38 protein-coding genes and 1 pseudogene (1 of these 39 cut by a window edge) are annotated in these 47,514 nt (G+C 41.8%); 33 read left to right on the forward strand and 6 right to left on the reverse strand.

The features are described from left to right. The 14 genes from ACQ76V_RS11590 to ACQ76V_RS11655 form a co-directional block, all read left to right on the forward strand. On the forward strand, positions 1-233 hold the 3' end of the coding sequence (locus ACQ76V_RS11590) for a glycosyltransferase family 4 protein (protein WP_441000660.1). Its footprint begins 928 nt before the window's first position; only the last 233 of its 1,161 coding nucleotides appear in the window; its start codon lies beyond the left edge, outside the window; it ends in the stop codon at positions 231-233. An 11-nt stretch (positions 234-244) separates the two neighbouring features. Further along, on the forward strand, positions 245-1,441 hold the full coding sequence (locus ACQ76V_RS11595; protein WP_441000661.1) for an O-antigen ligase family protein: 1,197 nt from the start codon (positions 245-247) through the stop codon (positions 1,439-1,441). An 87-nt stretch (positions 1,442-1,528) separates the two neighbouring features. Next, the gene (locus ACQ76V_RS11600) at positions 1,529-2,677 is read left to right on the forward strand and encodes a glycosyltransferase (protein WP_441000662.1); all 1,149 of its coding nucleotides are present in this window, start codon (positions 1,529-1,531) and stop codon (positions 2,675-2,677) included. A gap of 16 nt (positions 2,678-2,693) precedes the next feature. Beyond that, positions 2,694-3,890 (forward strand): glycosyltransferase, encoded by a 1,197-nt coding sequence (locus tag ACQ76V_RS11605; protein WP_441000663.1) that lies wholly within the window; start codon positions 2,694-2,696, stop codon positions 3,888-3,890. A 17-nt stretch (positions 3,891-3,907) separates the two neighbouring features. Beyond that, on the forward strand, positions 3,908-5,029 hold the full coding sequence (locus tag ACQ76V_RS11610) for a Gfo/Idh/MocA family protein (RefSeq protein ID WP_441000664.1): 1,122 nt from the start codon (positions 3,908-3,910) through the stop codon (positions 5,027-5,029). After that, positions 5,030-7,204 carry a bi-domain-containing oxidoreductase gene (locus ACQ76V_RS11615; RefSeq protein ID WP_441000665.1) on the forward strand — a complete coding sequence of 725 codons (2,175 nt, stop codon included), beginning with the start codon at positions 5,030-5,032 and terminating at the stop codon, positions 7,202-7,204. Positions 7,205-7,271: 67 nt separating this feature from the next. Beyond that, the gene (locus tag ACQ76V_RS11620) at positions 7,272-7,646 is read left to right on the forward strand and encodes a GxxExxY protein (protein WP_441000666.1); all 375 of its coding nucleotides are present in this window, start codon (positions 7,272-7,274) and stop codon (positions 7,644-7,646) included. Positions 7,647-7,704: 58 nt separating this feature from the next. Further along, complete coding sequence (locus tag ACQ76V_RS11625; protein WP_441000667.1) at positions 7,705-9,369, forward strand: heparinase II/III domain-containing protein; 1,665 nt, start codon at positions 7,705-7,707, stop codon at positions 9,367-9,369. Between the two features lie 79 nt (positions 9,370-9,448). Further along, positions 9,449-10,672, forward strand: coding sequence for a glycosyltransferase family 4 protein (locus tag ACQ76V_RS11630; RefSeq protein WP_441000668.1), 1,224 nt, complete (start codon positions 9,449-9,451; stop codon positions 10,670-10,672). A 49-nt stretch (positions 10,673-10,721) separates the two neighbouring features. Then, positions 10,722-11,822: a non-hydrolyzing UDP-N-acetylglucosamine 2-epimerase gene (gene wecB / locus ACQ76V_RS11635; RefSeq protein ID WP_441000669.1), complete on the forward strand. Its 1,101-nt coding sequence runs from the start codon at positions 10,722-10,724 to the stop codon at positions 11,820-11,822. Positions 11,823-12,294: 472 nt separating this feature from the next. After that, entirely contained in the window at positions 12,295-13,623 is a 1,329-nt protein-coding gene (locus ACQ76V_RS11640) for a nucleotide sugar dehydrogenase (protein ID WP_441000670.1), read from the forward strand. 531 nt (positions 13,624-14,154) lie between these two features. Continuing rightward, positions 14,155-15,396 carry an MraY family glycosyltransferase gene (locus ACQ76V_RS11645; RefSeq protein WP_441000671.1) on the forward strand — a complete coding sequence of 414 codons (1,242 nt, stop codon included), beginning with the start codon at positions 14,155-14,157 and terminating at the stop codon, positions 15,394-15,396. A gap of 1,055 nt (positions 15,397-16,451) precedes the next feature. Further along, on the forward strand, positions 16,452-16,625 hold the full coding sequence (locus ACQ76V_RS11650) for a hypothetical protein (protein ID WP_441000672.1): 174 nt from the start codon (positions 16,452-16,454) through the stop codon (positions 16,623-16,625). Further along, the gene (locus ACQ76V_RS11655; protein ID WP_441000673.1) at positions 16,612-16,983 is read left to right on the forward strand and encodes a PIN domain-containing protein; all 372 of its coding nucleotides are present in this window, start codon (positions 16,612-16,614) and stop codon (positions 16,981-16,983) included. The genes ACQ76V_RS11650 and ACQ76V_RS11655 overlap by 14 nt, the downstream gene beginning before the upstream one ends. 706 nt (positions 16,984-17,689) lie before the next feature. On the opposite strand, the gene ACQ76V_RS11660 is transcribed toward ACQ76V_RS11655, so the two are convergent. Next, entirely contained in the window at positions 17,690-17,878 is a 189-nt protein-coding gene (locus ACQ76V_RS11660; RefSeq protein WP_441000674.1) for a hypothetical protein, read from the reverse strand. 1,555 nt (positions 17,879-19,433) lie between these two features. Between ACQ76V_RS11660 and ACQ76V_RS11665 the strand changes: the two genes are divergently transcribed. The 11 genes from ACQ76V_RS11665 to ACQ76V_RS11715 all read left to right on the forward strand — a co-directional run bounded on the left by ACQ76V_RS11665 (position 19,434) and on the right by ACQ76V_RS11715 (position 33,416). Beyond that, positions 19,434-20,144, forward strand: a complete 711-nt coding sequence (locus tag ACQ76V_RS11665; RefSeq protein WP_441000675.1) for a DNA-binding domain-containing protein — start codon at positions 19,434-19,436, stop codon at positions 20,142-20,144. 183 nt (positions 20,145-20,327) lie between these two features. After that, the gene (locus ACQ76V_RS11670; protein ID WP_441000676.1) at positions 20,328-21,311 is read left to right on the forward strand and encodes a patatin-like phospholipase family protein; all 984 of its coding nucleotides are present in this window, start codon (positions 20,328-20,330) and stop codon (positions 21,309-21,311) included. Between the two features lie 468 nt (positions 21,312-21,779). After that, positions 21,780-22,637 carry a DUF4747 family protein gene (locus tag ACQ76V_RS11675; RefSeq protein WP_441000677.1) on the forward strand — a complete coding sequence of 286 codons (858 nt, stop codon included), beginning with the start codon at positions 21,780-21,782 and terminating at the stop codon, positions 22,635-22,637. Beyond that, on the forward strand, positions 22,627-23,241 hold the full coding sequence (locus ACQ76V_RS11680; RefSeq protein WP_441000678.1) for a hypothetical protein: 615 nt from the start codon (positions 22,627-22,629) through the stop codon (positions 23,239-23,241). Before ACQ76V_RS11675 ends, ACQ76V_RS11680 begins: the two co-directional genes overlap by 11 nt. 1,784 nt (positions 23,242-25,025) lie before the next feature. Next, complete coding sequence (locus ACQ76V_RS11685; RefSeq protein ID WP_441000679.1) at positions 25,026-26,456, forward strand: capsule assembly Wzi family protein; 1,431 nt, start codon at positions 25,026-25,028, stop codon at positions 26,454-26,456. A 1,137-nt stretch (positions 26,457-27,593) separates the two neighbouring features. Next, the gene (locus tag ACQ76V_RS11690) at positions 27,594-27,767 is read left to right on the forward strand and encodes a hypothetical protein (protein ID WP_441000680.1); all 174 of its coding nucleotides are present in this window, start codon (positions 27,594-27,596) and stop codon (positions 27,765-27,767) included. Continuing rightward, positions 27,754-28,125 (forward strand): type II toxin-antitoxin system VapC family toxin, encoded by a 372-nt coding sequence (locus tag ACQ76V_RS11695; RefSeq protein ID WP_441000681.1) that lies wholly within the window; start codon positions 27,754-27,756, stop codon positions 28,123-28,125. Before ACQ76V_RS11690 ends, ACQ76V_RS11695 begins: the two co-directional genes overlap by 14 nt. A gap of 612 nt (positions 28,126-28,737) precedes the next feature. Continuing rightward, positions 28,738-29,004, forward strand: a complete 267-nt coding sequence (locus ACQ76V_RS11700) for a DUF6364 family protein (RefSeq protein ID WP_441000682.1) — start codon at positions 28,738-28,740, stop codon at positions 29,002-29,004. Then, a complete protein-coding gene (locus ACQ76V_RS11705; protein ID WP_441000683.1) occupies positions 28,985-29,413 on the forward strand; it encodes a type II toxin-antitoxin system VapC family toxin in 429 nt (142 codons plus the stop codon). The genes ACQ76V_RS11700 and ACQ76V_RS11705 overlap by 20 nt, the downstream gene beginning before the upstream one ends. A 1,172-nt stretch (positions 29,414-30,585) precedes the next feature. Then, positions 30,586-33,036, forward strand: coding sequence for an SLBB domain-containing protein (locus ACQ76V_RS11710; protein WP_441000684.1), 2,451 nt, complete (start codon positions 30,586-30,588; stop codon positions 33,034-33,036). A gap of 233 nt (positions 33,037-33,269) precedes the next feature. After that, the gene (locus tag ACQ76V_RS11715; RefSeq protein ID WP_441000685.1) at positions 33,270-33,416 is read left to right on the forward strand and encodes a hypothetical protein; all 147 of its coding nucleotides are present in this window, start codon (positions 33,270-33,272) and stop codon (positions 33,414-33,416) included. 487 nt (positions 33,417-33,903) lie between these two features. Here ACQ76V_RS11715 and ACQ76V_RS11720 read toward each other — a convergent pair whose 3' ends face one another. The 3 genes from ACQ76V_RS11720 to ACQ76V_RS11730 all read right to left on the reverse strand — a co-directional run bounded on the left by ACQ76V_RS11720 (position 33,904) and on the right by ACQ76V_RS11730 (position 36,250). After that, complete coding sequence (locus tag ACQ76V_RS11720) at positions 33,904-34,149, reverse strand: hypothetical protein (RefSeq protein ID WP_441000686.1); 246 nt, start codon at positions 34,147-34,149, stop codon at positions 33,904-33,906. Between the two features lie 30 nt (positions 34,150-34,179). Beyond that, positions 34,180-34,737, reverse strand: coding sequence for a YciE/YciF ferroxidase family protein (locus ACQ76V_RS11725; protein WP_441000687.1), 558 nt, complete (start codon positions 34,735-34,737; stop codon positions 34,180-34,182). Positions 34,738-35,296: 559 nt separating this feature from the next. After that, positions 35,297-36,250, reverse strand: coding sequence for an IS110 family transposase (locus ACQ76V_RS11730; RefSeq protein WP_441000688.1), 954 nt, complete (start codon positions 36,248-36,250; stop codon positions 35,297-35,299). A gap of 436 nt (positions 36,251-36,686) precedes the next feature. Here ACQ76V_RS11730 and ACQ76V_RS11735 point away from each other — a divergent pair, with 436 nt between their 5' ends. The 4 genes and pseudogenes from ACQ76V_RS11735 (at position 36,687) to ACQ76V_RS11750 (ending at position 40,827) form a co-directional block, all read left to right on the forward strand. Further along, on the forward strand, positions 36,687-37,808 hold the full coding sequence (locus ACQ76V_RS11735; protein WP_441000689.1) for a GNAT family N-acetyltransferase: 1,122 nt from the start codon (positions 36,687-36,689) through the stop codon (positions 37,806-37,808). A gap of 1,461 nt (positions 37,809-39,269) precedes the next feature. Next, positions 39,270-39,578 (forward strand): GIY-YIG nuclease family protein, encoded by a 309-nt coding sequence (locus ACQ76V_RS11740; protein ID WP_441000690.1) that lies wholly within the window; start codon positions 39,270-39,272, stop codon positions 39,576-39,578. Between the two features lie 342 nt (positions 39,579-39,920). Further along, positions 39,921-40,076, forward strand: a pseudogene (locus ACQ76V_RS11745) (IS1595 family transposase); the annotation flags it as partial. A gap of 448 nt (positions 40,077-40,524) precedes the next feature. After that, on the forward strand, positions 40,525-40,827 hold the full coding sequence (locus ACQ76V_RS11750; protein ID WP_441000691.1) for a hypothetical protein: 303 nt from the start codon (positions 40,525-40,527) through the stop codon (positions 40,825-40,827). A 147-nt stretch (positions 40,828-40,974) separates the two neighbouring features. Here the strand turns inward: ACQ76V_RS11750 and ACQ76V_RS11755 are convergent, their stop codons facing one another. After that, positions 40,975-41,205 (reverse strand): hypothetical protein, encoded by a 231-nt coding sequence (locus ACQ76V_RS11755; RefSeq protein ID WP_441000692.1) that lies wholly within the window; start codon positions 41,203-41,205, stop codon positions 40,975-40,977. 234 nt (positions 41,206-41,439) lie between these two features. Further along, positions 41,440-41,658 carry a cold-shock protein gene (locus tag ACQ76V_RS11760; protein ID WP_441000693.1) on the reverse strand — a complete coding sequence of 73 codons (219 nt, stop codon included), beginning with the start codon at positions 41,656-41,658 and terminating at the stop codon, positions 41,440-41,442. Between the two features lie 246 nt (positions 41,659-41,904). Between ACQ76V_RS11760 and ACQ76V_RS11765 the strand changes: the two genes are divergently transcribed. The 4 genes from ACQ76V_RS11765 to ACQ76V_RS11780 form a co-directional block, all read left to right on the forward strand. Continuing rightward, positions 41,905-42,432 (forward strand): hypothetical protein, encoded by a 528-nt coding sequence (locus ACQ76V_RS11765; protein WP_441000694.1) that lies wholly within the window; start codon positions 41,905-41,907, stop codon positions 42,430-42,432. A gap of 9 nt (positions 42,433-42,441) precedes the next feature. After that, positions 42,442-46,110: a T9SS type A sorting domain-containing protein gene (locus tag ACQ76V_RS11770; RefSeq protein ID WP_441000695.1), complete on the forward strand. Its 3,669-nt coding sequence runs from the start codon at positions 42,442-42,444 to the stop codon at positions 46,108-46,110. A gap of 185 nt (positions 46,111-46,295) precedes the next feature. Continuing rightward, positions 46,296-46,868, forward strand: coding sequence for an outer membrane protein (locus ACQ76V_RS11775; RefSeq protein WP_441000696.1), 573 nt, complete (start codon positions 46,296-46,298; stop codon positions 46,866-46,868). 166 nt (positions 46,869-47,034) lie between these two features. Then, a partial coding sequence (locus ACQ76V_RS11780) for an HD domain-containing protein (protein ID WP_441000697.1) occupies positions 47,035-47,514 on the forward strand: 480 nt, incomplete at its 3' end.

Here is a 47,514-nt window from a genome sequence, read left to right on the forward strand (position 1 = left end):
GTTGTTTAATAATAGGTCATCAAAATACTGGAGTGGATGGGCTTTTTACACATCAAGAGTCAGCAATTTTTGTTAACGAAGATACTGTATATAAAGGGCTGAAAACAGTATTTGAAAACTTAAACACGATGAGTAATTATAGGGAGAAATCCCAAAAAATTGTTAAGAATCTAAAGTGGGATAAAATTGGTAGTATTTATGATGATATTTTTACTAAATCTTATAATCAATAATGATTATTTAGATGAAAAGTAGAAGCTTTTTAAAATTATGGGCAGTTTTATCTCTTTTTTTTATGGTAATTCTGCATCATCTGCAATTTAACTTTAATTATGTTTTCCCATTTGAATTAATTTTTATTGCCCCATTATTACTTCTCAAAAATAGTGATGTGATTGCCTTTCGCAAATATGATACTACTAAAATTTTTTTAATAAGCTTTGCCCTATTAGCTGTAATAAATATAATATCTTCATTTTGGAGTAGCTTGTTCTTAATTACAGATTTTAAAGCCAATATCAGTTTTTCTATAACATATATACTGATGTTGATATATTTTATTTATGGGGCTTTGTTATCCAGATATATTTCCAAAAGGGAAATAGCAGGTTACTTACTATTTTTTTTCATCCTAGTATTTTTAATTTCAGTTTTGGAATACATTTATGTACCAGTAAGAGTTTTTTTGAATAATTTTTATGACGTAGAACAAGTTTACCTTAAAGATTTTACAGCCTCAAATTATCGGATCATTGGGCTTTTCAAAAACCCAAACAGTTTAGCCGTAGTTGTGATAATTTTATTGATTGGTGCTTCAAGAAAGTATAAAAGTGAGATTTATATTTTTTCATTAATATCTATGGCAGGGGTAATTATAGCATTTTCGGGTTCGAGAACAGGATTAGTATTACTGATTGTATACATACTTTATGTTACTTTTTTTCAAGAGAAAACGGCTAATAAAAAGATTTCTGCTACTTTCCTTTTATTAATTCTGGGGGGATGGATGATTTATAATATTGATTTCGATTCTATTTCGGTGCTAAATAGGATTGGGAACTCTGCTGGAAAAGCACTATTTGAAAATAGAATAAATATTTATTGGAATAAGACACTTGAACTAATATCTAGCTTTCCAATTCTTGGTAGCGGAATAAGTCATGGTGGTAGTATTACGGTTGATAATTTCTTACTGAATGTTTTGAAAGCAAATGGGATAATAGGGTTAACTGTATTTTTAGCTCCGGTTTTATTTTTGCTCATAAATAGTTTTAAAAATTTTAAAAATGGGGCTGAAATAAAATTACTCATAATTATCTTCTTTTTAAGTTCAATGACCGGTGATTATTATAGAAGTCGTCCTATTTTCACTATTTTTTTCACTCTCATTGGTTATTATGGGATGTATCCATATGCATCTAAAAAAATCAAAAGGAACTGAAGATATGTTCATAAATAAGTGATATTTCTATAAGGTTATCAGTTAATCAATGTATTCAATATTTTTTAAGTTCTATTATTTTTTAGGATGAACATTATCTACCATTTTACCAATATCCCTTCTCACTATAGGAAGGTCCTTTGGGAAAGATTAGTTGCGAGTGACAAGTTTAGAGTGGATTTTTTCTTTGGTGATGGTCCGCTTGGTATTAAATTAATTGACTTCAGTGAAAAACCACTTTGTAAGTTTCAAGACAGATTCCATTTTTTAAAAAATATTTGGTTTAAGAAGTCTATTATTTGGCAGAGTAGAGTTTTGAAAAAATGCATTAATGACAAGATTGATACAGCCATTTTTTTGGGGAATGCTTATTGCATAACCAATTGGCTTGCAGCATTTATTTGCAAAATTAGAAATATTGAAGTTGTCTTTTGGGGGCATGGAATATACGGAAATGAAAACAGTTTGAAGTTATTTTTGAGAAAAACGTTTCTACGCTTAGCTGATAAACTTCTGCTATACGAGCGTAGAGCAAAACAATTATTGGTGAGTGAAGGGTTTAACTCTGATAAAATGTATGTTGTGTTTAATTCTTTAGATTATGACACTCAAAAGGAACTAAGGGAAAAGTTTAAAGGAATGGATAAAAATGAAGTTTTTGAATCATTAAAAAATCCTGATTTGCCTGTTCTAATATTTATCGGAAGGTTAACCACTATAAAAGAAGTTGATGTCTTAATAGAATCAGTAAATAATATTAACAAAGAGGAAATTAATATAAACCTAGTGATAATAGGAGACGGTCCTGAACGAGAAAGGCTAGAGAGATTGAGTTCTAAAGGGGTAGAAGAGAAATGGATTCATTTTGTAGGGGAATGTTATGAGGAAGAAAAAATTGCACAATATTTATCAGCTGCTGATCTCTGTGTATCACCGGGTAATGTAGGTCTCACGGGAATACATAGTCTAACTTATGGCACTCCGGTAGCAACACATGATGATATGGCTAATCAAATGCCGGAGGCGGAAGTAATTAAAGATGGATACAATGGGTTTCTTTTTAAGAAAGGGAGTGTAGAGGATTTAAAAAGGGAAATTGAATATTGGTTCAAAAGAGATCTTGATGAAATACAATTGTACTCTCAATGTATAGAAGTTATTGATAAGTATTATAATCCCGACTACCAGTTAACTGTTTTCGAAAGGATGGTGGAAAATAAACCACCCAGAGTTTAAGAAAAAAGATATGACGATGAAATTATTACAAATTAATGTTACGGCTAATAGTGGTAGTACTGGTAGGATAGCAGAGAGCATTGGGAACATTTTTTTAAGGAATGAGCATGAGAGTTACATAGCATTTGGGCAAAATGCTCAGGATAGCCAATCAGAATTAATAAAAATAGGATCTAAGTTAGATAATTATATTCATGGTTTAAAAACACGGTTTTTCGATCGTCATGGATTCGCATCTAAGAAAGCTACCAAATATTTAATAGGAGAAATTAACAAGATACAACCTGATGCTATTGGCTTACACAATTTGCATGGGTATTACCTTCATTTAGAAGTTCTTTTTAATTATTTAAAAAACAATCAGCATATACCAGTAGTCTGGACTTTGCATGATTGTTGGCCGTTTACCGGTCATTGTATTCATTTTTCAGATGAAGGTTGCGAAAAATGGAAAACACATTGTGAAAATTGCCCTTTAACCCATACCTATCCCAAGAGCTTTTTCGATAACAGTCATAAAAACTTTGAAGACAAAAGAAGGATTTTTACTGGACATTCTAATTTAATAATTGTTACTCCAAGCAGATGGTTGAAAAAGTTAGTTAATAAATCATTCTTAAAGAATTATAAAATAAAGGTTATTCAAAATGGGGTCGATTTGAAACAGTTTCGTATTTTGAATAAAAGAGAAGCTAATGATAGTAATAAGAAAATTGTTTTAGGGGTAGCCAGTGTATGGGAAGAGCGAAAAGGATTAAATGATTTTATAAAGTTAAGTAAAGAACTACCTGTAGAGTATCAAATTGTTTTAATTGGTATTAATAAAAGCCAAAAAAAGAACCTGCCACAAACTATTAAAGCAATATCCCGTACAGAAGATATATCTGAATTGGTTAAGTGGTATAATCAAGCAGATGTTTTTGTAAACCCCTCCAAAGAAGAAACTTTTGGCATGGTTACAGCCGAAGCTATGGCTTGTGGAACGCCAGTAGCGGGTTACAACGCAACTGCTACATCAGAATTGGTTAGTAACAGTACCGGGAAAGTTGTGAAGCCTGGTGATATAGATAAATTGGCAGAAGCTGTGATTTCTATAACAGATAAAGAGGATAAAAAATACAAAATAAATTGTAGAGATCGTGCCGAAACTCTGTTTGATCAGGAAGATCGCTTCACAGATTATTATAATCTTTATCAGAAAGTTTTGAATTAAGATTGTTCGGTTTTTAAATGATGAAGAGTTATTATAAAAAAATTTCAAAAGTTATTAGATACTGTTCTATTTATGGATTAAAAAGAACAGTAAATAAAGTTTCAGGTAGGCTTAGGAGATTTAATATTTTTAATCCAAAATATCTCAAAAAAGAGCCGAAGATTGGATTAGTAGGTTGTGGTCAATTTCAGTTTTCAACTATTGCTTATTATTTATCCAGAGGATGGACAAACAAATTTTCTTTTTGTTACGATATTGATCAAAAGAAATCTAAAACACTGGCTGAATACTATAGTATCCCAGAGGTTCTGGATGAAGAGAACGAGCTTTATAATCGTAATCGAGAAGATTTGGTTTATATCGCCTCCAATCATGCTTCACATACCCCTTATGCTATTAAATTCTTAAATAACGGGATTGACGTATTCTCTGAAAAACCGATATCGGTCTCTTTTGAACAATTTGACCGTTTGTTAGAAGTGCTGGAAAAGTCGAATAACGATTTTTATGTAGGATATAACCGTCCGTATTCACCTGCAGTTACAGATTTAAGGAATAGATATAATGAATTACATACGGATGAAGGACGGTTTACATTGAATTGTTTTATTTCGGCTCATGATATACCAAAAGACCATTGGTATCGTAATCCCCAAGAAGGTACCCGCATTTGTGGCAATGTTGGCCACTGGATAGATTTAATGTTTCATATTTATAATTGGAGAGATCATATTCCTAAAAAGTATATTGTTCAGATTGCTTATTCAGACCTATCTGAACCGGATGACAATATTACGATATCGATTACCGATGGTATTGGAGATCTAACTTCTATAACGATATCAGCTCGCTCCGAACCTTTTGAAGGAATCAATGAAACGATTAACTTTCAATATGATACGCTGATAGCCAAGATCGATGATTTTCGAAGGATGACTGTTTGGAATGGAGACAAGCTGAATAAAAAGCGGTATTGGCCTAAAGATGTGGGACACAAACGGTCTGTGATGCAACCATTCCGGAATGATAATAGGGATTTAAATGAAATCGTTGCTTCTACAGAATTGATGCTACATATTACAGAAATGGTTAGAAACGTAGAAACAGAGAAAGAAATTACATTGAAAAGAAGTTTATAAATGCGCCAAATAATTCAGGATCTCAAATCAGGAGAAACGATATTAGAAGAAGTACCTACTCCGAGAGTGGGGGCTGGCAAAGTATTAATTAAAACCCACCGGAGCCTTGTTTCTTTAGGCACCGAAAAGATGCTGGTCAATTTTGGTCAGGCCAACCTATTAGAGAAAGCCCGCCAGCAGCCTGAAAAAGTCAAACAGGTTATCGATAAAATGAAAACCGATGGTATCAAGCCAACCTTCGAGGCTGTATTCCGCAAGTTGGATACCCCACTGCCGCTGGGCTACAGCCAGGCGGGAGAAGTAATTGCCGTAGGAAAGGGAGTTACCGAATTTCAGATCGGTGACCGCGTGATCTCCAACGGCAATCATGCTGAGATTGTGTCTGTTCCTAAGAACCTGGTTGCTAAAATTCCTGTTGGTGTTACCTACGACGAAGCCGCCTTTACGGTAGTGGGAGCTATCGGCCTGCAGGGCATTCGTCTTATAGAACCTACCTTTGGAGAAAACGTAGTAGTCTTAGGACTGGGATTAATAGGGTTAATATCGGCTCAGCTTTTGAAAGCTAACGGATGTGATGTGATAGGGTTGGATCTTGATCAAGAAAAAGTTGAACGAGCTCGTTCATATGGAATTACAGCGATCAATTCCGGTCAACAAGACGCTGTTAAGTTTGTAAAAAAGAAGAATGGGGATATTGGAGCTGATGCGGTGTTGATTACCGCCAGTACAAAGTCCAATGCTGTTATTAAACAGGCAGCCAATATGAGTCGCAAGCGTGGGCGTATTGTGCTGGTGGGGGTCGTGGGATTGGATATTGACCGATCGGACTTTTATGAAAAGGAACTGAGTTTTCAGGTGAGTTGTTCCTATGGTCCGGGTCGTTATGATGAAGAGTATGAACAGAAAGGTAAAGATTATCCGTTGCCGTATGTGCGATGGACAGAGAAGCGGAATTTCCAGGCGGTGCTGCGAGCCATGGCAGAAGGGCAGTTGGATGTGGAGTCGCTGATAACCGAGCGCGTGCCGCTGGAGGATTATGAGGAGATTTATGGGGATATGGATGGGATGGATAGCATCGCTTCTATCCTGGAGTATCCATTGAAGACGGAGGATTCTCAGGAATACACTGAGGGCGCAGAGAAAAATAATAGAACGATTAAAGTAGGTGATATTTCTTTTGAGGGGGGGACGGGTACGATGGCCGTAATAGGCGCAGGTAATTTTACCCAGGCGATGATTATGCCATCTCTTAAGGATGCCGGTGCAACAGTGAAGTACATTGTTAGTTCTGGCGGATTGTCTTCTACTACTCTTGCCAAGAAATATGATGTGCCAAACAGCTCTACTGACTTGGAGGCGGTGCTGATTGATGATGAAGTAGATGGTGTGCTGGTTACCACGCGTCATAACCTGCATGCGGGAATGACAGTGCAGGCTCTGAAGGCTGGCAAGCAGGTTTTCGTTGAAAAACCCTTGGCACTGAAAGAAGAAGAACTGGATGAGATTATAGAAGCCGTTGAGGAAACAGCTAATACAGTAACCGTTGGATTTAATCGCCGTTTTTCTTCTCATGCCGAGAAGATGAAAGAGCTGGTGGGACAACAACCGGGTCCGATGAATGTGATTGCAACGATGAATGCGGGACATATCCCTGCGGACGTTTGGGTGCACGATCCCGAGGTTGGTGGAGGACGTATCATAGGGGAGGCGTGTCATTATGTGGATTTGATTACCTATCTGACCGGTTCAAGGGTAACGGAAGTGAGCATGCAGGCGATGGGTACTAATCCCAAAGAAAATACGGATAATGCGTCTATTCATTTAAAGTATGAGAACGGTTCGCTGGGCGTGATCAATTATTTTGCCAATGGGAATAAGTCTTATTCAAAAGAGCGTGTTGAAGTATATCATCAGGAAAGAAATTTGATCATGGACAACTTCCGGAAGCTCTATGGTTATGGGTTTGATGATAGTTTTTTCAGTTTGAGTAATAAAGTGTTAAGCACGAAGCAGGACAAAGGACACAAGAATCAATTCAATTTATTGACCAAGCGTTGGAAAGAGGGTGGAGAACCTTTGATTCCCTTCGATGAAATCGTCAACACGACTCGCGCTACCTTTGCTGCTATCGAAAGCCTCAAACAAGGCAAGTGGATTCAAATGATTAACCGCTAAGGACACGGAGAACACAAAGAAAGGTGTATCTTAGTGCCCTTTGTGAACTTCTTTGTAAATTGAACATATGGATGAAGAAAACAGAATAGCATCAAATATTGTAAATGCTACAATAGAGATTCATCGGGAATTAGGTCCGGGATTGCTTGAATACGCTTATCAGGCTGTATTGGCTCACTTCCTATTAAAAGAAGGCTATAAAGTAGAAATAGAAAAGCCACAGCCAGTCTATTTTGATGGAGAAAAATTAGATGTGGGTTATAGACTGGATTTGTTAATCAATGAGAAGGTAATTGATGAACTTAAAGCAGTTGAAGAGTTGAATAGAATACACATGGCACAAGTCCTGACCTATTTAAAATTATCAGAATGTCGTTTGGGGCTGTTATTAAATTTTAATGTAGAGTTAATGAAGCACGGGATTAAACGCGTGATATTGTAACTACAAAGAACACAAGATAAATTTAGTGTTCTTTGTGTCCTCAGTGGTTAAACAAAAAATGTTAAAAAAGTTAGGACTTTATTATAGGACGATTAAGCATCTCAAACCGATCCAGATTCGGTACCGCCACTGGTATATATTCCGCGATAAATTCCGCAACCTCACCGGCCACACCTACCCACTATCGATCCCCAAAAAGGGAAATAACCTTGAACTAGAGCAGGGAATCCAACTTCAAATTTCCAGCTTCAAGCCTCCAAAAGTGTTTACCTTTCTAAATCAATCTTACTCCTTCGAAGGTGCAATTGGTTGGAACTTCAGCAAATATGGCAAATTGTGGGCTTACAATCTCAACTACTTCGATTACCTTCATCAGCCCAATATTACTAAAGAAGAAGGATTAGAGTTAGTCAGGAGATTTCTAGAACAAGTTGATAACAATCGAGAGGGACTTGAACCTTATCCCATCTCCTTACGTGGTATCAACTGGATTAAGTTTCTGAGTAAATATAATATTAAGGACAAACAAATAGATGCGAGTCTGTATGCCCAATATCAAATGCTATTGGATAACCTGGAATACCACCTACTGGGGAACCATCTGTTAGAAAACGGATGCAGTTTACTATTTGGAGCATATTACTTCCAAGATAAAGAACTGTATAATAAAGCAGAGCAGATTTTAGTTGATCACCTACAAGAACAAGTATTAGAAGACGGCGGTCATTTTGAGCGATCAACGATGTATCACTGTATACTGCTTGAGCGGTTGATGGATTGTTATAATTTGGTGGTGAGCAATGACTGGAGAGACGATACTGGATTGGGGAAAAAGCTTAAAAATAAAATTGAGCTTATGCTTGGATGGTTGGAACAGATGACCGTTGACCGACGACAGGAGACAGAAGACAGCGAGGAATCATTCGTAAACGGTCCTCTGTCTTCTGTCAAAGAACTGCCGTTATTAAATGATGGCGCGAAGGGCATTGGTCCGAGTCCCGAAGAACTATTTGAGTACGCTAATCGGTTGGAGATAACAGCTAAGCCTGTAGAGCTATCAGAAAGTGGATATCGTAAATTTAAGACAGAGAATTTTGAGCTGATTTGTGATGTAGGAGAGATTGGGCCAGATTATCAGCCGGGTCATGCCCACAGCGATACTTTTTCTTTTGCGTTATATATGGATGGTAAGCCGGTTATTATCGATCCCGGTATATCAACCTATAAAGATAATGATCGCCGTCAGTTAGAGCGGTCAACGGCTTTTCATAATACGGTTCAGTTTGAGGATAAGGAGCAGTCGGAAGTATGGAGTGCTTTTCGGGTGGGGCGTCGGGCAAGAGTTGATGTTAAGGCTGAGGATAATAGGGAATTGGTTGCAGTGCATGATGGATACCGGCCTTGGAAAATTACTCACGAACGGAAATGGTTGGTGAAGGAAGATTATATATATATTGAAGATCGTTTAATCGGAATAGAGGATGCCACAGGAAAGTTTTATATACATTTTCATCCTTCGCTTTTAGGTGAGGTGTCGGTTGCGGATAGTTGCGTAAAAGTCGGTGTAATTAATATAGAATTCGAATCGGCTGATAAGATAAAAAAGTATAGCTATGATTGCCCCAACGGTTATAATCAGTATATTATGGCCCCCAAAATTGAAGTGCAGTTTGTTAGCGAATTAGAATCGAGAATTTCATTGAACATAGAGGATACGGAGTGATAATTGAACACAGAGTTCACAGAGAAAAAATAAACTTTGTTCTTTGTGACTTCTGTGAGTACTCTGAGTCAGAAACATTATGAACATATTATTCATCACTGATAATTTTCCGCCGGAGGTAAATGCCCCGGCAACCCGTACTTATGAACATTGCAAGGAATGGGTTGGCGAAGGTCACGAAGTAACCGTTATCACATGTGCACCGAACTTTCCGCAGGGCAAGGTGTATGAGGGATATCAAAATAATTGGCACGAGAAAGAAGAGGTTGATTGTATTGAGGTGATTCGAGTGTGGAGTTATATTACGTCTAATGAGGGATTTTTAAAGCGAACGTTAGATTATTTTAGCTTCGCCGTCACCTCATTTTGGTCAGGTTTATTCCAGAAGTCAGATATTATTATTGCTACTTCTCCCCAATTTTTTACGACATGGTCGGGATGGGCGTTATCAAAATTTAAAGGCAAGCCCTGGGTTTTTGAGGTTCGTGATTTATGGCCTGAGTCGATCAAAACGGTTGGTGCATTGGAAGATGGGGTTGTTTATAATATTCTGGAAAGTATTGAACTTTTTCTATATCGAAGTGCCGATAAGGTTATTCCTGTAACGGATGCTTTTAAGAAGAATTTGAGTGACCGTGGTATAAGTCCAAGTAAACAATTGGTTATACCTAATGGTTCTAATTTAGAGCTTTTTGATCTTAATGCGAGTGACGGTGGTGCTGTTCGTGAGGAGTTAGGACTCAATAATAAATTCATTATCGGTTATGTGGGTACACACGGAATGGCTCACAATTTAGATTTTATTTTAGAATGTGCCGGAGAAATTGAAGATCCCGATACCCACTTTCTTTTTATTGGGGATGGATCAGAAAAAGAGAATCTGCTGAAAATTGCTGATGAAGAACAGCTCAAAAATGTAACCTTTGTAGATCCTATTCCAAAAAACAAGGTTCCTGATTATCTTGATGCTGTTGATGTTTCCTTAGTTCCTCTTAAAAAGTCAGATACCTTTAAGACTGTGATTCCATCAAAAATATTTGAAGCGGCTTCGATGGAGTTGCCTATTTTACTTGGAGTAGAGGGACAGGCGCAGGAAATTATTAAAGAATACGAAGCGGGTATCTGTTTTGAACCAGAAAACAAGGATGATTTTTTAGAAAAGCTTAGTTTACTTAAGCAAGACAAAAAATTATATAAAAGTGCTTCGCAGAATGGAGCAAAGCTAGCCAAAGCTTATGACCGTAAAATGTTAGCCCAAAAGATGCTTAACGAGCTCAAAAAGATAGCTGAAAATAAGTTATAATTAGATACTTTACACTTAAAACTTTTGACTTAATAACTAAGATTTATTTATGAAGATTATTAATGTTGCCAGTGCGCGACCGAACTTTATGAAAGTGGCACCGCTATTAGAGGAGTACAAAAATCATCAGGAAATAGAAGCGCAGCTACTGCATACCGGGCAGCACTATGATTACGAGATGTCTAAAATATTTTTTGATGAGTTGGGTATTCCTGCACCTGATCATCATCTAGGAGTAGGCAGCGGTAGCCACGCGGAGCAGACCGCCAAGGTGATGACTGAATTTGAAAAGGTGTTACAGAAAGAACAGCCCGACTGGGTGATTGTGGTCGGGGATGTAAATCCTACAATGGCTTGTACAATTGTAGCTAATAAAATGGGAATAAAAGTTGCTCATGTCGAAGCCGGCCTGCGAAGCTACGACCGGGATATGCCCGAGGAGATCAACCGAGTGCTTACTGACAGTATTGCTAACCTTTTGCTGACGCCCTCTATTGACGGTAATATGAATTTGATCAAAGAGGGCATTCCCGAAGAGAAGATCCGTTTTGTTGGAAATATTATGATCGACACGCTCTTTAATATGCGCAAACGGTCGGATGAGTCTACGATTTTGGATGATTTAGGAATTAATGAAAAAGAATACGTACTGGTTACCCTGCACCGTCCCTCAAATGTAGATCAGGAAGAAACATTAAGTAATTTTGTAAGAATACTTGAAGAAGCGAACGAAGAATTGCCAATGGTTTGGCCTGTGCATCCGCGCTCGAAAAACAATGCCGAAAAGTTTGGGCTGTGGGAAGAGCTGCAGTCTATTGAAAACTTACACTTATTGGAGCCGGTGGGGTACTTGGATAATGTCTGCCTGATGAATAATGCTCGGCTGGTGTTGACGGACTCCGGCGGTATCCAGGAAGAAACGACGGCCTTGGGCGTTCCTTGCCTCACTGCTCGGGAAAATACCGAGCGTCCCATTACCATTACCGAGGGGACGAATACACTGGTAGGTACCGATCCGGGAGTGATTTTGGAACATATCAAAAAGCATCTGCAAAATGGTGTAGCTGGGAATGCTGATCTTCCGAAGCCGCTGTATTGGGATGGGAGTACGGCGAAACGTATTATCAAAGCTATTTTAGAAGCTTCTTAATTATTATGGAATCAATATGGAATTGTTCCATTTTGGGAACGATGCAAAAACGGAACCCAAAAACATCGCCGGCTGAGAATTTTGAACGCGGCTTCGACCTTCGGATGGGATAATTCTAATGGTCAGTTACACTGAATGCCTTCTATTTGAATAGGTACCTGTATAGAATTATTCTTTTCATCCTTCGGTCTCTGCTCAAAATTCATTAGGCCGGTTTTATTTAAAATCTTAAAGCTGGCAAGAATATTAACATCCCTCTTAGAGAAGAGGGAATGAGGGAGATTGAAGGAAAGGGTTTTAAGCTTTCCCAATTTATGAGTCCTTGATCTATTAGAAATGATCAATATTAGGGATAAATTATGTGAAACAATTTCTGGGTTTTTAAAAACGTTTATTGTCTTTTCACTTACAATTTGAAGGCCTTATATTCAGCATTCCCAAAGTTTAGATTCAGATTTAAAAAGAGAAATAAATGCTTCAAGAGCTATTAGATAAGATTGATAACAAAGAATACACCGTCGGAATTGTAGGCTTAGGCTATGTGGGGTTACCGTTGATGTGGACCTTCCACAGTAACGACATGCCGGTGTTGGGATTTGATATCGACAAAGAAAAAATTAAATGTATCGAAAATGGTACTCCCTATATAAAACATTTAGGCGAAGAAATGATGCAGAAGCTGGCGGGTAGCGATCGGTGCGATGCCACAACAGATTTTACACGGTTGTCTGAAGCCGATACAATATTAATGTGTGTCCCCACGCCGCTGGACGAGCACCGCGAGCCGGATATGCAGTATGTAGAAAAAACAGCTATGACCATTGGGGAACATCTCCGTGAGGGGCAGCTGGTTGTATTGGAATCTACTACCTATCCGGGCACAACCGAAGAGTTGATTATCCCCATATTGGAATCGAAGTCGGGATTAACGGCAGGAGAAGATTTTTATGTGGCCTATAGTCCCGAGCGCGAAGATCCCGGTAATGTTAATTTTGATACGGGCAGCATCCCCAAAGTGGTTGGGGGGCATACACAAGAAGGGATCGAGCTGGCTTGCGCCATGTATGATACGGCTATTGTACAAACGGTACCCGTGTCTGACACAAAAACGGCCGAGGCAGTAAAGATTACCGAAAATGTTTTCCGGGCCGTAAATATTGCCTTGGTGAATGAACTGAAAGTGGTGTTTGCTGAAATGGATATCAATGTTCATGAGGTACTTGATGCCGCTGATACGAAGCCGTTTGGCTTTATGAAATTCGTGCCGGGCCCGGGGCTGGGTGGCCACTGTATTCCCATTGATCCTTTTTATTTAACTTGGAAGGCTCGGGAGTACGAGGAACATACCCGGTTTATTGAGCTGGCGGGAGAGATTAATACGGCCATGCCTCAGTATGTAGTTGATCAAACGCTGAAATCGCTGAACGCTCACAAAAAGCCGATGAATGGGAGCAAGGTGCTGGTGATTGGGTTAGCATATAAACCAGATGTGGATGATCAGCGGGAATCCCCCACATTTAAAATCATGGATCTGTTGGAGAAATATGGCGCTGATGTTTCCTATTATGATCCTTACATTCCTGAAATAAAACCCACGAGGGAACATCCAAATTGGACAGGAGTTGAAAGTGTAAAGTGGGATGAGGAGACGATTAGCCAATTTGATGCCGTAGTGATTTCAACAAATCACTCGGATATTGATTACAAGCAGCTGGCCGAATGGAGCGACTGTATTATCGACAGCCGTCACGAGATGAATGGCATTCAGCACAAGTCTGATATCCATATTTGGCAAGCGTAGTGGTTGAGGTTTTAGGTCAAGGTTGAGTGATCTAATTACTGTCAATTCAAAAACAGTTCGTCCCATAATTTGGGATTCCAGTCAAGATGACCATCTTGCAGATCTTCAAAGTTATTTCGAAGACGGTAGGAGGTAGAGAAACCTATCGATACAGTAATTTATTGAGAAGCAATATAGTTCTCTCTTGGTAGCTTCAGAATTGTCGGGGCTTATAAAGTGACATTTTCTAGTTACCTGTTGGGAAGGGAGAGCTAAAAATTGGCAGATGGAATCCTTCTTTAAAAACGGGAGAATGTATTTAATGCAATTTTCATGTTATACATAGGTTGTATATGTAAACTTCGGTGATATCTTTCCGACTATTACTGCCACCAGTACGATAAGCCTACAATTGGAGCAGGTATCTATTGTACTAAGTATATTTACAGAGATTTAATAATTATTCTTGCAAAATTGTAATAAATCATTAAAACCATTACATTTTCAAACCAAAACAAGCAGAGGCGTTTTATTTAGTTAAATAAAGTGTGTATGGAACAACCGTTACTACCAGATGGCGGGATGACATTAGGTGTGATCTTTATACTATCCTGTTTAATCTCCTATTTTGCGATACCAATAATTAAGAGGGTGGCCGAAAAGCAACATTTGTTTGACCATCCGGATGATGATCGGAAGTTACATTCCGAGGCAATACCTACGTTGGGTGGTATTGCTATATTTTCTGCATTTATCATTAGTTATTCCGTAAGTCCCTGGGCCGATGGTTTGAGCGGATATTCATATCTGGCTGCTGCACTTACCATTCTATTTTTTGTAGGATTAAAAGATGACTTGGTTGTTCTTTCGGCTCGAAAAAAACTTGCGGCTCAATTAACGGCTGTTGGTCTTATTATCTTTGGCAGTGACATGCTCATTGATAATTTTTATGGGGTATTTGGTCTGGCAGAAATACCCTATTGGGTAGCCGTTCCCATTACATTTTTTACGGTTATTGTGGTCATTAATGCCATTAATTTAATTGACGGCATTGATGGGTTGGCAGGGGGGATAAGTGCGATTGCGTCTGCAATATTTGGAGCGGCATTTTTTTATGTTGGAGCACTTCCAATGGCCATGTTTTCATTTTGTCTTTCAGGGGCGTTATTAGGTTTTCTGTATTACAACTTTAGTCCCGCTTCCATCTTTATGGGTGATACGGGATCTATGCTGTTAGGATTCCTGCTGTCAGTACAAACAATAGAGTTTATTGCATTAAGTGGAGATCCGCTGTTTGCCTCTGTTTTTGGAAATGCATCTGCTATTCTACCGGTGGCTATTTTAGGATTTCCACTGTTTGATACATTGCGTGTAGTCTTCAAGAGATTACGTCGCAGTAAATCTATCTTTGAACCAGGGCAGGAGCACGTACATCACGAGTTGTTGCGCATGGGGCTTTCTCATAGAAATACTTCGTTGCTGCTCTATGGAGAAAGTCTACTGTTGGTAGCTATAATCGGTACCTTGGCACTACTCGATCTCAATGTGAATATTTTATTAGGTGCTGTAATATTAACGAGTCTTATCGTATTTCCCACCAATGGACTTAAAAGGCGAATAGCTTCTAAATTATTCGGATATGATTGGCAAGCCTATCGAAAAAGAAAGTGGGGTATTGAGTTTAATCCCGAAATGCTGGAGCCACTGAATGGCAACGACAGCGATGATTCTTTAGAAATTGTGACAAATGGAGAAGAGGAGTACGAGGAAGAAGCTGATAGCGTGGCGGTTTGATTTTTAGTATTAAGTAGATAATTTTAAGTATTAAGTTTCGTTTAGAGGCATCTTCGAGAGGAGGTGCCTTTTTGTTTTTCAGGATGCAGGTCTCAGGATGCACGATGAAAACCGTGGAAGTTGCACAAAAAAGTCCCCCTTATGGCACTATAAAATTGAAAGGCAGTTGATAAGGTTAAAAGGAAGCTACGGGGGCTGATCAGCACTATTTAATAATAACCCTATTTTAACGGAGACGGGCGATCGATGACCAACCCTGTTATCTCGGACACAGATCAATCTGTAAGCTTCCTTATTTTTCGAACACAGCCCCAACCCTGTCATTTCGAATGGAGCGCAGCGGAATGAGAAATCTATGTTTTTTGCTTTTCAGCAATCTATCTTAAACAAAGATCTCTCCCTTGCGATCGAGATGACTGGTTGATTATGGTATTGGGATTGTAGGAAACTAGGATAGCTAAGCGAAGCCGCCATTGACGACAGAATGTGGTAAAGCCCGAAACCCAATATGTCACTCCGAGCCCGACAGTCGTCGGGAGAGGAGTCTCAAGCGTTATCAAAGCACATTTCCTTATATTGGCTTGCTGCCCGTTTCGGGTCTTGGTAATCCTAATCACAAGACTCCATGGAGAGACTTTGCCCCAACCCTGTCATTTCGAACAGAACATAGTGAAGTGAGAAATCTTTGTTTTACAATATCGTTTTATTTGCTAAGAAAATCTCGTTCCGTACCTCTGGTGCGGAACGTAGCATTTACGTAGTCATAGCAACATCCCCTTTTTCTTCCGCTGACGCGGAATTCATTTTCCCCGCTTCGAAGGGGGTTGGTGGAACAGTGATTAGGTTATTGGAGGGCAAAGTATCAAAGTGGCAGCAGTTGCTTGATGTTAAAGTTTAGGGGTAACTTGTGATATAGTAAAGTTTCATGGATATTAAACAAGCAAAAGTTGTTTATATGATATATATCATAATATATTAACTTGCTAATGAGTTAGATGTACTATGTTATTACATTTGCTTTTGGGTATCTATTATAAACTGAATAAAGGAGCATTATGTCTATAATCATAACGAATGATGATTCTGTAGAAAAGATTCGAAAGGCGATTCAACAGGCCACGGGTAAGAAAAATAAGAGAAAAATAAGTCTGGATAAATACTTCGGCAAAGTACATTTTGATGAGAAAGGGTTAGAATATCAGAAAAGGGTTAGGAATGAGTGGAAATAATATCGTTGCAGATACTTCTTTACTCGTAAATTTTTTCAATGGTTTAGATATTGCTCGAAAGGTGATGAAAGGGCAACAAATATGGATTTCCTGCATCACAGAAATTGAATTATTAAGTTACTCAGGGCTCAGCGATCAGGAAGAGCAGATTATAAAATCATTTATTGAAGAGTGCAGTTTGATTGATTTGCATGTGGGTATACGTAAATTGTCTATAGTGTTCAGAAAAGAGCAGGGACTTAAAATTCCGGATGCTATAATCGCAGCCACTTCTACCTACCTTGATTTTCCATTAGTCACCATGGATAGTGATTTTGAAAAAGTGAATACTTTGGAATCAGTCATACTCAAAGTGTAAAGTTTATTTATGAGGCATGTCCGTAAGGATATGCCTTTTAGTTTTACATCTCGTTCCGTACCTCTGGAGCAGAACGTTACGTTGGCCCTCTTTTTATTTCTACCTACTTCACAGGGAGAAACTCTTTTGTCAAAATAGCAGCCTACCGGTTGAGAGAGGAGATGGCATCAACGTTGTGAGAGCTATACTCAGGAACAAAGTAAATATTAACAAAGCCGCCATTGACGACAGAATGTGATAAAGCCCGAAACCCAATATGTCACTCCGAGCCTGCCTTCGCCGAAACTTATAAGAAATAGGACTCATGAAATTATGATATCTTCGTGCAGGCATGCACAGTGAGGAGTCTCAACCGTTATCATAGCACATTCCTTTATATTGGCTCACTGTCTATATCAAGATTTGATACTCCTCCTCATAAGACTCCATGGAGAGACTTTGCCCCAACCCTGTCATTTCGAATGGAGCGCAGTGGAATGAGAAATCTATGTTTTTGCTTTTCAGCAATCTATCTTAAACAAAGATCTCTCCCTAACGGTCGAGATGACTCGTTGATTATGGTATTGGGATTGTAGGAAACTAGGAAAGCTAAGCGACGCCACCATTGACGACAAAATGTGATAAAACCCTAAACCCTTATGTCACTCCGAAAGCAGTGAGGAGTCTCAACCGTTATATAGTACGTTTCCTTATATTGGCTCACTGTCTATATCAAGATTTGGTACTCCTCCTCGTAAGACTCCTCGGAGAGACTTTGCCCCAACCCTGTCATTTCATATCTCGTTGCTACGCTCCGTGTCGAAACAAAATGTAGGCCGACCCCATCTCGTTCCGTACCTCTGGTGCGGTGCGTAGTTCTAATAATAACCCACGGTTGCAAGTGCGTTGTACGCACGAACAATCGTGTCTAATTTCTATTACTAAAAAACACGCAATGAACTATGATGTTCTCGCACAAATCGCGCACAATCGGCGAAAAAAATAGCCCAAAAAAGGGTCAAATCAATCGATTTTTTTGTCGTTAAAATGGTTCATTAGGTACGAAAATTTGGGGTACTAAGTGTGGACAAAAACACTCAAAAGGGGGCTTTAAGAGAAACTGAGGGCAATAACTGTCCCGAAAAAAGAGGGACTCATAATCGATTGGTCGTAGGCTCAGTATCAATTCGGCACACCTATCGAATCCATCTCCAGGAAACTGCTCGTAGGTTGGTGAGAGGTGTATCTTTCACGATCGCATATCAAGGATATTGGTGTATCTTTTGGCTTGATCCAAAAGATACTAAAAGATCAAGTTCCTTCGTGGAATCCTCCGATTCTCGGAGGGCTACTTTGTAGCATTCCACAGGACGGGCTGAGAATTCTGACTTCAGCTACGGACATTGGATGTGGGCAATTCAATGGTCCTTGTACTATTGTGCATGTTTACATGGAATCACCGGTATGAATTGCCCAACACATCCCGCCGTCCTGCGCACAGAATTCTTAGGACCGGTTTAAACCGTGAAGCTGGCAGTAAGAAATCATCCCTCTTGGAGAAGAGGGAATGAGGGAGATTGATTATGAAAAAGGTCACAAAGCTTAAATTTTGGGATCTATTAAACGTATGTTGTTCCATTTTTTAAAACGACCAATCACGGAATATTGAAGGAGTGTATCTTTTCTTGATAAAGGGATGTCCATTTTTTGTTAGCAAAGTTCTTGTTACTGTTTTTCAACGAGGAAAAAAGTAACCAAAAAACTCACCGGCTGAGAATTTTGAAAACGCTCCGGCCCTTCGGCTGGAGTATTTCAATGGTCCGTGTTCTATTGATAATTGGATGGGATTATAAACCGGTATGAAATACTCCGTATCGCCTCAGTAACTCCGCTCAAAATTCGTTATGCCGGATAATTAAACAAACAGGGGGTTCGGGGTGAATCGCGGGAAATAATTTCTGGGTTTTAAAACAGGTCCTATGAATTTTGTGGAATCGACCAAAGCAGGTGGTCGTGTTTTTTGTACCGGTTTTTACTTGTACACCTGCAGCAATAGAAAAAGGACCATCTAAAAAACACATCTGCTGCCGGGTGATGACGATTGCAAAATTCTAAGTCTTGACTTTTTACAAGCCTTTTGTGTCAAGACAAAAGGCGAAAAGAAACACCAATAAGCTACCATTGACAGCTTTTCACCTTTTAACTTGGGTCAACCATCGTCCATCATATGGCCAGAAAAAATTAAAAAGTAATTTTTTTTGTAACAAATGTTCATCAGCCTACTCTTGTCTGCAAATCAAAAAAATTATTAATAGAGAAATTAATAGAGAATTGAATCAAGAGTGTGGACGTAGTATTCCATTGCGTCCCATAATAAACAAATAAAACCCGGTACCGGAGAGACGCTGATTTACCTTTCGCAAATCAGGCGCGGTACGGTCCGGCCAACTATAACTAAATCAATAAACTATATGTCTTTAGAGTATTATTTGGTTCCGAATCATATCACTGATAATCCCAATGACTATAGAGCTGTAAGTAGCAATTCCAATACGTACACTATTGAGGATATCTACAAGCAGATGACCCGCGAAGGGTCTACCGTCACCAAGGCAGAAGCCCTGGCGGTGTTCGAAGAGATCACGCAGGCCATAACAAGCATTGTTCAAGAGGGGCATTCCGTAGTAACACCACTGGTAAATATTTCATCAAGTGTTACCGGCGTTTTCGACGAAGAAGAGGAGCCGTTTGATTCCAACCGGCATAAGGTGCAGTTAAATATCAATTCCGGGTTGAGACTTAGAAGCCTGCCGGCTTCCATCCAGCCTGTCCGCATAGAAGGATCGCAGCCGGCACCCGATATTAAATATCTGTACGATAATGTATCAGAGACAAGAAGTGAGCTGCTTACCCCACAAAATGGTGCTCGCATTAAAGGCTCTCTGCTTAAGTTTGATGAGGAGGATAGCCAGCAAGGCATCTTTTTTATCAATACCCAGGACGCTACTGAACACCGTGTAGAGCGTTCTCTGCTGCGCAATAAGCCGGGAGAGCTCATCTTTACGATTCCTGACCTTCCGGCAGGCGAATACCGGCTCGAGGTCCGCAGTATCCTGAGCGGTACTTCCACCATACGGTCAGGCATCCTCTCCAGTCCGCTGACGGTAGAGATCAATCCATAATAGCTAACCACAGTGTCATTATAAGGGGAATGTGATTCCCCTTAGTATGCCAATATCATTCCCCTTATAAGGAGAATGTAATTGGCCTTACAATCACAATGTTACAATATAAACAAGTTAATGCACCTGTCGGGTTTACCGGCTCGGCAGGTTTACTATTAACCAATAAATCAGGAGAAAAGAATGGATAATATTAATTATTCTTACAAAGTCGACGAACGTACAGCCCTGGTGTTGCCGGGCGGGGGAGCCAAAGGAGCTTTTCAGGCAGGAGTGCTACAGGTATTGCGCGAGCAGGGATTCACCTATGATGTTATCAGCGGCATCAGCGTAGGTTCGCTGAACGGAGCCATGCTGGCTACGGATCAGTTTGAAACCATGATCGAGGTGTGGAAAGACCTGACGCCCAAACAGGTGTATCGCGAAAAGACGCTGGTAGGGCTGGCCCGCAGGTACCTGCAATATAAAATCGGCTTGGGTAAGCCGCCGGTCTCCAAATTTGACAACGGGCCGTTGCACAGCCTGTTGCGAAACCACCTCAAAGGTCGTCCGACTACTGTGCCGTTCACCTTCGGCTACGTTAAGCTGGAAACAGGACGATATGTACGTGCCTCCATCCCTCATCAAGAGTCGCATACCATCAACGAAGAGGATATCTGCCGCATCCTGGCCTCCACGGCTATCCCAGCGGTGTTCAACCCGGTATCGGTCAACGGCTATCAATGTGTGGACGGCGGTCTTCGCGATATTTCTCCCATCCGCGAAGTACTGCCCTATAACCCGCACCGTGCCATCATTATACCCACCAAACCTACTGATGGGCTGCCGCGGCCGGTAAAAAGCCGTGATATTATCGACATCGCCTTCCGCTCGATTGATATCATGATGGACGAAATATTCTATGAGGATATCGCCCGTTTTCTGACGATCAACCAGCTGGTGCGTCAGGCAGAAGACGAGGGCGTCGAGCTGCGCCACCGTACCGGACGCATCTACCGGCATGTGCATCCGTTGATTATTGCTCCCAAAGAGCCGCTGGGAGATGCGATGGATTTCAGCAACGATAACGTTCGCCGGCTGATGGAGGTTGGACGCGACCGCGCTCGCGAAGTGCTGTCGATGGAGCCGTATCCCAAACCGATGATCCTGTTCCGCGAAGCCGTATAGAAAGAGCCGGCAGATCATGCTTTATTCATACCCGTGTGGTGACCCACCCCCGGCCCCTCCCTAATGATTTAGGGAGGGGAGGTCCGCCGTATGGCGGATGGGGAGGGTATGAAATCAGAATGCAACATAGACCAGGGTCAGTCCTCTCCACCGGAGGGGTACCGAGGTACGAGGCGGGGTGGGTTTTTCCAAACAACAACGTTTGTCATTGCAAACGAAGTGAAGCAATCTCCTTGGGTTAGCTTACTGATGTATGAGGGATCATCCTTTAGATACTACGCGAATCGTAAAAGGGAGATTACCACGGTCGGGCATGACCCTCCCTCGTAATGACATTGCTTTTTTATGGGAGGGCAAAAGAATTGTGATAACCGGCACTCAAAAATCCCCTCTCAAGAGGGGATTTGTTCGTGCCTATTCAAAGTCATGAAATTTATTGCATACCAAAATCTAAAATCATATTCATCTATGAACGAACAACAGGAGTTCTGTTTTTACGTCTATAACATCCGTCTGCTTACCGACCGGGAGCGCGGGCCGGCCCTGTACAAGCGTCTGTTTCATAAGTTGTACGGGGTGTTCAGGTCACAACCCGTTCGTCCATCTTGTTGCTACATGAGGTTTTGCTCGATGGAAGAGTATCATGTAGCCGGTACGCCAGTGCTAAAGGGGCACTTCGGCAGGTTCAGCCCCAGGCAGAGCAATCCGGAGTATACGTGCTACCCTTGTGATGCCGAAAAACATTCCGGCACTGCAGTAAGGTGTCCCGATTTCCGAATAATGGAATACATCTTCATTCCAACCCTGCACCGCTTGTGCCTGTTGGTGCGTCTCGATAAGAGGTCACTTTTGATGGTACAGCGATTTCTGGACACAGCACTCAATCGTGTCGCCAGGGTGGATGAAGAGGTACAGGTGACGCTGGAGAAATCCCGGGAATTTCTCCAGGATATCCTCGATGCCCGCGACATTCTCGATATTAAACTGCACGTTTCGTTCAGTAATCAGGATCTCAATGACGAGTATACCACCCTTGTGGACAGCCAGCTGCGGGAGGCGGAGATCGAGCATCTGGAGATCAGCGGACGCCCGCGTGACGGCAAGAGCGTGAACCTGAAGAAAAGCGAGTTCCTGATGGGGGCCGCCGGGCTGGTTCCCAGCAATGGACGTGCTTTGGTGCAGATCGTCAACCACAAAGGGGAAAAGGAGACAGTGGATACGTCCAATTACCCGCGTATCTTTCGGATTCGCTGCGGGGTAGGAGAGAAGTTCGAGGCGGTGGTTCATCATATGATCAAAACCTATCCCCGGCGCCATGAAGCATAACAGACAGCGTCAAAACCAATTAAAGCGGTTGCGGGCCCGGCACCAGTCGGGTCCCCGCGACTTGTTCCGGTTGTATCCGAAGAGCAAATTAAAGCAGACCCTCGGTGTTCCCCTGGCGGTCAGCGCAGTGATCATGAGTGTACTGTTGTGGACGGGTTTGCCGGTCCGCGATAAGCTGCTCGGGCTTATCGATCTGGCCTTGCGCATCTTCCCAGACATGCAAGCCGTGCTGCTGGCGGGATTTGGCATCTTTTTCGGATTCCGTGACCGCGTCTTCCTCAGCAAGACCACCGCGGCGGGAAAAGGAACACTGACCCTCTACCAAAAAGTTATTTTCGCTTTTACCTTTACGCTGGTACTGCAATCGGCCACGCTTATGACGGCCTTCCTGTTTCAGCTGTTTTCGAAGGTGCATATTGGCTGGGTGGCCCCGGCATACGAACTGATAAACAAAGCAGGATTCGGACTGTTAATACTTCTTACCCTTGTTTCGCTGTTTTCGATTTATCAGATGGTAATGATCATCTTCGGACTGGCACAGAACTACCACTTGCATATGGTGCTGATGAAGAAGCGAAGGCAAAGAGAAAGGGGGGGGGATTAGGTTATTGAGTGATGAAGTGACTGAGTGACTAAGTAACAAAGTGGACTTGCTGACGGTTGGCGGACGATGGGAGACAGTTAGAAAAGAATTAAAAGCAGTGTCATCCCGCCGTGCCCCGTCATTCGGGGAGCGGAGTCGAGGGATCTCATGCCATTAGGCTCGCGTAGCATCTAAGAGAGCTCTGTTCGCTCAAAGATTACCCCATTTATTTTTTTAACGCCCAAAAAAAATCAAGGCTTAGAATAATCTATGCGTTTCAGCGCAACGGATTGAATAAATTCGATGGACCGCTACATTGATGGTCCATTAATGGTTAATCCACCGGTACGAATTTATTCCGGGCATCCGCTGGCTTACACAGATTATTCGTAGGCCCGGTTAGAAAACCGTATGTCTCCTCTAAAGCTTTGGAGCACTTTGTGAAGTGGCGGCAAAAAGTCCCTCTTAGAAAAGAGGGATTCAGGGAGATTGATGGAAGGGGAAAAGCAGTGATTAGGTGAGGGAGATTAACAGAGATACTAAGTAACAAAGTTTCAGAGTAACATGGGGACAGAGTGCAAAGTTGTAACAAGAAATCCATCATGATTACCTAATCACGAATAAGCAAAAAACAGATGTCATTTCGAACGGAACGGAGTGAAGAGAGAAATCTGTGTTATGCCTTCTCTTACTCAAAGTAAAACATAGATCTCTCCCTGCGGTCGAGATGACAGGTGAGGAGGTATGAATTAGCAGATAGTTTAAGTTTTAGTGGAACAAGAGCAATCCTAATTTGTCATTTCGAGTGTAAACGAGAAATCTATGTTTAGGTTTGCTTCCTTAAAGTAAAAAACAGAGATCTCTCCCAGTGCTTGCCAAACGTAGCCTTGCGCGCAAGTCTGGTTGAGACGACAGTAGAGAGGAATAGATCAGCAGATAGTTTTCCTGGTTGAGAGAGGGTTATACCCTCGATCAACTACGGAAATGTTCTTCGGGAGTGCAACTCCCTCTGAACGCAAGAGTAAGACGGAATGATTATAAAGGTGTCATTTCGACCGGAGGCTGTGGGTATCAGGCCGGAGTGGAGAAATCTATCAAGGCAATAAATAACGTACGAAGCATGATAGATCCCTCGGCTACGCTCGGGATGACGCTTTAAAGAGAATTGAAACAACGACGTCACTCCGCACCCGATGCAGAGTCTCACGTGGCAAGTCAACCCAGAACCCCAACCAGCGAATAAAACATTTATCACCGTTGGTGAGACTTTGTGTCTGTATTAAAACTTTCAGCTATGCGAGATTGCGGATCAAGTCCTCAATGACGCCTGGAAAGGGGAGGAGGTTGAATGACATTAAATAATAACGTCATTCCGCTGTGTCCCGTCATACGGGGAGCGCAACGAAGTGAAGAATCTCCTGCCATAAGGATCGCGTAGTATTAATTGGAGTTTGTTTTGTGACCGGGTAACTGAGTGAGCTGGTGATTGAGTAGTAAAGTAATATTGCTTCTATAACATCGATTGTCATTTCGAATGGAGTGCAACGGAATGAGAAAACTTTGTTTAGTTGTTCTCTTGCTTAAAAACAAAGATCTCTCCCTTGCGGTCGAGATGACAGAACGTAAATAAGGTTGTCACTTCGAACGGAACGCAGTGAAAAGAGAAATCTATGTGTCAAGATTTTAGGCACATTCCAACAACAATTTTTAAATCTGTAACGGCAAAGGAGATACATTTTTGTTCGAAGTTGCCTGCTGATATATCTATATTCTCTCTCCAAAATTTAAAGAAAAATATTTTATCAGTGAGATCATTCAGTACCGTCAGTATTAGCATTGTTATTTGTGGGTTATTGTTATTGGGTTTGCGGCATACCGCTTCTGCTCAAACGACCGCTCCACCCAAAGAGGTCACCGTTGACCTGGAAGTTGGGACGACTATCAGTGGAGAAGGAACCTTACCCTTCTGGCTGCACAGCAATCGCTGGGGGATTATCGATCGTCGGAGTGCCAATGGCTTTGTACGGCTGGCACCCAGGGTTGATCTGGGCACGCTTGGGCCGGTGAAGCTGAACGCCGGGGCCGAGTTGGTGGGCCGATGGTCGGAGCAGAGCAGTGTGTTTTTTAATGAGGGCTACCTGCAGGCGGATTGGAAAATATTTCGTCTGGTAGCGGGACGAAAAAAAGAACAAATAGGAATTACCGACAGCAGCCTTACCTCCGGCTCCATGATACAGAGTGGGAATGCATCGCCTATTCCCAAGGTGCGGCTTTATACCCCTGATTTTGTGGGTGTTCCCGGCACAAATAACTGGCTGAGTTTCAAGGGCTATTTTTCCCACGGCTGGATGGAAGATGGGAGAGTATCAAGTAACGCCTATTTGCATCAAAAAAATTTCTATCTAAGATTTTTTAGAGAACAAAGTTGGTTTAATGCATATGGTGGTTTTACACATAACGTAACCTGGGCGGGGACGCATCCCAATTATGGAAATTTGCCTGACGGTTTTAAGAATTTTACTCGTGTTGTTTTGGCAAAAAATATTGATGAAGATGATCCGAACTTCCCGAGTAACGAAACGGGAGGAACTCTTGGGAATACGACCGCCGGTTATGATACAGGCATTGAAATGAGTTTCGATTTTGCAGATATCATGCTGCATCGCCTGTTTTATCTCGAAGATCGTCCTGGATTGTGGTTTCGTAGTCCTTTGGATGGGCTTTGGGGATTGAGTGTAGATCTAAAAGGGTTTCCATTAATCGAAAAAATTAGTTGGGAACATTTAAACACGACGAAACAGGGTTCAAAATCCTTTGAAAGGCGGGGAGCGGATAACTATTACAGTAATGGCATATACTATAGTGGATGGACGTATCAAAACAGAACTATTGGTTCGCCCTTTCTTTTTACTCGTCCAAATACCGTTGGCGTTCAAAACAATATTGTAGTAATGCATCATTTTGGAGTAGAGGGAAATATTAGCGAGGATATTAATTATAAGTTTTTGGGTTCGTATAGTCGTAATTATGGTGCAAAAAGGATTATTACTAATCCCGAGACTTTGCAAGGGCAGAATGGTCGTTTTGATCGCCAGGACCAATATTCGTTCTTGTTGCAGCTGTCTATACCTGTACGTCCAAAGCTGTCGCTTAACCTGGACTTGGCTTATGATACCGGGGAGCTGTATGCGGATCAACTGGGCGGGATGGTTAGTGTGAAATATAGTATTAAGTAGAAAGTTTTAAGTGTTGAATTAAATGCGTCTCTTTAATCAAGAGTTTCTCCTTTCCCTGCTCGTAGGGAAGGGAGATCAAGAGGGATGGGTCGAAAGCGATTACAAAACAACAAAGGTTCAAAGTTAAGCCTATCTAAAAGAGCTCATCCATAGACTGGTACTTTAGTGCCGGGCATGGGTAAAATCATTGATTGCGTGATGAGGTGACAGCGTAATGAAGTACCATTGCTTGTACAGCATTAGCACTGTTGTCATTTCGAATGGAGTGTAACGACATGAGAAATCTGTGTGTTAGGGCGGGGCAGTACATTCCAATAAAACAAAGATCTCTCCCTGCCGGTCGAGATGACAGCGTGCCTTAGTGAAAGAATGCCCGTTTAGATTGCGTAATTAAACATATACACCAGAATGTCATTTCGAACGAAACATAGTGAAGTGAGAAATCTATGTTTCGTTGTAACGCGTGTCAGTTAACCTGTGATGGGTAGGGTTGATTGGTGATTAATTGATGAAGTGACTGAGTATCACAGTTACAAAGCAACAAAGACTTAAAATCAAGCCTGCGTACAGCGTTCATCCATAGACTGGTACTTTAGTGCCGGGCATGGGCAAAATCAGTGATTGCGTGATGAGGTGACCGCGTAATGAAGTACCATTGCTTGTACAGCATTAGCGCAGTTGTCATTTCGAATGGAGTGTAACGAAATGAGAAATCTGTGTGTTAGGACGGGGCAGCACATTCCAACAACAAGGATCTCTCCCTGCCGGTCGAGGTGACAGCGTGGGGAGATCATTCACTGTTTGCCAAATCCCACAGTGTGTTATAGTCAGGTAGACTTATGGTAATAAACTTATAGTTTTGTGAGTGGGTATGTACTCAGGAGTAATGTTTTCACGTAGTTTTATCTCGTTACAATACTCCTGCGTTGTAACGAGGTGGCAGAGGGGCAAGGTGTAAAATCTTTTGTAACTTGTGAGGATATAGCTATATAAACTGAGCAGTTGTTAAATAGACAATTATACCTGATATTTTATTCGATAAAATCATATAATATGATGGTCTAATAATGAGTTATATAAACTGGATCAATTAATTTTCCTGTTTAGTACCTATTTTAAACCAAATAAAGGAGCATTATGTCTATAATTATAACCGAGGGCGATTCTGTAGAAAAGATTCGTGAGGCTATTCAACGGGCTACAGGTAAAAAAAACAAAAAAAATGTAAATCTGGGCAAGTATTTCGGCAAAGTACATTTTGATGAAGAGGGATTAGAATATCAGAAAAGAGTAAGGGATGAGTGGAAATAATATTGTTGCAGACACTTCTTTACTTGTAAATTTTTTTAATGGATTAGATATTGCCCAAGAGGTGATGAAAGGACAACAAATATGGGTATCCTGTATCACAGAAATTGAACTATTAAGTTATTCAGGGCTCACCGATCAGGAAGAGCGAATTATAAAGTCATTTATTAGGGAGTGCAGTCTGATCGATTTGCATGAGGGGGTACGTAAATTGTCTATAGCGTTTAGAAAAGAGCATGGGCTTAAAATTCCAGATGCTATAATTGCTGCTACTTCTGCCTATCTTGACTTTCCATTGGTCACCATGGATAGTGATTTTAAAGAAGTGAATATTTTAGAATCAGTTATACTTAAAGTGTAAAAGAAGTTATCATTATTCCGTGGCAAGTTTGTAACCGGCTCCGGGGAAAATCAGTGAATGGTGATTGCGTGATGAGGTGACAGCGTGATGAAGTACCATTGCTTGTACAACATTAGTGCGGTTGTCATTTCTAATGAAATATAACGGAGCCGAGAAATCCAACCTATAAGCCTGTCATTTCGAATGGAGTGTAACGACATGAGAAATCTGTGTGTTAGGGGGTCAGCACATTCCAACAACAAGGATCTCTCCCTGGCGGTCGAGATGACAGCGTGCCTTAGTGAAAGAATGTCCGTTTAGATTGCGTAATTAAACATATACACACAGAATGTCATTTCGAACGAAACATAGTGAAGTGAGAAATCTATGTTTCGTTGTGACGCGTGTCAGTTAACCTGTGATGGGTAAGGGTTGATTGGTCATTAATAGATGAAGTGACTGAGTATCACAGTTACAAAGCAACAAAGGGTGAAAATCAAGCCTGCGTAAAGCGTTCATCCATAGACCGGTACTTTAGTGCCGGGAATGGACACGAAAGGATAGGATGGTTGTTAGTATACGTGCCGTTAATTATATTATACGTATTACTGAGAATGAACAACTGTTGAAGTTATGAAAAAGAAGCTGACTCTAACTATTGAGGAATCGGTAAAAGAGCGTGCTAAGATTTTTGCCAAGCGAAAGGGGATAAGTGTATCAGAAATGGTAGAACAATATTTGGATCGAAAAACACGGGGTGAAGGGAGCGATATTCCAGATGATTCTCCCGTACATCGTTTTGCGGGATCGTTGCCGTTACCGGTATCTGATGGAGATAACGATGAAAAAGAATTATTAAGGGAGGCGTTGGAAGATAAGTATGGAACCCATTCTTCTTGATACGGATATCTGTTTGGATTCTTTAGCAGGTCGGGAGCCTTGGAATGTTGATGCAAATCAGATTTTTCATGCTTCTGTTGAGGGATTGGTTGATCTTTTTATAAGTGGATTAACGTTTTCAAATTTGTTTTATCTGCTGGGAAGAACGCATGGGTCGAAAAAAACGGTACAAAAACTATCAGCGATGAGAGATTTGGTATCTGTCAGTACGGTTGATGAGGAGATTGTTGATTTGGCACTGAAATCCGGCTGGGCTGATTTTGAAGATGCTCTACAATATTTTTCTGCCTTGGATGCAGGTTGTGAGTTGCTTATTACGCGGAATACATCGGATTATAAGAAGGCTAAGAATATTACGGTGAAGGATTCAGCTGCATTTGTGTCTAAATATCTTGGAGATGATGATTAGGTGATGCAGTTACAGAGCAGCAAAGTAACAAAGGTTAAATCAAGTCTGCGTAAAGCGTGCATCCCTAGACCGGTACTTTAGTGCCGGGCATGGGTAAAATCAGTGATTGCGAGATTAGATGACAGCGTGATGAAGTACCAATGCTTGTACAATAATAGTGCGGTTGTCATTTCTAATGAAATATAACGGAGCCGAGAAATCCAACCTATAAGCCTGTCATTTCGAACAGAACGCAGTGAAGAGAGAAATCTGTGTGTTAGGGGGTGGAGCACATTCCAAAAAACAAAGATCTCTCCCTGGCGGTCGAGATGACAGCGTGCCTTAGTGAAAGAATGTCCGTTTAGATTGCGTAATTAAACATATACACCAGAATGTCATTTCGAACGAAACATAGTGAAGTGAGAAATCTATGTTTCGTTGTAACGCGTGTCAGTTAACCTGTGGTGGGTAAGGGTTCATTAGTGATTAATAGATGAAGTGACTGAGTATCACAGTTACAAAGCAACAAAGACTTAAAATCAAGCCTGCGTACAGCGTTCATTCACAGACCGGTATTTTAGTGCCGGGCATGAAAGGTCAGTGAATGCTAATTAGGTGGTGGGATTTCAGAGTGACAAAGAAATAAAGTAACAGAGGAGAAAAGTATAAAGTGTTCCGTTTTAAGTCCTCTGGCGCGCAAGACTTTGTAGGATAAAGTTTATCTCGTTACAATGCCTGTCTGCCGTAGCCGTAATATGTATGAAGGCTATAGATGCGAACTGTTTCTACGAAGGTAGGCTTTAGACTGCGTTGTAACGAGGGGCAGAGTGGCAGGGTTTCTACGATAATGAATTGTTAGATGCTATGCGAACCTTGTGGTCGAGATCCCGAAACCCCGATTGAACGAGGCACGGTAAATTCGGCGTGTGTAAATACCCCTTTCTTCCCGTCTTAAAACCGTGTAGCTGTAGCAAAGTGATTGGGCGGAATAATTTTTGGGTAGGAGTTTCTTGCTTTAATAAATGTAGCAAGTCCAAAGAGCTTTCTAATCATTTAATTACCTTACTACCAAACACTCAATTACTTAATCACCTAATCCCCATAATCACTAAAAAGAGGTGTATCTTTAGGCGGATATTTATTACTTTTGGTCTCATTTATTTAGGGATCATCAAATATCAATAAACGAACAGATGGCGTTTAATAAACAGCTACTACGAACTACAGCGGTACTTTTTACTATTCTATTCATTGTGATCGGGGGGGCTGCAGCACAGGATATCGGCTCCATAGACTTTGAAAACCTGCGAGCCAGTGATCTTTCCGACCAGCAGGTACAACGATTATGGGAACGGGCCCAAAGTCAGGGGTATTCTTTGTCCCAGGTTGAGCAGATGGCCATGGCTCGTGGAATGTCACCTAACGAGGTGAGCAAGCTGGTACGTCGGGTTCGTAATTTGCGCATGCAAAATGGAGGTCAGCAGGGGCAGCGTCAGAATAATCAACTGCGGTCGGTAAATCGAGATACCACTTTTATGATGCAACCTGATAGCTTGCAGAAAGATACGTTACGAAGCAGAATATTCGGTGCAGATTTATTTCGACGCGATAAAGTATCCTTTACCCCTTCACTCAATGTGCCAACCCCCGAAAACTATCAGTTGGGAGCGGGTGATCAGCTGATCATTGATATTTGGGGAGCGGCCGAGCAAACCTATGAAGTTACCGTATCAACAGAGGGGACCATAACTATCGCCAACCTGGGTCCCATTTATGTGAATGGGTTGACGATTGAGACCGCACGTGAACGAATTAAAAGTTCACTTTCTAAAATCTATTCCGGCTTACAATCGGATACCGATGAGCCCACCGATACGCAAGCTCGAATTTCGTTAGGCAATGTCCGCAGTATCAATGTGACGGTACTGGGGGAGAGTCGTTTTCCGGGTACTTATACACTGCCGTCCCTTGCTACGGTATTTAATGCGCTTTATTCGGCTGGCGGACCTGATTCGACCGGTACTTTCAGGGAAATTGAAGTGATACGGGGCGATAGCATTGCGGCCACCCTCGATATTTATGATTTTCTGGTGTATGGGAACCAGAAAGATAATATCAGGCTGCGCGATCAGGATATTATTAAGATTGATCCCTATATATCGCGGGTAGAACTGAACGGAAAGACGAAGCGTACAGGTATTTTTGAGCTTAAGGAAGGCGAAACCATACAGGATTTAATTACTTTTGCCGGGGGCTTTGCTTCCGATGCCTATACGAAGCGGTTAAAAGTGATTGGGAATACGGGGTCGCAGAAGCGTATTAATGATATCCGTTATCCTGAGCAGAATGATTTTCAGCTTCGTGACGGCGACCGTGTTCAGGTTGATAAAGTGTTAGATCGTTTTGCGAATCGTGTGGAGATACAGGGGGCGGTGTTCAGAGAAGGCGATTATGAACTTAAAGATAGTACGACGGTTTACTCCTTGATACAACGGGCCGAGGGGATCCGGGAGGATGCGTTTATGAATCGGGGATTGGTTTACCGTGAGCAGAATGATTTATCCACGGAGGTTGTCTCTTTTAATGTTCGGGAGTTGCTTAATAATCCTGAACAGAATGATATTTCGCTACAGCGCAATGATATCGTGCGCATTTCTTCCATTTTTGACCTCCGCGAAGATTATACCATATCGGTCGTGGGGGCGGTACAGGAACCGGGCACCTTCCCCTTTGTAGAAAATATGACATTAGAGGATGTTATCTTTCAGGCGAACGGTTTCAAAGAATCAGCGGCGCCCTATCGCATTGAGGTTTCACGACGAATAGATAGTGGAGATTCGATGTATGTAGCCAGGGAGATGGCAGAAATTCATCGTTTCAGGGTAAATGAAAATCTGGAACTGGATGACAAAACAGCTGGTTTTACGATTAAACCATTTGACAAGATATTTGTCCGTAATGCGCCCAATTACTATGAACAGCGTCAGGTTACCATTAAAGGTGAAGTGCTATTTCCCGGTAAGTATACCCTGGATGAACAGGATATGCGTATTTCTGACCTGATCCAGAGAGCCGGCGGGTTGACTCAATATGCATACTCTCCGGGTGGAAATCTTACCCGGGATATTGAACAGAAGGTAGATACGACCTTTTTAAACATTGCGGATACCCTTGATTCAGGATCGGACCTACAGCAGAAGACTACAAAGGTGGGCATTGATCTTGCCAAGATCATTCAAAATCCCGGTTCCAGACATGATCTCATTTTACGGGAAGGCGATGTTCTGGAGATCCCTAAAGAGTTACAGACGGTACGGGTTGCCGGTGAAGTCTTGTATCCTATAAGTGTACGTCATCAGGATAATTTATCTCTCAAGGATTATCTGCGAGCGGCCGGGGGGGCATCAGATCGTGGTAAACCGAAAGATGCTTATGTTGTGTATGCCAATGGTGAGGTAGATCGTGCTCGAAAAATATTGTTTTTCCGTAATTATCCTGAAGTGCGTCCCGGTGCAACAGTCTACGTACCTAAAAAAGAGCAGCGGCGCGACTTAACGCCTCAAGAACGTATTAGCATCTATTCAGCGCTGGTTTCGATGGCCGCGATTGTAACAAATACGATTTTCCAGATTCGCCGCAACTAATGGGGATTGGTGGAAAGGTGTTAAGTAAAAAGCAGTGTCATTCCGACCGCAAGCGGAGGAATCTCCAGATATGAGGGTCGCGTAGAATCTAAAGGATCAGCTCTCAATCACCTTCGAGCTAACTCTTGGAGATCTTTCGACTACGTTCGCTACGCTCACTTTGCTCAAGATGACTGTGGGTGTTTAGCTATAGAATGCCAGCTTGGATTGAGTAATTAAACAAATACCCCAGAATGTCATTTCGAACGGGACGCAGTGAAGAGAGAAATCTGTGTGTTAGGGGGTCAGCACATTCCAACAACGAAGATCTCTCCCTGGCGGTCGAGCTGACAGCGTGGGTAGATCATTCGCTGTTTGCCAATTCCCACAGTGTGTTATAGTCAGGTAGTCTTATGGTAATAAGGATTTATAGCTTTGTGAGTGGGTATGTACTCAGGAGTAATGTTTTTATGTAGGTTGTTTGGCTGTTCATTTTTGAGTAACTCAAAACCGATTATTAGTGCCCCTTTTGCTGCGCCCCGAGTTATTCAGGGTCTTAAAACCGTGAACCCGGACCCGAAAATTCCCCTTGGAGAAGGGGATACAGGGGATTGATGGAAGGTGCCGAAATCAGAAACCTATGGCTAGTTGTTCCCTTTCTTGAAAACATAGATTTCTCCCTGACGCGGTCGAAATGACATAATATAAATAAAGCTGTCATTTCGAACGGAACGCAGTGAAGAGAGAAATCTGTGTGTTAAGGGGTCGAGCACATTTCAACAACAAAGATCTTTCCCTGGCGGTTAAGGTGACAATTTAAGTGGATAGGTAATAATTCGCGTTTTACACCGCCCGCTTGCTCCTAAATAAAAAGGAAACGGGGGAACGTTATGACAACGCCAAAATCTCAATTTCGGCCTCATAATACAGCTCTCCCTCTTCAAAACGGATATCGCCACCGGTGACTTCAAATATTTCTCCTTTCCTTAGCGGACTCAAAGATTTTAAGAATGACGTTTGAGAAGTGGTTAATCCGCCTTCGTTTTCCCACTCCTCCAGGCTGTTCATATCGGTGGGGGAAAGAGATCTGGCATTAATTTTTATTTTAAGATTTCGTGTCAAGGTATGTTTCATGATCAGCAGGAATAGATAGTTAAATAGAAGTTATCTGATTTCGGTGGAAGCCGGTTTGCTCACTTTATTCACAATGGCCGACCATTTGGCATCGGGATTGATCTTGTTTTCGGCCAGGTCACTCAGTCCCATATCAGCGCGTTTCTCTTCCCGAAGGGTATCCAGCAATAGTTCGGCAATATCATGGCGTTCAAGCGTTTTGGCATAGGCAATAGCCGTACCATAACCGGCCATCTCATAATGATTGATATGCTGAACGGCGGTTATGAGGGCCGCATCGCGCACCTCTTCATTGATACATCGATCGGCTAACTTTTGAGATTCTTTAATAAGACCTTTAATTCCGTCACAGCTTTCTCCTTCGGCTTTTTCATTAAGGATCTCAAAAACCTTCTTGATGCGTTGGGCATGGCGCTTGGTTTCTTTGAGATGGAAAGTTAAGAATTCATTTAATTTAAACGACTCTGCTATCTTTGATTGGTTTTCCAAAAAAGTAGTTTGTTGTTGTTCCCCATCATAAAGATCTCTTAGCTGTTCAAGCATCAAATCATAGAGGTCAAAAATATCTTGGTTGGGTTTCGTAGCCATAATGCAGGTGATAAGAGGTTTGGTTTATGAAATAGGATCGACTGTCGGTTTTGGTTGTGTTATAACAATAGATTTTTTGGGGAAGAGAATGCATAGTCCCTTTTGTAGGGATGTTGTAGGCAAAGCTTGATTTATGATGTAAGGGATATCTGATAAGGCGAAGAGAGCCAACGTTGCGCTTCGCTCCACCATGAATGATATCAATTTTATTGGGTATACAAATTACTCGTAATCCTATCCGACTTTCTGACCAACGCCTGTTATTGCGAGGAAACGCATGGTTTTCGGCTGACGAAGCAATCTGGTCTTGCGAAGGATGGCCCTTCAGATGCTACGCGAAAACCGAATGGAAGGAGATTCCTCCGCTGCAGTCATGATGACATTGCTTTTAAAACAGCGCCTGTCATTGCGAACGAACGAGTATAATGAGTGAAGTGTGGCAATCTCCTGCAAAGAGCTAACTGAGGTACAAAAAGTTACCCCTCTGATGCTACGCGGGCTTGTTTTGGGAGATTACTTCGTCGTCCAAGCTTCTCCTCGTAATGAACTGTGTTTAAAATCAAGCAGCTAAGGCTTTTTCTTTTGTAAAAGGTTCACAATTGCTACCGACAGCAAATGCCTGTCTAAGCAGTTTATGAGCAATGGCCACCTTAATCACTTTTTCTGGTTTCCCTTTTTTCTTCAATCGATTATACATTTTCTTGCAGGCTGGATTACTGCGTTTTGCGGACCAGCTACACATATACAGCAGCTTCCGCAATTGCGGGCAACCCAACTTGCTAATACTACCACGACCCTTGACCGACGACCCCGATTCCCAGACGCGAGGGCAAATACCCACGTAGCTAGCCAGCGTTCTAGCGCTATCGAAGCGTTCGAATCCATCAGTAACTGTTACTAGTTCAATGGCTGTTTTCTTGCCAATACCAGGGATAGTTAAAAGTGCTGCCATAACCTGCTGGTAATGCTCCTCAGCCAATGCTTCCATACGTCGATCAATACGAGCAATATGATGTTCTAATTCTTTTTGCATCGTCCGGTTAAGGGCATCCACCATGGGCTCAATACCCCTATTCTGGTTAAATGCCTCAGCCTGACCGGTGAGAATAGCTTTCTGACGCAGTAGTCCTTCCCGCATACTCATGAGCTTTTTCAAGGCTTGTCGGGTTTCTGAGGGAGGAACCCATCGCACCGGTTGCTGGTCTATGCCGTATTGGGCAAGTAAGGCGGCATCCTTGGAATCAGTCTTCGTGCGGGTAAGCTTCATTTGACTATAGCGCCGAATGACCAGTGGATTGACCACACTCACCCTAACCTCCTGTTCGTAAAGCCAGCTTGCCAAATTGAGATAATAAGGGCCTGAGGCTTCCATCACAATATGGGCATCGCTGGGAATCCATCGGAAAAATTGTTCCCATCCGGTCATCTTGTTTGCAAACCGCCTGTTTTGCCCTCGTTGAGGGCAGTACCCATAAAACCACCGCTTTGAAATATCTATACCAATAGTATTCATCGATTTGTATATTAGTTTTGAACGTGAAGAAGGTTCCCGTGTCCAAATCCATCCTACATACTGGCTCGAGGCCTACTGAACTGTCCGTGGTCACACGGTGGTGGCAACCGGCAGGGCAATCATTACGAACGAGCTTTATGGCTCAATGACAGCTGACTGGTTCCCTGCCTGCCACCAACCTTCCGTTTGACGGAATATCTGCTAATTGTATCTGCCAATCAATCACTGGTGGGAACATAGGATGACAGTTCTTAAAAGGAAGGGAAAGATTCCATCATATCAGTATACTTTGACAAACGTTATATAGATCGCTGCATTCTGATCAATGAATATAAGGTCAATAAATTTTCATTATTTTTTGCCTTTATTTATTAGTACCATAAGCAAAAATTGGGATTTATAACTTTGTTTTTCGTTTAGCAAAAACTGATACTGCATGATTACTATTCGTGAATTGACATCTCATGATGAGCTGTCTGACTTCGTTTCTTTTCCATTTTTGTTATTGGGAGATGATCATCCCTACTGGGCGCCCCCGATAATTGGTGATGAGCTGGATAATCTGGATCCCCGGAAAAATCCGGTGTTTGATCATGTGGAAGTTAGATATTTTATGGCCTATCGAGATGAACAGCCGGTGGGTAGAATTGCAGGCATCATAAACTGGCTGGAAGTACGGGAGCTGGATATCCCCAAAATAAGGTTTGGCTATTTCGATTGTATCGATGATTTGAAGGTTACCGAAGCACTGTTAAAGCAAGTACGGAAGATGGGCAAAGATAAGGGATTGGAATTTATAGAAGGTCCGCTGGGGCTTTCTAATATGGATAAGGCCGGTATGCTGGTAGAGGGATTTGAGGAGCCCAACACGATGGTTACCTGGTATGGATTGCCTCATTACGCTACACACCTGGAGCAGCTCGGCTATGAGAAGGAGAAAGAATGGGTGGAGTATGAGATTCAGATCCCTGATCGTTCGCCGCCCAAAGTTGAACGGTTTTCGAAGCTGATTCAGGATCGGTATAACCTGAGTATTGTCCGTTTTTCTAATTCCAAAGAAGTTGTGAAACATGCCGATGAAATGTTTGAGCTCATTAATAAAACCTACAGTAATTTAAGTACCTATATCCCAATAAAATCTGAGCAGATTGCCTACTATAAGGATCGATATCTGAAGTATCTTCACCCGGATTTTATTAACTGTGTGGCCGATGAAAACGGTAAGCTGATTGCTTTTGCTATCACGATGCCGTCATTTTCAAAAGCACTACAGCGGGCTAACGGCAAATTGCTACCGTTTGGTTGGTTTCACCTGCTCAAGGCCCGGTATTTTCCTCAAAAAGCTGCTTTTTACCTCATTGGCATCGATCCGGAATACCAAAATAAAGGCGTAACGTCGATCATTTTTCAGGAGATGAACGAGGTATTTAACCAGAAGGGTATCACTACGGTCGAAAGCAATCCTGAGCTTGCAGATAATGATGCTATCCGATCCCTTTGGAAAAATTATGAGAATAGGCTTCATAAAAGGCGCCAAACGTATAGGGATAGTTTATAAGTTCGATTTTAATATAGATCTTATTTGGAATGACTAATAGGGGGTGGGTTGTTCTTTTTTTGTCACCAATTTGTAATCAAAAAACGATTATTAGTGAACCTTTTGCTGCGCCCCGGCCCCCTGTCTTAAAACCGTGAAGCTGTAGCAATGTGATTTGGGTGAATGAATATTTTGTAGCAGGCTCAATGACTGCATGATGAAGTAATATTGCTTCTACAACATCGATTGTCATTTCAAATGAAGTGCAACAGAATGAGAAAACTTTGGTTAGTTGTTTTCTCGCTTAAAACAAAGATCTCTCCCTTGCGCTCGAGATGACAGAGGGGAGAGATTATTCACTGTTTGCAAAGAACTACAATGCGCTATAGACAGGAAGTATGAGTTTATATCGTTGTGAGTAGGTATGTACTCACCAGCAATATTTTCCATAGGTTGTTTAGTTATTCATTTTATGAGTAGTTAAAAACCGATAAATGGTGTTCTTTTTTATCTTTATGCAACCCTAACAGAAATCATCGGGACCGATATAATACCCGGGACTATGTCATGCTGAACTTGTTTCAGCATCTGTTCTGAGCTAAACACAAGATTGCAGAGGTCTATTTTTTGTCACCAAAAAACAGCCCACCGTAAGACGGGGCGCGGCGAAAAAAAGTGCGGGGGGGGATCGTAGATGTTGTTCTTTCTAAAATCATCAGATTACAGAGTGCTCTGAAGTGTTTATTACTATTTTGGATTGCTTTCCCGCGATTCGCCCCGGACCCCGTTTTAAAACCGTGAAGGCGGCAGGAGAAGTTCCCCTTGTGGAAGGAAGGTATGCTTTTGAAAAGCAATGTCATTCCGACCGCAAGCGGAGGAATCTCCAGATATGAGGGTCGCGTAGAATCTAAAGGATCAGCTCTCAATCACCTTCGAGCTAACGCTTGGAGATCTTTCGACTACGTTTGCTACGTTTACTTTGCTCAAGATGATTGTAGGTGTTTAGCATAGAGAATACCAGCTTGGATTGAGTAATTAAACAAATACCCCAGAATGTCATTTCGAACGTAACGCAGTGAAGAGAGAAATCTGTGTGTTAGAGTTTCGGGTACATTCAAAAAACAAAGATCTCTCCCTTACGCTCGAGATGACAGAGAGGGTTGGGATAATTTACTGTTTGTCAGGAACTTCGAGATAACTGTGGATACTTAGCTATTGAATGCTTACTTAAATTGAGTAATTAAACAAATACCCCAGATTGTCATTTCGAACGGAGTGCAGCGCAGAGAGAAATCTGTGTGTTAGTTTTTATCTTAACCATGAGATGACAAAAAAAGAGATGTTTTATCCCTCCGCATTAAGCCTAAATAAAAATAATGTTTTTGTAATCATCGATATTAGTCCGAAAACCTATAAAAAATGTAAGGTTTTGATTAAAAATGAATCTTACTGTTAAGACAATCGGAACTAAGAGAAGTGCAAATGCCGTATTACGTCTATATTACTACTAATCCAGGAAAAACTACTCTTTATATTGGCATGACCAATGACCTCAGTAGTCGTTTAAATGATCATTATAAAAATAGAGGGGATAGCAAAACATTTGCGGGGCGTTATTATTGTTACAAACTGATCTATTATGAAGCATATAAGACCTCACAGCAAGCAATAGAGCGTGAAAAGGAACTGAAGAAATGGAGTCGCAAGAAAAAAGAAGCATTGATTAACAGTGTGAACCCCGAGTGGGAGTTTCTAAACTACAAAGATGATTTACGGGCGGGGAGGATATAAGGGGTGTTAATTATATTAACTAACCTGCTTGTTATTTCGAACGGAATGAGAAATCCGAGATTTACTTTTCCCTCATTCTGCTAAACAAAGATCTCTCGCTTACGCTCGAGATGACAGAGAGGGTTGGGATAATTTGCTTTTTGCCAAGAACTTCGAGATGACTGTGGGTCTTATCTATAGAATGCTTGCTTGGATTGAGTAATTAAATAAGGGTCTAGTGAAGCATAGCATGTTATAAATCTTTGTAAGATATTGCTATGCAATGAATAATAAATATTATAAGCGTTTAAAAATTTCTGAGTCTAAATTCCGGCAGTTGATCCGCCTGTTTGTAATGGATCTTACGGCCAGGGTGAGTTCGCCGATGGCAGCCGGCATATTAATGGGATCGAGTCGTTCTGGAGCTTTGCCAAACGCCGGCTGGCTCAGTTCAACGGTGTTCCCAAATCCAAGTTTTACCGGTGTTTGAAAGAAACAGAATTCCGTTTTAATCATTGAAATAAAAACTTATATAACGTCTTACTGGATAAGCTCCGGGAGGACCCTCTTTGAGAGCTTAACTTCATAAGGCCCTAAACAAATACCCCCGAATGTCATTTCGAACGGAGTGCAGCGCAGAGAGAAATCTATGTTTTTGGGTTTCGGGTACATTTTAAAAAACTCGCTCACTGTCGAGCTGACAGTTTAAATTGGCAGGAATAATTCGCTGTTTTATCATCAGTGATCCATATCCTGTTTAGGCCTCCTTTCATCGTGTCCCGAGAAATTCGGGAATAAACCGAATAGAGTAGCGTAACCGTTTTCCGTAGTCAGTTCGCTATAAATCTAACACTTGTCCAGAACCGGCACTATTTAGCCTGTTTAGCCATAAAATAGGAATTCCCTCACAACAAAAGTAGCTGCGTGTTGATAACTTAGCTGTTAAATACTAATAAATCATCAACCTATGGAAACACTATCAGCGACAACCATTTTTTGGCTCTTGGTTTTAGGAGCAACAACAGGGTGGATCGTCGGATACATAATGGGTCACGAAGGCATTACCCTAAAAAGTAATATCATTTGGGGAACAGTAGGGGCTCCCGTTATAGGTATTTGTGCCTTATATGTTCAAATGAGTGGCGTGCTTGTATTTGCGCTGCTTGGAACGTTAGCGATGTTATTTTTGGCTAATGTTTTCCATTTACACCATGTGGAAGATATAACCGGTAATATTGATAGAAGAATCCGTATCAACAAAAAGAACTAAGCGGGGAGTGGAGTTACGTTAAGCGGATTATAGTTGCAGATCGCTCAAAATGCAAGATTCGTACTTTAAACCGGGATTAAGTTCAGGAATGGTAGAGTTCGCGGTTACTTTATTACGACTTTTTCTACCGGATATCTAAAGATTCGATTAAACATCTGAAACTAACGCATTCTCTTGTTCATCCCTTAGCCACATTGTTACATCGGTATCCAGCGCGGCAGCTAAATGATAAGCCCGAAGCCTGGTTATAGGGAGGTTGCCCTCCAAAATACCCTGTACCTCGGTTTCAGGCATTCCTGATAGTTGTGAAAATTCCTGTGGTGTAATATTCTCCTCACGAAGTTTTTGCTGAAAAAGTTTAGCAGGGGGTTGATGCATAGTTAATGGTAACAGGTTGTTCAGTTGTGCCGACCTCTTAATATTAGATCAAACAATAAAAGTAATTTCGAAAAAATTAAAATCTCTTTGTATTGCTTAGACCTAAAAAGCTCATGTTAGGTTCCGGATTACAGTCAAAGAAAAACAGAAAGGAATAGGAAGGCGTTTCATTTGTAACATAAAAAAGCCCGCTAAAAAGCGGGCTTTAATATACCAAAAAATCTTGGCTAAAACTTACTTATAATCAAGGCTGCGTACTTCAATAGCACTCAAGCCTTTGTCGGTTTCTTCAACGTCGAATTCTACATTTTCTCCGTCTTCAAGACCTTGATTATAATCCAAATTTTCTACGTTGTTGCGGTGGACGAAAACATCTTTACTTCCGTCCTCAGGTTCGATAAATCCAAATCCTTTCTCAACGTCGAACCATTTAACTTTACCTTGTTGTGTCATGTATACTAAGTATTGTGTTTAGACACCTTAGGTGGATCGTCAAAGAAGTGTATCGTTAGATAATTCTATCTTGATCACAATTCTAAGGTGGGAATTAAAATTATGTCTAAAGATACCATTCTGATATTGGAATGTCCACAGTGAACATAATTTTCAGATATTCTGATTTCGGTATTAATAAATTATTCTTTTATTGCTTTCTGTGTAACAATATTAGCAACGTTCATAATCAGTAATCAGGAGATCGTGAAAAATTCAAAATTATTGCTATCCGTTATTCTTGTTCTTCTTGGGGGATTGGGATGGTATCTCTTATCAGAAGACTCCTCCCCAAATAGTCCACAACCGGCATCTGTTTACAGCGACAGTATTTCTGCTCCGGAAAGGCCAACCTTTACCACTCAGGAGGATACATCTGAACAAGATACAGCCGACAAAAAAACAGCTCCGTCGCCCGTGGATGAGGAGTTGGCCCCCGGTACAGCTTTGATAAAAGCGGTAGTTATAACTGCTGATCTTGATAGCGATAAGAATAGGCATCTTGTTGTAACAGTGGAAGAAGTAGTGGGCTATGGTTCATCAATATCTCCTATTGCTGGTAAAGAAGAATTGACGATTAATGTTGAGCGATTTTTAAAAAATAATCCGGATCGTAAAGAATTCATGCAGAAAGGGGATACCGTTACCATTGTTATATCTTCTGAAAGGGGAATGAATCTTGGCGATTCACAATCCCAAAAAAGCTGGTCTTTGGTCGACTTAAAATTACAATAAAGATTATCTATGAAATACAGAGAAGGGAAACGCTATCGTACAATTGCCGGACTGTTTGTACTATTTTTACTGATAGCCGGTATTTGGGTGTTTGGATTGCCGGGACGGGATGCCCCGACAATGGCAACTGAAAATACAACCCTTGATCCGGTCGAAAAGAAGAAAGCTCGAACGGATTATTTTTTCAATTTACTGCGCGATCCGGCTACAGATAGAATTCCTCCCAATATACGTTCCCGGGAGCTCGAACACGCTAAACAAATCCCTGGCCGCAATGATGGGTTGTTGCGCAAATCGAATGCAGCAAATGCCCGGCAAATAGGGGAGATAACATGGCACATGGCCGGGCCGGCAGACCTGGGCGGACGAACACGGGCCTTGGCCTTTGATCAGGCGAACCCCAATACCATACTGGCCGGGGGTGTTTCGGGCGGGATGTGGAAAAGTACCGATGGAGGCAATACGTGGGAGCTCAAAACGGATCCCAATCAGAATATGAGCGTGACCAGTGTGGCCCAGGATCCAACCAATACTGATACCTGGTATTATGCAACAGGTGAATTTAATGGTAACTCTGCCTCGGACCGCGGATATAGGGCTTCGTATGCTGGCACAGGTATTTATAAATCTGTTGATAATGGCGAAACGTGGTCACGCTTAACAGCAACTGAGGATACGGACACGGATTGGAACAGTGAGTTTGACTATATTTCTCGAATTGTCGTAAGCCCGAAGAATGGGGATGTGTATTTCGCAGCAAATGGTTTTGGCGTTTTTAAATCATCGGATGGAGGGAGCAGCTTTAATCTTGCTTTGGGGGCACCGGGAGGATATCGGTATGCAGATGTTATTGTTAATAGTAATGGCGATTTGTTGGCAGCCTTATCAGAAAATAGTGCCGGAGGCAACCAACCGGAAAGCCCGGGTATTTATCGCTCAACTGATGACGGAAGCAGCTGGACCGATGTGACGCCCACTGATTTCCCATCTACCCACGACCGTACCTATTTGGCTTTTGCTCGCTCGGCTCCGGATACGGCTTACAGTTATACCTATGAGGGCACGGGCTCGAAAGAAAATGAAGACATTAGCTTTTTTATGCTCGATTTTGCTAACAATGATAGTGAAGATCGATCAGATAATTTGCCTGATTTTGGTGGATCGGTTGGATATGTAAATACGCAGGGAAATTATAATATGGTGCTTGCTGTAAAACCGGATGACCCCGATTTTGTGCTGTTGGGGGCAACAAACTTATTTCGTTCGCGCGATGGCTTTGCGACCGCTCCCGAAGATGCAGACAGTGATGGTTTGTCGGACGATAGTGAAAAAGATGAGTACTGGGTTGGAGGATATGCCAATACCAATAATGTCAGTCAGTATCCCAATCAACACCCCGATCAGCATGTGCTCGTATTCCATCCGGATAATCCCAAAACGTTATGGTCCGGACACGATGGAGGATTAAGTGAAACGACGGATATTACCGCATCGTCTGTAAACTGGGAAGATACTGATGAGGGGTATGTCACCGGACAGTTTTATACGGTGGCTATTCCTTCCGAAGCTGGTGATGACCGTTTCTTGGGCGGTACACAGGACAATGGAACACCCTTTTTCCGTTTTGATGAAACAAATACGCAGACTACGGGCATGCAAGATGTCTCCAGCGGGGATGGAGCGTATGCATACTGGGGTACAGATTATGCCTATGTTTCTACTCAAAACGGGAAAGTTACACGACTTGGTATTGAGTCCGACGGCAGTATAACCTCACCCTACGAGGCTCCTTCGGGAACATGGAGCAGTGTTCACCCTTCGGGTGCACAAAACCAGCTTTTTATACACCCCTATTCCGTCGATCCCAATGACGATACTATTATGTACTATCCCGGCGGAACAACGATGTGGCGTAATACTGCTATGGATGAAATTCCTAACTATAATCAAGGCGGTACAAACATGGGATGGGAGTCTTTTGAGGGTACTTCTACTTCAGGATACACAATCACAACACTTGCGGTAACAACTATAAACCCATCTGATCGGCTATACTATGGGGCTTATTCCTCTTCGGGGGTGCCGGAAATTTACCGCCTGGATGATGCTTCGAATTCTGATACACCTACCGATATATCAATTACCGGTGCTCCCTCAGGTGCATATCTCCATGACATCGCTGTTCATCCTAATGACGGAGATGAAATAATTGCCGTGATGTCGAATTATGGTATTGATGGCTTGTATCATTCTACAGATGGAGGTGATAGCTGGTCATTAGTCGAAGGGAGCTTGGGTGATGAAGCCGGACCATCACTCCGGAATGCCCAAATTTTGCCTACCCAAGAAGGAAATATTTATTTCGTGGGTACCAGCACCGGTTTATATTCTACGATGAATCTGGATGGGAATTCGACTACCTGGCAGCGCGAATCTGATGATGGAAGTCCCGAAAGTATCGGTTATTCGGTGGTCGAGCATTTGGATGTGCGTCCTTCGGATGGGACCATTGCCGCAGGTACACACGGCCGCGGAATTTTTGTGGGACGAACCGATGTGGGAGATGTGGTTGTTGATCAACTGCCGGTAATTAAAGATACTCTTGAAGTAAATAATAACTGGCAATTGATTGGATCTCCAATGGTTTCAGATTCTGATGCTGAGCTTGGTTACAGTCTGCAATTGTACGAATTTAGCGGTACATACAAATCAGTTGCCAGCATCAACTCTCATAAAGGGTACTGGGGGAAAAGTCGCTCCGGTTCAGAAATCGTCTACGGTGGACGAGCCGACACTTCGGCTACCATAGCGCTGGAGGAAGGATGGAATCTTATGGGTGGTGTTGCTGATACGGTAGGGATTTCAGCTGTCAGCGATCCCAATGGTATATTAAGTGCTTCCGATATTTACGAATTTGCGGATGGAAGTTACCAGGCGGCTTCCGATATAAAATCTTTTAAGGGGTATTGGATTCGGGCCAATCAGGCAGGAGAAATCAAGATCGATCCCGAGAGTACAGCCCAAAAAGAGCGGCCTGAATTGGCAGCCAGTCAATTTAATACAATAACATTTAGCATCGGTAACACGAAGCAGCAATTTTATATATCCGAGCAGTCTTTAAGTCAGGCAGAGCGAGAACAATTTAGGATGCCACCAATGGCTCCGGAGGCGGTACTTGATGTGCGAAGCACGGAGGGCTTACGTTTGGCTGATGGAAATGAAACAGAGTTACAATTTACGGCCAACAGTTTTCCGGTTACGGTTACGGGAGCTTCATCCAATAAGGGATATATCTTAAAAGGAATTACCGATCAGGATACCGTTTACTATGATGTGGGAGCAAATGAACAAACGAAGATTCAACGACCACATGAAGAGATGGTTTTGGTCAAAGCATCAGCGGGTACGCGGATTACAGAACATAACCTGTTGCCGAACTACCCCAATCCCTTTAACCCCGAAACAAAAATTCGATATCAGGTAGCATCACAGGCACAGGTGTCGCTTGAGGTTTATGATGTGTTAGGAAGGAAGGTGCGTACATTAGTTGATCAGTCCCAGGCAAGCGGTTCTTATACAGTTCGTTTTGATGGCAGTAGCCTTTCCAGCGGGATGTATTTTATTCACCTGAAGGCCGGAGAAACAGTTAAATTGCAGAAAATGACGCTCATAAAATAGGGATTCAGCGTAGGGAGATTTTTTTAATAGAACCGGAACTATCTGATATATAACCGATAAAACTACTTCATGCTTATGTCACCATAATTTTATGACAAAATAGTAACTTAATTTGCATAACTTTTGTTACACCCTTACCCTAAGAAAAATATTAGAAATCAAATCCATATTAAGAGGAGACCATTATGAAATTTACTGAAAGCATATTAGCAATAGTTGTCATTGCATTATCGTTGGGCGTGATGCCCCAAATGAGTTATGGGCAAACCAGCATCGGGGCTTCCTACGAAATACGAGATGAAGATCCGCAGAATGGGTTTGGCTTTCGACTCGAAAGAGGAATTTTAAATAAAGTACCCATTGTTGATCTGGGACTACGAGCACATTTCAGCTATTTTAACGATGATATATCTTATGCTGACCGAACGTATTCTACCGACATTACAAGCTACGATTACGGTTTAGCTGCCGTAGGTGGTATTTCGTTGGGCTTGGTAAGTCCGTATGTAGGCCTGGGCTTGGGAGCTTCTACACTGGATGTCACCCGGCAAGACTTAGGAAATGTTGATAGGCCTGAAAATAGTGACGACAGCAGTATCTACTGGAACGGTTTTGTGGGGGCCAAAGTGAGTCCGATACCGATGATCAAACCATTTGTGGAATATCGTTTTGAGGATGTTTCTAACTATAGCGACGAGTTGTCGGATATAAAAAATAGCAATGGGCGACTTATTTTCGGGATTTCCTTGTCCTTCTAAAGTATATACCTTTACTCTTAAGGCGGACGTTACTAAAGCGTCCGCTTTTTTATTTTTGTTCATTTTATGATTGCTAAATAAGCATACAGTTCCTTTTTTGAATGTAAATTCTTTTGGTATTGTTGTCTATAATGAAAGCGCTTAACTACTCTTTGATGTAATCCACATGGCAGGCACAAAAACAACATACGATGTCGATCTCAACAATTATGTTCTGGATCCCCCTCAGCAAGAGGATCTGGAGGATCTGTTAAGAGTATGTCGCGAAAACCTGGAAGAGGTTGACGAAAATCTGGTTTCGCGGGCTTTTAAACTCTGCTATATATCACATGAAGGGATAGAACGCGCTTCGGGCGAACCTTACTATTATCATCCTGTTTCAGTTGCTAAAATTGTAGCATCCGAAATCAATATTGATGACGTTTCAGTGGTCGCATCCCTGCTGCATGATACGGTTGAGGACACCGAAGTAACGCTGGATGATATAAAAGAAAAGTTTGGTGATACGGTTTCGCACCTCATTGACGGGGTTACCAAGATTTCGGGGGTATTTAAAAGCCGGAATACCAAACAGGCCGAAACATTTATGAAAATGCTTCTGTCGATGGCAGAAGATATCCGGGTGGTGCTAATTAAATTTGCTGAT

The organism is Fodinibius sp. SL11, assembly GCF_052060035.1.
Classification (GTDB): domain Bacteria; phylum Bacteroidota; class Rhodothermia; order Balneolales; family Balneolaceae; genus Fodinibius.

Bases quoted from the DNA above. Each gene is read 5' to 3' on its own strand.
- ACQ76V_RS11775 (WP_441000696.1), top strand. From the start codon at position 46,296: ATGAAATTTACTGAAAGCATATTAGCAATAGTTGTCATTGCATTATCG.
- ACQ76V_RS11625 (WP_441000667.1), top strand. From the start codon at position 7,705: ATGTTAAAAAAGTTAGGACTTTATTATAGGACGATTAAGCATCTCAAA.
- ACQ76V_RS11760 (WP_441000693.1), bottom strand. From the start codon at position 41,658: ATGACACAACAAGGTAAAGTTAAATGGTTCGACGTTGAGAAAGGATTT.
- ACQ76V_RS11680 (WP_441000678.1), top strand. From the start codon at position 22,627: ATGAAGCATAACAGACAGCGTCAAAACCAATTAAAGCGGTTGCGGGCC.
- ACQ76V_RS11605 (WP_441000663.1), top strand. From the start codon at position 2,694: ATGAAATTATTACAAATTAATGTTACGGCTAATAGTGGTAGTACTGGT.
- ACQ76V_RS11665 (WP_441000675.1), top strand. From the start codon at position 19,434: ATGTCTTTAGAGTATTATTTGGTTCCGAATCATATCACTGATAATCCC.
- ACQ76V_RS11650 (WP_441000672.1), top strand. From the start codon at position 16,452: ATGTCTATAATCATAACGAATGATGATTCTGTAGAAAAGATTCGAAAG.
- ACQ76V_RS11655 (WP_441000673.1), top strand. From the start codon at position 16,612: ATGAGTGGAAATAATATCGTTGCAGATACTTCTTTACTCGTAAATTTT.
- ACQ76V_RS11640 (WP_441000670.1), top strand. From the start codon at position 12,295: ATGCTTCAAGAGCTATTAGATAAGATTGATAACAAAGAATACACCGTC.
- ACQ76V_RS11600 (WP_441000662.1), top strand. From the start codon at position 1,529: ATGAACATTATCTACCATTTTACCAATATCCCTTCTCACTATAGGAAG.
- ACQ76V_RS11700 (WP_441000682.1), top strand. From the start codon at position 28,738: ATGAAAAAGAAGCTGACTCTAACTATTGAGGAATCGGTAAAAGAGCGT.
- ACQ76V_RS11720 (WP_441000686.1), bottom strand. From the start codon at position 34,149: ATGAAACATACCTTGACACGAAATCTTAAAATAAAAATTAATGCCAGA.
- ACQ76V_RS11755 (WP_441000692.1), bottom strand. From the start codon at position 41,205: ATGCATCAACCCCCTGCTAAACTTTTTCAGCAAAAACTTCGTGAGGAG.
- ACQ76V_RS11705 (WP_441000683.1), top strand. From the start codon at position 28,985: ATGGAACCCATTCTTCTTGATACGGATATCTGTTTGGATTCTTTAGCA.
- ACQ76V_RS11610 (WP_441000664.1), top strand. From the start codon at position 3,908: ATGATGAAGAGTTATTATAAAAAAATTTCAAAAGTTATTAGATACTGT.
- ACQ76V_RS11770 (WP_441000695.1), top strand. From the start codon at position 42,442: ATGAAATACAGAGAAGGGAAACGCTATCGTACAATTGCCGGACTGTTT.
- ACQ76V_RS11750 (WP_441000691.1), top strand. From the start codon at position 40,525: ATGGAAACACTATCAGCGACAACCATTTTTTGGCTCTTGGTTTTAGGA.
- ACQ76V_RS11630 (WP_441000668.1), top strand. From the start codon at position 9,449: ATGAACATATTATTCATCACTGATAATTTTCCGCCGGAGGTAAATGCC.
- ACQ76V_RS11620 (WP_441000666.1), top strand. From the start codon at position 7,272: ATGGATGAAGAAAACAGAATAGCATCAAATATTGTAAATGCTACAATA.
- ACQ76V_RS11740 (WP_441000690.1), top strand. From the start codon at position 39,270: ATGCCGTATTACGTCTATATTACTACTAATCCAGGAAAAACTACTCTT.
- ACQ76V_RS11595 (WP_441000661.1), top strand. From the start codon at position 245: ATGAAAAGTAGAAGCTTTTTAAAATTATGGGCAGTTTTATCTCTTTTT.
- ACQ76V_RS11735 (WP_441000689.1), top strand. From the start codon at position 36,687: ATGATTACTATTCGTGAATTGACATCTCATGATGAGCTGTCTGACTTC.
- ACQ76V_RS11715 (WP_441000685.1), top strand. From the start codon at position 33,270: ATGTCATTTCGAACGGGACGCAGTGAAGAGAGAAATCTGTGTGTTAGG.
- ACQ76V_RS11675 (WP_441000677.1), top strand. From the start codon at position 21,780: ATGAACGAACAACAGGAGTTCTGTTTTTACGTCTATAACATCCGTCTG.
- wecB (WP_441000669.1), top strand. From the start codon at position 10,722: ATGAAGATTATTAATGTTGCCAGTGCGCGACCGAACTTTATGAAAGTG.
- ACQ76V_RS11710 (WP_441000684.1), top strand. From the start codon at position 30,586: ATGGCGTTTAATAAACAGCTACTACGAACTACAGCGGTACTTTTTACT.
- ACQ76V_RS11695 (WP_441000681.1), top strand. From the start codon at position 27,754: ATGAGTGGAAATAATATTGTTGCAGACACTTCTTTACTTGTAAATTTT.
- ACQ76V_RS11690 (WP_441000680.1), top strand. From the start codon at position 27,594: ATGTCTATAATTATAACCGAGGGCGATTCTGTAGAAAAGATTCGTGAG.
- ACQ76V_RS11670 (WP_441000676.1), top strand. From the start codon at position 20,328: ATGGATAATATTAATTATTCTTACAAAGTCGACGAACGTACAGCCCTG.
- ACQ76V_RS11645 (WP_441000671.1), top strand. From the start codon at position 14,155: ATGGAACAACCGTTACTACCAGATGGCGGGATGACATTAGGTGTGATC.
- ACQ76V_RS11615 (WP_441000665.1), top strand. From the start codon at position 5,030: ATGCGCCAAATAATTCAGGATCTCAAATCAGGAGAAACGATATTAGAA.
- ACQ76V_RS11725 (WP_441000687.1), bottom strand. From the start codon at position 34,737: ATGGCTACGAAACCCAACCAAGATATTTTTGACCTCTATGATTTGATG.
- ACQ76V_RS11730 (WP_441000688.1), bottom strand. From the start codon at position 36,250: ATGAATACTATTGGTATAGATATTTCAAAGCGGTGGTTTTATGGGTAC.